Source organism: Streptomyces sp. NPDC028711 (genome assembly GCF_055565415.1).
The window spans coordinates 619836-676113 of the sequence record NZ_JBVHUJ010000001.1 but is presented as its reverse complement, the minus strand read 5'-3'; the positions used below and the strand labels follow the sequence as shown (position 1 = coordinate 676113).

Below are 56278 nucleotides of genomic sequence, written 5' to 3'. Positions count from 1 at the left end.
GGTGTTGACGGCGGCGACGCTCGGCTCGTCGACGACGAGTCCGGCGCCCTTGACGAAGACCCGGGTGCGGGCGGCGCCCAGGTCGACGGCGACATGGCAACGGCGCAGCTGCTCAAGGCTGACGGTCACGGCGGATCCTCCGGAGTGCGGTGCTGGCACGGGCGAGGTGGTTCGCGTTACGCGGTCCTGTTGGCATCGTCCGGCCGTCCGGGGCGCGGCGCGCGCTGGGCTGCGCCGCCCGGGGCCCGGCGCCGCGGGCCGGCCGGGACGTACCGAAGCGGGAGAATCACGACGCACCTCCGCCGACCTGCGGTTTCCACACAGGATCCTCACTTCCGCGCCTACCTGCGGCCGTACCGGGCCGCATAGCCTGCGGGGCCCATGGACTACTGCCACGCGTGCCGGCGGCATCTCAACGGGGCCCTCGCCTGTGCCGGGTGCGGGACTCCCGTCGAGGAACTGCGGTACGAGACCCCCCACATACCCGTCCAGCCGGTCCAGCCGACGTATCCGACGCAGCCGGTGCGGCCGGTCGAGCCGGCCGAGCCGGTCGAGCCCGCCGGGCCCGAGCATGTCTACGAACTCGACGTCGTCGCGCCGCCGAGCCGCCCCGCCGCCGGCGGCCGCCGTGCTGCCCGGGGCCGTACCGCCGAGCAGGGCCGCCGCGCCGCCCGGGGCCGCTCCGCCGTGCGCGGGAGCAGGCGGGCCCGGGGCCGCCGGGGCCGTACGGTCCTGGTCGGGACGCTCGGTCTGGTGCTCGCCGCCGGGTCGCTGACGCTGGCGCGGATGGCCCTGGAGGAGCCGGAGCCGCTGGGCGCGGCCTCGGTCGTCGAGGAGCAGGAGGTCCCCGAGGTCACGACGTCCCCCGAACCCGTCGAGAGCACCGCCCTCCCGGACGGCGCGGGCCCGTCCCCGGTCTCGGAGACGCCGACCCGTCCCCGCCAGGTGAGCGCGGACTCGGGCGAGGGCGAGGGCGAGGGCGAAGGCGAAGGCGAGGGTGGCGGCGAGGACACCGGCACGGACACCGGCGCGGGGCAGGGCACGGGATCCGGATCGGGATCCGGATCGGGATCGGGATCCGGATCGGGATCGGGATCGGGATCAGGATCCGGTACGGGTACGGGTACGGGCACGGGTCCCGGTACGGGCGGCGGCGACGTCCCCGAGGAGTCGCCGACTCCCGGTGATCCGGCGTCGACGTCCGCCCCGCCCAGCCTCCCGCCCACCGCCACGGCGTCCGCCACGCAGAGCGACGGGACCCCGTCCCCCACGGCGACGACCGGCGGACCGGCCCCTTCGACCACGGCCCCCAGGCCGACGCCCACCCCGAGCCCCGAACCGACCTGCACCCGCTTCCTCTGGTGGTGCGTGTAGAGCGGTGGGCGCCCCGCCGGTCAGGAGCCCCCGCTACGCGCCGACCGGCCCGCCCGTCACGTCCTCGCCCAGCATCCGCTTCAGGAGGTCCCGCAGCAGCGTGCGCTCGGTCTCGGTCAGCTCGCCCAGCGGTTCGCGGGCGAAGTCCAGGGACTCGCGCAGCCGGCGGGCCGTGGCGCGGCCCTCCTCGGTGGGCACGGCGAGTTTCACGCGGCGGTCGACCGGGTCCGGGCGCCGTTCCACCAGGCCCCGGGCTTCCAGGCGGTCCACGATGCCGGTGATGTTGGACGGCTCGCACTTCAGCCGCTGGGCGATGCGGCGCATCGGCAGCGGGTCGAGCGCGAGCAGGCCGAGGACCCGGGCCTGGGCGCCGGTCAGGGAGTGCTGCGCGGCCGCCTGCTCGTACTCCGCGTAGTAGCGGGCCACGACCGTGCCGATGAGTTCGACGACTTCGACGGTCAGGGGGTCCGTGCGTGAGGTGGCCATGCGACCCATCCTACCGAGATACTTGACAACATGAAATATCCAGGCGCATGGTTGTTTCAGGTAGTGAACCTTTTGTGATCTCAAGCTTTACTGGAGGCCGTGCTCATGTCCGTTCTTCCCGCGTCCAGCCGTGAGTGGCACCTCGTCGCCCGTCCGCACGGCTGGCCCGCCCCGGCCGACTTCGCCCTGCGCGAGACCCCGGTCGCCGAGCCCGCCGAGGGCCGCATCCTCGTGCGCAACCTGCACTTCTCGGTCGACCCGTACATGCGCGGCCGGATGAACGACGTGAAGTCGTACATTCCCCCGTTCAAGCTCGACCACCCCATGGACGGCGGCGCGGTCGGTGAGGTCGTCGCCTCCAACGCCGAGGGCTTCGCCGTCGGCGACCACGTCCTGCACGGGCTCGGCTGGCGCGAGTACGCCGACGTCCCCGCCCAGCACGCGACCAAGGTCGACCCGGCGCTCGCCCCCCTCTCCTCCTACCTCGGTGTGCTCGGCATGACGGGCCTCACGGCCTACGCCGGCCTCTTCGACGTCGCCTCCTTCAAGGAGGGCGACGCGGTCTTCGTCTCCGGCGCCGCCGGCGCCGTCGGCAGCCAGGTCGGCCAGATGGCGCGGCTCAAGGGCGCCTCCCGGGTCATCGGCTCCGCCGGCTCCGACGAGAAGGTCAAGTGGCTCGTCGAGGAGCTCGGCTTCGACGCCGCCTTCAACTACAAGAACGGCCCGGTCAAGGACCAGCTCCGCGAGGCCGCCCCGGACGGCATCGACGTCTACTTCGACAACGTCGGAGGGGACCACCTCGAAGCCGCGATCTCCTCGCTCAACGTGCACGGCCGCGCGACCATCTGCGGCATGATCGCCCAGTACAACGACACCGAGCCGGTCGCGGGACCGCGCAACATGGCGATGATCATCGGCAAGCGGCTGCGGCTCCAGGGCGTCCTCGTCGGCGACCACTACGGCCTTCAGGAGCAGTTCGTCCAGGAGGTCGGCGGCTGGCTCGCCGCCGGCGAGCTGAAGCACCGCGAGACCTTCGTCGAGGGCGTCGAGAACGGCGTGGAGGCCTTCCTCGGACTGCTCCGCGGCGACAACACCGGAAAGATGATCGTCTCGCTGACCCGCTAGTCTTCCCTCAGCCGTCGCGATCGTGGGCGCGAGTCGCGGCGAACCCATGAAGGAAGTACCACGCATGTCGATCCAGCACTCCGACGTCGTCTACACCGCTGTCGCCACCGCCGAGAACGGGCGTGACGGCCGGGTCGCCACCGACGACGGCCAGCTCGACCTCGTCGTCAACCCGCCCAAGGCCATGGGCGGCTCCGGTGCGGGCACCAACCCCGAGCAGCTCTTCGCGGCGGGCTACAGCGCCTGCTTCCAGGGCGCGCTCGGTGTCGTCGCCCGCAACGAGAAGGCCGACGTCTCCGGCTCGACGGTCACCGCCGAGGTGGGCATCGGCAAGAACGACGACGGCTTCGGCATCATCGTCAAGATCTCGGCGACCATCCCGAACGTGGACGTCGAGACCGCCAAGAGCCTGATCGAGAAGGCCCACCAGGTCTGCCCGTACTCCAAGGCGACCCGCGGCAACATCACGGTCGAGCTCACCGTCTGAGTCCGGACGCGCGGGACCGCACACAGGGCCGCACCCCCACCGGGGGTGCGGCCCTCGCCGTGCCCTCGCCGTGCCCTCGCCGTGCCCGGGCCCCGGGTCCGGCCGCCCGGCGGCTGACCTGCGCCCCACCGATAAAGTGACCCCCATGCGCGATTTCGGGGTGGGTTTCGGATTCCTGGTACAGGGCCAGAAGTGGGTGGCCCGGCACGGACGGTGGTTCGGATTCGGGCTGCTGCCCGGGCTCGTGACCCTCGTCCTCTACACGGGCGCGCTCGTCGGCCTCGGATACGGCGCCGACGACCTGGTCGCCTGGATGACCCCGTTCGCCGACGACTGGACCTCTCCCTGGCTCGACATCGTCCGCGGCACCCTGACGGCGCTGGTCTTCGCCTTCGGTCTCTTCCTCGCGGTCATCACCTTCACCGCCGTCACCCTGCTCGTCGGCCAGCCGTTCTACGAGTCGCTCTCCGAGGCGGTCGACCGCGGCGAGGGCGGTGAGGTGCCCGAGTCGGGGCTTCCGCTCTGGCGCGAGCTGTGGATCTCGGCCCGTGACAGCCTGAAGGTCCTGGTGCGGGTCGCGTTCTACGGCATCCTGCTCTTCGCCTGCGGTTTCATCCCGGTGATCGGCCAGACCGTCGTCCCCGTCATCGGCTTCTGCGTCTCCGGCTTCTTCCTCACCCAGGAGCTGACGTCCGTCGCGCTCCAGCGCCGGGGCGTCGAGTTCAAGGAGCACCTCGCGCTGCTGCGCGGGCGCCGGAGGGTCGCCCTCGGCTTCGGCGTACCGCTGACGCTCTCCTTCCTGGTGCCCTTCGTCGCCGTCTTCCTGATGCCGGGAGCCGTCGCGGGCGCCACCCTGATGGCCCGAGAACTGCGGGGGGAGACGTCCGGCGACGACCGTGACGACCCCTTCCGCAAGAACGATCAAGCAGGCGGCAACCTTCCTTCCTCCGGTGGCGACCAGGGGGTGCACCACCTCCCCCACTGAAGGAAGTAGCACCATGACGTCCCACAAGCGGAAGACGGGCCGCCGTCGCGCGCTCATCGGCGGCCTGAGCGCCCTCGGCATCACGGGCGCCGCCGTCGTCACCAGCACCCTGCTCGCCCCGGCGGGCGCCGCGCCCGCGGTGGCCGCCTGGCCCCAGGCGAAGGGCAGCAAGCCGGTCCCCGCGAGCATCGAGGTCTCCGGCACCTACGACGGCAGGCTCCAGCGCTTCTACGGCACCGGTGAGCTGGGCTCCGACGGCCAGGGCGAGAGCCAGAAGCCGGTCTTCGTCCTCAAGGACGGCGCCGTCCTCAAGAACGTGATCATCGGCGCCCCGGCCGCCGACGGCGTCCACTGCCTCGGCAGCTGCACCCTGCGGAACGTCTGGTGGGAGAACGTCGGCGAGGACGCCGCCACCTTCAAGGGCACCTCGGCGTCCTCGGTGTACGCGGTCCACGGCGGCGGCGCGAAGAGCGCGTCCGACAAGGTCTTCCAGTTCAACGGCGCGGGCAAGCTCGTCGTGACCAAGTTCCAGGTCGCCGACTTCGGCAAGCTGGTCCGCTCCTGCGGCAACTGCAAGAAGCAGTACAAGCGCACGATCCTGATCAACGACGTGGACATCACCACGCCCGGCAAGTCGATCGTCGGCGTCAACGCCAACTACGGCGACACCGCCAGCCTGCGGAACGTCCGGATCCACGGCGACACCCAGAAGAAGATCAAGCCGTGCACCCGCTTCACCGGCAACAACACCGGCAAGGAGCCCAAGGAGATCGGCACAGGACCCGACGGCACCACCTGCCGCTACTCGGCCGGCGACCTCTCGTACGACTGACGGTGAGGAGGCGCCCGGTCCTGCCCGGGCCGGGCGCCCGCGCTCAGCCGACCTCGGCGAGCACGAAGCCCGGCCCGTCGCTCCCCGCGTCCGCGATCTGCTCGCCGTCCGGGCCCCAGGCCCCGGCCCGGCCGACGCCGACCCCGTCCTCATTGGCGCCGAGGACATTGCCGAGGACCACGTACAGACCGAAGTCCCGGGCCCGTACCGGATACACCTTCTCGAACGAGTCGTTGTCGGCGGAGAGCACCGAACTCGCCAGATAGACCAGGCAACCGTCGGCGGCGGCCCGCTCGGCCAGCTCGGGGAAGCGGTTGTCGTAACAGGTGGCGGTCGCGAACCGGACCCCGTCGAGCGCGAACCGCCCGTCGGCGGTGCCCGCCGCGAAGACCTCCCGCTCGATCCCGTACAGGTGCCGCTTGTCGTAGCGGGCGAGGAGCGACCCGTCCGGGCCGATCACGAGCGTGGTGACGGCGGGCCGCCCGCCTGCCGTCCGCACCGGCCCGTTGACCACGGCCGCCGCCGAGACCGCGCGGCACGCCTCCCGTACGGGTTCGAGCCGGGGGTCGTCCTCGGCGAGGACGAGACCGGGGGTGTCCCGGACGAGGGACGGCTCGTACCCGGTGAGACAGAGCTCGGCGAAGACGACCACGCGGGCCCCCTCGGCCCCGGCGGCCCGGACAAGACCGGCGACGGTACGGACGTTGGCGTCGATGTCCCCGGCGACCGGGGCGAACTGGGTGGCTGCGACGATCATGACCTCCATCATCCCGCCCGCCCGCGGCGCGGGAACCCCCGGGACCCCCGCAGCGCCTCCGCCGTCTCCCGCAGCCCCTCCAGGAAGGCGGTCGCCGCCACGGTCGGGCCCGGCGGGGTCGCGGCACAGATCCTCCGGTACGGGACGTCTTCCGGATGGATCGTCACGAGCGTGACGTCCCGGCGCACGGCCTCCGCCGCGAGGGCCGGGACGAGGGTCACGCCGAGCCCGGCGGCCACCGCGCCCAGCTTGGCGATCCAGTCGTGGGCGACCAGCCCGGTGCGCGGCCGGAACCCGGCGGCGACGGCCGGCCGGAAGAGAGTGTCCTCCAGACGTTCGGCGCCGACGATCCACTCCTCCCCGGCGAGTTCGGCGAGCCGCACCGGCCGCCGCCCCGCGCGCGCGTGGCCGCGCGCCAGGGCCACCAGCATCGGCTCGTCCAGGAGGTGATGCAGCGTCACGCCCTCCGGCGGGGGACCGGCCGCAGCCGGGCTGACCACCGCGAGGTCCAGCTCCCCGGCGGCAAGGAGCCCCAGGTGCTTCACGGACGGTCCCTCGGTGCGGGTGACGGACACGCCCGGATGGCGCTCTCGGAACGAGGCCTGCGCGCGGGGGACGAGCGCCGCGTTGGCGCTGGAGAACGAGCCGAGCCTGAGCAGCCCGCCCTCCAGGGTGCGCAGCGCCGCCAGTTCGGCCCCGGCCGCGGCCAGCCGGTCCCGTACCGCCTCGGCGTGCGGCACCAGGACACGGCCCGCCTCCGTCAGGCGCACCCCGCGCGGAAGGCGCTCGAAGAGCGCCGCGCCCGTCCCGTCCTCCAGGGACCGGACCTGGCGGGAGACGGCGGACTGGGTGTAGCCGAGGGCGCGGGCGGCCCCGGTGAAGGACCCCTCGCGGGCGACGGCGAGGAAGACCTCGTACAGGACATGAACGTTCACCCGCCCCATTCTCCATGCGCTATCCGCATGGGAGGCATGCCAGACCTTCGCTTGTCGCATGCCACTGCCCCGCCTAGCGTCGCGGACATGGAGAACACACAGCAGAAGATCGCCTTCCTCGGCCTCGGCTCCATGGGCCTGCCCATGGCCCGCCGCCTGCTCGACGCCGGGTACCCGCTCACCGTCTGGAACCGTACGGCCGCCAAGGCCGACGCCCTCGTCGCCGACGGCGCCGCTCGCGCCGCCGGCCCCGCGGAGGCCGTCAGGGACGCCGACGTCGTCATCACCATGCTGGCGGACCCGGCCGCCGCCCTCGCCGTCGCGGACGAACTGCTGCCTGCCCTGCGCCCCGGCACCCACTGGGTCGACACCTCCACGGTCGGCCCGGACACCGTCCGCACCCTGGCCGCCCGGCTGCCGGCCGGTGTCACGCTGATCGACGCGCCCGTCATGGGCAGCGTGGACCGGGCCGCCGCCGGTGAGCTGCTGATCCTCGCGGGCGGTGACACGGCGCCCGTCGCCGGCGTCCTCGACACGATCGGGACGACCACCGCCTGCGGCGGCCCCGGGGCGGGTGCCGCCCTCAAGCTGGTCCTCATCAACGCCGTCATCGGCGGGGTCGCCGTGATCGCCGAGGCCCTGGCGCTCGCCGGCTCGCTCGGGATTCCCCGGGAGCTGGCGCTGCGCACTCTCGGGGCGGGGCCCCTCGCCGGCGCCGTCGACCGGGCCACCGCCGCCGGCTCCTACTTCCCGCTGGCCCTCGCGGCCAAGGACGTGGCCCTGGCCACCTCGGCGACGAAGCTCCCTGTCCTGGAGGCCGTGCACCGCCTCCTGACCGACGACCCGGCCCTCCTCGCCGAGGACCTCTCGGCGGTGGCCCGCCGAACGCACGGCGCCGGAACCGGCGTCTAGGGCTCGTCCCCCGGAACCGGCATGCGGGGCCTGTCCTCCGGAACCGGCGTCCAGGGCCCGTCTTCTGGATCAGGCCGAGGGCTGTCGTCCCCCTGCAGCAGTCGCAGGAAGTCGCGGAAGGCGGACGGCATGTCCACCGCCGCCGGGTCCAGGAGCCACTGGTACTGGAGCCCGTCCATCACCGCCGTGAGGAGGGGCGCCGCCCGCTCCGGGGTGAGTCCGCCCGGCAGCCGCTCGCCGAACTCCAGGCGCAGCACCCGCGCCATGTTCGCCCGCACCTGCGCGTACCGCTCGGTGAAGAAGACGCGCGCCGGGTGCTCGTCGGTGACGCTCTCGCCGAGCAGCGCGGAGAAGGTCTGGACGATCCCCGGCCGCATCGCGTTGTACTCGACGAGGGATTCGAGCAGGTCGAGCCGCCAGCCCTCGCGGTCCCCGCCGCCGCTGGTGTCCCAGCGGTCGCGCTCTTCCAGTACGGCGACGAGCAGTGCCTCCTTCGTCGGGAAGTAGTGCAGGAGCCCCTGCTGGGTCAGCCCGACGCGTTCGGCGACGGAGCCCAGGGTGGCACCCCGGTAGCCGCGCTCGGCGATCACTTCGAGGGCGGCGCGGAGGATGTCCGCCCGCCGCTCCTCGCTCCTGGCCCGCACCATCGCCGGTGTCCCCTTTCCGAGTTTCCGAGAGGACCGTACCCCCTCCGTAAAAATAACAAGACGATTACGTTACCTACCGCCCTACAGGTCGATGGGTGCACCATGGCCGCATCGGGGTCACCAGTACGTCAACGAGGAGGTACGGCCATGACGGAGACCGGCGTGGACACGGCGCGGGCAGAGGCGGACGCGGCACGCGAAGACGCCGTCGAGGCGGCGCTCGCCAAGCTCGGCCTGGACGCCAAGACCCGGCTGCTCGGCGGCCAGGACATGTGGTCCCTGCCCGCCCTGCCCGAGATCGGCCTGGCGTCCCTCGTCATGTCCGACGGCCCCATCGGCGTCCGCGGTGTCCGCTGGACCGCCGACGACCCGTCCGTCGCCCTGCCGTCCCCGACCGCGCTCGCCGCCTCCTGGGACCCCGCGCTCGCCCGCCGCGCCGGCCGCCTCCTCGCCCAGGAGGCCCGCCGCAAGGGCGTCCACGTCCTGCTCGCGCCCACCGTCAACCTGCACCGCACGCCGCTCGGCGGACGCCACTTCGAGGCCTACAGCGAGGATCCGTACCTCACCGGCGAGATCGGCACCGGCTACGTCCAGGGGGTCCAGGACGGCGGCGTCGGCACCACGGTCAAGCACTTCGTCGCCAACGACGCCGAGACCGACCGCTTCACCGTCGACAACCGCGTCGCCCCCCGCCCGCTCCGCGAGCTCTACCTCGCCCCCTTCGAGGCCATCGTCAGGAACGCCCACCCCTGGGGCATCATGACCGCCTACAACCAGGTCAACGGCGTGACCATGACCGAGCACCGGTACCTCGTGAACGAGGTCCTGCGCGGCGAGTGGGGCTTCGACGGCGTCAACGTCTCCGACTGGATGGCCGCCCGCTCCACCACCGGCGACATCGAGGGCGGCCTCGACGTCGCCATGCCAGGGCCCGTCACCGTCTACGGCGAGGCCCTCGCCGCCGCCGTCCGCGCTGGCGAGGTCGAGGAGTCCGCGGTCGACACGGCCGTACGCAACGTGCTGCGGCTCGCCGCCCGCGTCGGCGCCCTCGAAGGCGCTCCGCCGGTCGTCACCGAGCCTCCCGCCGCGATCGACGGCGACGCCCTGGCCCGCGAGATCGCGCGCCGTGGCTTCGTCCTCGTACGGAACGAGAACGAGGCCCTCCCGCTGAGGCCCGGCACCGTCGCCCTCTCCGGCGCCGCCGCCCGCGACGCCCGCGTCCTCGGCGGCGGCTCCGCCCAGGTCTTCCCCGACCATGTCGTCTCTCCGCTCGACGGCCTCACCGCCGCCCTGCCCGAAGGGACCGTGACGTTCACCATCGGCGCCGACCCCAGTGACGAACTCGCCCCCGCCGAACAGGGATTCACGCTCCGCGCGCGCTGCCGCGACGCCGGGGGCCGGCTCCTCGGCGAGGGCTCCCTGCCCAACGGGCAGGTCCAGTGGATCGGCGACGACCTGCCGGCCGGCGTCACCCACGAGGCCCTCGCCTCCGTCGAGGTCGTCGGCACCTTCACCCCGCGCGAGACGGGCGAGCACTCCTTCGGCACCCGCGGCCTCGGCGCCTACACCCTCACCGTCGGCGGCGAGACCCTCTTCGAGGGCGTCCAGACCATGGGCCCCGAGACCGACCCCTTCGAGGCCTTCTTCGGCTCCCCGGTCGAACGCGCCAGGGTCGCGCTCACCGCGGGCGAGACCGTCGAGGTGTCGCTGCTCCACACCCTCGACAAGGAGTTCGCGACCCCGCTGCCCGCCGTCATGTTCTCCTTCGTCCACCTCGGTCCCCGCCGTGACCCCGACGAACTGATCGCCGAAGCCGTCGAGGCCGCCCGCGACGCCGACACCGCCGTCGTGGTCGTCGCCACCACCGAGCGCGTCGAGTCCGAGGGCTTCGACCGCACCGACCTCGCCCTCCCCGGCCGCCAGGACGAGCTCGTACGGGCCGTCGCCGCCGTCAACCCGAACACCGTCGTCGTGGTCAACGCCGGCTCCCCGGTCGAACTGCCCTGGCGCGAGGACGTCGCCGCGATCCTGCTCGGCTGGTTCCCCGGCCAGGAGGGCGGCGCCGCCCTCGCCGACGTCCTCACCGGCGCCGAGGAGCCCGGCGGCCGCCTCCCCACCACCTGGCCCGCCGCCCTCGCCGACGCCCCCGTCACCGACGTCACCCCCGTCGACGGCGAACTCGCCTACAGCGAGGGCCTCTTCATCGGATACCGCGCCTGGGACCGGAGCCCGGGGGCCCCCGCGTACGCCTTCGGTCACGGCCTCGGCTACACCACCTGGTCGTACGACTCCCTCGTCGCGGGCCCGGACACGGCCACCGTCCGGATCACCAACACCGGCGACCGGCCCGGTGGCGAGGTCGTCCAGATCTATCTGGCCCCGCGCGACCACGGCCCCGACAGCCCCGGGCGCCGGCTGGCCGGCTTCGCACGCGTCGAGGCGGGACCGGGCGAGACGGTCGAGACCGAGATCGCGCTGCCCCGCCGCGCCTTCGAGATCTGGGACGAGGAGAAGAACGGCTGGACCCTCGTCCACGGCGCCTACGAGGTGCGGGCCGCCCACTCCCTCAGCGACACCCGCCTCACCGCGACCCTGGAGATCTGACCCCCCGGGGAACCCCGCGACCGGCCCCGGGACGGCACCTGACAACCGTCCCGGGGCCCCTCACCCCTTCGTGATCCGCCGGTACGCCAGCTCCGCGAGCCGCGCCTGCCCGTCCCTGCTCGGATGGAACCAGTCCCACGGGCTCAACTGCCCGCCGTCGAAGCGGAAACCGAAGACCGCCCCACCGTCGTACCGGCACCGCGCGTCCTTCGCGCACACATCCCTCAGGACCGCGTTGTACGCGACCACCCGCTCATGGACCGTCGCCCGCCGCCGCTCCGCCACCGGACCCAGGTCCTCCGCGTCCGCCAGCATCGAGCCGCAGATCCCCAGCTTCCACACCTCGAGCCCCATCGGGCTCAGCCGCCCCGTCGACCACAGGTGCTTGAGGTCGGGCACGCTCGCCACGTACACCTGCGCCTTGGGCGCGCCCGCCCGCAGCCGGGCGAGTGCCGCCTCGAAGGAGGCACGGAAATCCGCGACCGGCGTCATCAGCTCCGGGGTCGGCCGGCAGGCGTCGTTCGCGCCCATCATCACCGTCACGAGCTCGGGCTTCTCGGCGGCCGCCACCGCCATCTGCCCGGGAAGCTCCGCCATCCGCGCGCCCGACCGCGCCAGGTTCCAGCTGCGGGTGGCCACCTTGGCCGGGCCGAGGAGGCGGAGCGCCAGACTGTTCACCGTGGTGTCCGTGCCGGTCGCCCAGGACACCTCGGGACAGTCCGCGAGGACGTCGCAGGCGTCGAAGGCCCGGGTGATGGAGTCGCCGACGGCGGCGACGGAGCCGGGGGAGACGTCCCACAGCGGGGCCGGCCTCGGCGTCGGTCTCTGCGCCGGCTTGGCCGTGGCGGTCTTCGCCGCGGGCTCTCCCGCGGTGCAGCCGGACAGTGCCCCCGCGCACAGCAGCGCCGCCGTCGCGGTGGCGACAGCGGTACGGAATCGGCTTCGGCCGCGCATCCCCGGCCCCTCCTTCGGCGTCCTCGCGAGTGAAAGCTTCGTGTTCACCCCGCCCCGGACCGACCGTACGTCACACCGATGACGGTGCGGCACGGTAGCTTTTCCCCCGTCGAACCAGAGGCATCTTCGCCGACCGGCTCCGGTAAATTACATCACGTCACATGCTGTCCCCTTTTTGAGGGTTTGCGATGTTTTGCTCCTGATGCTGTTTACTGAGGCCGCTGGGGAAGGCGAACCTCGTCCCACACTGGAGGTCCCGGTGACGACACGTGGAGTCCTGTACGTACACTCCGCACCGCGCGCGCTGTGCCCGCACGTCGAATGGGCGGTCGCGGGCGTCCTCGGTGCGAGGGTCCAGCTCGACTGGATCCGCCAGCCGGCGTCCCCCGGCACCTGGAGAGCCGAGTTCTCCTGGCAGGGCCGCACCGGCACCGCCTCCGAACTCGCCTCCGCCCTGCGCGGCTGGCAGATGCTCCGCTTCGAGGTCACCGCGGAACCCTGCCCCACCGCCGAGGGCGAGCGCTACAGCGCCACCCCCGACCTGGGCATCTTCCACGCCGTCACCGGCATGCACGGCGACATCCTGATCCCCGAGGACCGGCTGCGGGCCGCCCTGGCGCGCTCCGCGCAGGGCGAGACCAAGCTGGAGGCCGAGATCGCCAAGCTCCTCGGAAAGCCCTGGGACGACGAACTGGAGCCCTTCCGGTACGCGGGCGAGGGCGCGCCCGTCCGCTGGCTCCACCAGGTCGTCTGACGCTCTTCACCGGCGCGCTGTAGATTCCGCCCGGGCGGGCAGGGGGCACGCCGGGCGGGAGAGACGCGATGCGTGACGGTGTGTCGGGGGCGTTGTTCGGCGCTGCGGTGGTCTTCCTGGGGGCGGGAGCGGCCGGCGGGGTCTGGCCGACGGGGTGGGCGGCGCTGGTGTGCGCCGTGGTCCTGACGGCCGTGGGTGTCACGGTCCGAGTGGTACGACGGGGCGGTACGGACGCGACGGCGGCACCGGCGACCGAGCGGCAGGACGCGGCGCCGGTCGGCCACGAGGGCCGCACGAAGACCGCCGACACCACCGGCCTCGCGAAGACCCACGGCACCACCGGCTCCGCCGCCCGGGGCCGGTCCTCGCTCGTGGCCGCCGCCGTCGTCTGGGTCCTCGCGCTCCTCGCCGCGGGCGTCTGGGCGCTCGCGGCGGGCGACACGGGGAGGCCCACGGCCTCAGGCTTCCCGTCCTCCCCATCCTCCCCGTCCACCGACCGGAAGCCGGCCGTCGCGTGGACGATCCCGGGCGCCGGCCAGAAACACGACCACGGCGTCGGCTCCTGGGGCCTCGGCCCCGCCGTCGCCCACGGGCGGATCGACGGACTCTTCGCGTACGACGCGGCCGACGGCACCGTCCGCTGGAGCGTCCCCGCACCCGCCCGCGAAGCCCTGTGCGCGATGACCCCGGGCGTCGGAGAGGGCGTCGGGCTCGTCGCCCACGGCCGCCACGACAAGCCCTGCGCGACCCTGCTCGCCGTCCGCGCCTCGGACGGCAAGGTCCTGTGGAAGAGGGACATCGGCGGCGGCGTCGCTCCCGGGGCACTCGCCGTCGGCGGCGCGACCGCCGTGACCGCGGAGGACGGGGCCGTACGGGCCCGCGCCACGGAGTCCGGCGAGCAGCGCTGGCAGCGGGCGCTGCCCGAGGGGTGCGGCGTCCTGGCGCTCGACGCCGACGCCACCCGCACCCTCGTCGTCGAACAGTGCGGCAAGGGGGCACGGCTCCTCGCTCTGGACACCCGTACCGGAGCCCGGCGGTGGGCCAGGGACCTGCCCGTCGAGTCGACGGCCTCGGCGTCGGTGATCTCCGTCTCGCCCGCCGTCGTCGCCGTCGACGAGGCGGACGCCCGGGGCACCCACGCCTTCCTCGGCTTCGACGACAAGGGGGCGCCGACCGTGAGCGTGCCGCTCACCGGCCCCGAGGGCGTCCTCTCCGCCCTCTGGAGCGTGCCCTACGGCCGTACCGTGAGGCCCCTCGTCCTCGACGGTCTGCTCGTCACCTTCGCCGCGAGCGACCCCGTCTCCCCGGGCACGGTCGTCGCGTACTCCCTGAAGGACGGCCGGAAGGTGTGGGCCCATGACAACGAGGCCCAGATGATGGCGCTCGCGGCGGAGCCCGACGGCCGCGTCGCCTACCTGGGGTACGACGCGACGGTCACCCTCCTCGACCGTGCCACCGGCACCGTCCACCAGGTCCTCGCCCCGGACACCGAGAAGCGGCCGCAGGTCTCCATCCACCCGGAACTGGTCCCCGTCCCCGGCGGCCACGTCGTCCTCAACCAGATCCTGATCCAGACCGAACCGGCCGCCTTCGCCCTGCGCTGACCCACACGAAAGGCCCGCCCCCGGAGAGGGGACGGGCCTTTCGGCGAGACGCGGATCAGACTCAGACCGTACGGAACGCCAGGACCACGTTGTGGCCACCGAAGCCGAACGAATTGTTGATCGCGGCGATCGTGCCCTGCGGGAGTTCGCGGGGCTCGTCGCGGACGATGTCCGCGTCGACGGCCGGGTCGAGCTCGTCGATGTTGATCGTCGGCGGGGCCAGGCGGTGGTGGAGCGCCAGGACCGTCGCGACGGTCTCGATGCCGCCCGCGCCGCCGAGGAGGTGACCGGTCATCGACTTCGTCGCGGAGATCGCGACGTGGTCGAGGTCGTCGCCCAGGATCTTCCGCAGCGCCTTGATCTCGGCGACGTCACCCTGCGGCGTCGACGTGGCGTGCGCGTTGAGGTGGACGACCTCGGACGGCTTGAGGTCCGTCGCGTCGAGCAGGTTCTGCATCGCGGCGGCGATGCCCCGGCCGGTCGGCTCGGGCTGCGCGATGTGGTGGCTGTCGGCCGACAGGCCCTGGCCGAGGACCTCGCAGTAGATGCGCGCGCCGCGCGCCTTCGCGTGCTCCTCGGACTCCAGGATCACGACGCCCGCGCCCTCGCCGAGCACGAAGCCGTCACGGCCGGTGTCGTAGGGACGCGAGGCCTTCGTCGGCTCGTCGTTGCTCTTGGACATCGCCATCATGTTGGCGAAGGCGGCGATCGGCAGCGGGTGGATCGCGGCCTCGGTACCGCCGGCGACGACCACGTCGGCACGGCCGGTACGGATCATCTCGACGGCGTAGCCGATCGCCTCGGCGCCCGACGCGCACGCGGAGACCGGGGTGTGGACGCCGGCGCGGGCGTTCACCTCCAGGCCCACGTTGGCGGAGGGGCTGTTCGGCATGAGCATGGGCACGGTGTGCGGGGACACGCGGCGGACGCCCTTGTCCTTCAGCACGTCGTACTGGTCGAGCAGCGTCGTGACACCGCCGATGCCGGAGGCGATGACGGAGCCGAGCCGCTCGGGAACGATCGTTTCGTCGTCGCCGGCCGGGGCGGTGTAGCCCGCGTCGGCCCACGCCTCGCGGGCCGCGATCACGGCGAACTGCGCCGAGCGGTCCAGCTTGCGGGCGAGCGGGCGGGGCAGGACGTCACCGGGGTCGACGGCTGCGGTCGCGGCGATCTGCACGGGCAGTTCGGCGAAGCGCTCGCCCTCCAGGGGCTTGACGCCGGAGCGTCCCGCGATCAGACCTTCCCAGGTCGATGCGGAGTCGCCACCCAGCGGTGTGGTTGCGCCGATACCGGTGACGACCACGGTGCGATTGGTCGAGCTCACAGGAATTCGTTCTCCATGTGTGTGATGGTCGGAATACGGCGCCACCGCCGGGTGGCGGACCGAGTCAGCGAGGGCCGAATCAGGCCTGGTGCTTCAGGATGTAGTCGGCAGCGTCGCCGACCGTCTTGAGGTTCTTGACGTCCTCGTCCGGGATCTTCACGTCGAAGCGCTCTTCGGCGGCGACGACGACCTCGACCATGGAGAGCGAGTCGACGTCCAGGTCGTCGGTGAACGACTTGCCCAGCTCGACGTCCTCGACCGGGATGCCGGCGATCTCGTTGACGATCTCGGCGAGGCCTTCGACGATCTGGTCCTGGGTGGCGGCCATGGTGGCGCTCCTTCTTGTGATTGCTTGGGTATGGGCTTCCGGAAGAACCGGAGTGCCTAGGGGAGGGTAACGACCGTCGCGGCGAAGACGAGACCCGCCCCGAAGCCGATGATGAGCGCCGTGTCGCCGCTCTTCGCCTGACCGGTCGCCAGGAGCCGCTCCATCGCGAGCGGAATCGAGGCGGCCGACGTGTTGCCGGTGGTCTCGACGTCGCGTGCGACCGTGACGTGCTCCGGCAGCTTCAGCGTCTTCACCATCGAGTCGATGATCCGCATGTTCGCCTGGTGCGGGATGAAGACGTCCAGGTCGTCCGCCGAGATGCCGGCGGCGTCCAGGGCCTGCTGGGCGACCTTCGCCATCTCGAAGACGGCCCAGCGGAAGACCGCCTGGCCCTCCTGCGTGATGGCGGGGAACTTGATCTCGCCCTGCTCGTTGAGCGGCAGCTTGGAGACGTCGCCCACGTAAAATTCGTTCCACGGGACGGTCTGCTTGATCGTCTCGGACTTGTCGCCCTCGGAACCCCAGACGGTGGGGCCGATGTGCGGCTCGTCGGAGGGGCCGACGACCACGGCGCCGGCGCCGTCGCCGAACAGGAAGGCTGTCGCGCGGTCCTCCAGGTCCGTCAGGTCGCTGAGCCGCTCGACACCGATGACGAGCACGTACTCCGCCGAACCCTCGACGACCATGCCCTTGGCGAGGGTCAGGCCGTAGCCGAAGCCCGCGCAGCCGGCGGAGATGTCGAACGCGGCCGGCTTCCCGGCGCCGATCTTGTCGGCGATCTCGGTGGCGACGGCAGGGGTCTGCTTGAAGTGCGAGACCGTGGAGACGATCACGGCGCCGATCTGGTCCGGGCTGATCCCGGCGTCGGCGATGGCCTTGCCGGAGGCCTCCACCGACATGGCGGCGACGGTCTCCTCGGGCGAGGCCCAGTGGCGGGTGGCGATACCGGAGCGCGAGCGGATCCACTCGTCGGACGAGTCGATCGTCTCGAGGATCACCTCGTTCGGCACGACCCGGGTGGGGCGGTATCCGCCGACACCGAGGATCCGTGCGTACGGGGCGCCCTTGCTGGGCTTGATCTTCGACATGCTTCTCGACACTCCTTGTCAGACGGCCGCGTGCTCAGCGATGAGCGTACGGGCCGCGTCGAGGTCGTCCGGAGTCTTGAGAGCGACCGTGGGCACACCCTTCAGGGCGCGCTTGGCGATGCCGGTGAGGGTGCCGCCGGGGCACACCTCGATCAGCGCGGTCGCGCCGAGCTCCTGGAAGGTCTCCATGCACAGGTCCCAGCGGACCGGGTTCGCGACCTGGCCGACCAGGCGGGCCACGATCTCGGCGCCGTCGGTGACGACCTGCCCGTCCTTGTTGGAGACGTAGCGCGTGGCCGGGGCGGCCGGGGACAGCTCCCTCGCCGCCTCCTCCAGCTTCGCCACGGCCGGGGCCATGTGGTGGGTGTGGAAGGCGCCGGCGACCTGCAGCGCGACGACCCGGCGGACACCCTCGGGCTTGTCGGCCTCCAGGGCGGCCAGCTGCTCCAGGGTGCCGGCGGCCACGATCTGGCCCGCGCCGTTCACGTTGGCCGGGGTCAGACCGAGCTTCTCCAGGTGCGGGACGGTCACCTCGGGGTCACCGCCGAGCAGCGCCGACATGCCGGTCGGGGTGATCGCGGCGGCCTCGGCCATCGCGAGCCCACGGGTGCGTACGAGACGCAGCGCGGCAGTGTCGTCGAGGACGCCGGCGAACGCGGCGGCTGTGAACTCGCCGACGCTGTGACCGGCGACGACGCCGGGGGACACGGCGCCGAGCGCGGCCGCGGACAGCAGGCCGGCGGCGACGAGGAGCGGCTGGGCCACGGCGGTGTCACGGATCTCGTCCGCGTCGGCCTTCGTGCCGTAGTGGGCGAGGTCGAGCCCGATGGCGTCGGACCAGGCCGCGACGCGGTCGGCGGCACCGGGGAGTTCGAGCCAGGGAGTCAGGAAGCCGGGCGTCTGGGCGCCTTGGCCGGGAGCGACGAGTACGAGCACCCTCACACTCTCTCTTGCGGACGGCTCCGAGCGCCCGTGGGGACAGGGACGAAGAACCGTCGGGGGAATTGTTGGTGTTCGACAAAAGTCTAGGACTGCGGATCTCCGTCGGCCAAGCGCCCCAGGATGAGCGCGATCCGCAGCGTGAACGCGGAGCGGACATCGGAGGGTGACCAGCCGGTGACGTCGGTCACACGTCGAAGCCGGTAGCGCACGGTGTTGGGGTGGACGAAGAGCATCCGGGCCGCGCCTTCCAGGCTGCTGGCCTGCTCCAGATAGACACTGAGAGTTTCCAGGAGGGCCGAGCCCGCTTCCTCCAGCGGTCTGTAGATCTCCTCCACCAGCTGCTCGCGCGCCGAAGGGTCGGAGGCAATCGCGCGCTCCGGGAGGAGATCGTCCGCGAGAACGGGCCGGGGGGCGTCCTGCCAGGCCGTGCACGCCTTGAGGCCGGCGGCCGCCGCCTGCGCGGAGCGGGTCGCGGCGAGGAGGTCGGGGACGACGGGTCCCGCGACGACCGGGCCGGCGGCGTACGGGCCGATGAGGGCCTTCGCCACGGCGAGCGGGTTGTCGTTGCCGCCCGCGATGACGACGAGACGGTCGCCGAGCACGCCGGTGAGGACCTGGAGCTTGGCGTGACGGGCCGCCCGGCGGATCGCCTCCACCGTCAGCTCGCTGTCGCCGTCGGGGGCCGTGCCGAGGATCACGCACACATGGTCGGGGGAGTTCCAGCCGAGGGCCGCCGCGCGGGAGACGGCACCCTCGTCGGCCTCGCCGGACAGGACGGCGTTCACCACGAGCGATTCGAGGCGCGCGTCCCAGGCGCCCCGGGCCTCGGCGGCCTGCGCGTACACCTGGGCCGTCGCGAAGGCGATCTCCCGGGCGTAGACGAGCAGCGCCTCACGGAGCACCGACTCGTCGCCGGGGGCGGCGACCTCCTCGATCGCCGACTCCATGACCTCGATCGTGGTGCGGACCATCTCCACGGTCTGGCGCAGCGTGATCGCCCGGGTCAGCTCGCGGGGCGCCGTGCCGAAGACGTCCGTCGAGATCGCCTGCGGGGTCTCGGGGTGCCGGAACCACTCGGTGAACGCGGCGATACCGGCCTGGGCGACCAGGCCGATCCACGACCGGTTCTCGGGCGGCATCGCCCGGTACCACGGCAGCGTCTCGTCCATGCGGGCAATGGCGTTGGCGGCGAGCCGCCCGGAGGACTGTTCGAGGCGTTTCAGAGTCGCGGTGTGCGGGTGAGGGAGGTTCGTGGGTTCTGGCACGGGGACAAGACTGCCTTATCGGGACGCCGGCGTGCGGGGTCGGGGCGGCTTCGCCTCCGGAGACGGCACTACCGTAGGGCCCGTGATACGCATCCAGCGCGCCGACGGGCGGTACCCCGGGGGCGACCCGGCGGCCGGCATCGAGACCCGGCACGCCCTGTCCTTCGGGCCGCACTACGACCCCGACAACCTCCGCTTCGGCGCCCTCCTCGCCTGCAACGAGGAACGGCTCGCGCCCGGCGCCGGTTTCGACGAGCACCCGCACCGTCACACGGAGATCGTGACCTGGGTCGTCGAGGGCGAGCTCACCCACCACGACACGGCCGGCCACACGACGGTCGTCCGCCCCGGCGACCTCCAGCGCCTCAGCTCCGCCGACGGCGTCCGCCACGTCGAACGCAACGACGCCGACGAGCCCCTGGTCTTCGTGCAGATGTGGCTGGCCCCGCTTTCGCCGGGAGGGGAGCCGTCGTACGAGGTGGTACGGGGGATCGGGGACGCGTACGACCTCCCGTCGGCGGGCGCGGTGCTGCACGTCCACCGCCTGACGGCCGGCACTCGCACCGCCGTACCGGCGGCCGACTTCGCGTACGTGCACGTGGTACGCGGCACGGTCCTCCTGGAGGGCGAGGACCTTGCCCCCGGCGACGCGGCCCGAATCACCGGCGGAGGGGGCGCGGAGCTGACCACCAAGGGCGACGCGGAGGTCCTGCTCTGGGAGATGCGGGCCCCATAGCCGCCCACCCCCGTTGCGGGCACCGGTTCCACCGGGGCGGCGCCCACCCTCACCGTGCCCCCGCCACCCGCTTGTGGGCACCGGTCCGCCGGGGCGGTGCCCACCCTCACCGTGCCGCCTCCGCCCCCGTTGTGGGCATCTGTTCCGCTGGGGCGGAACGGGTGGGCACAACGGACGGCGCCCCTTGCCGGGCCCAGGCTTCCGCGCCCGAACCCGCACCCCGGTGTGCGGCGCGCAGTCGGTGCGGGTCCAGGCACAAGGGGCGGAGGCGCCCGCCAAGGGGCGCCGTCCCGTGTGCCCACCCGTCCCGCCCTGCGGGACGATTGCCCACACGGGGGGTCGGCGGGGCGCCGCCCCGGGCGGTGGGCGCACACGGCGGCGGGCGAGGCGCCGCCCCCGGCGGGTGGGTACCGCCCCGGCACACGGCGTGGGCGAGGCGCCGCCCCGGTGGTGGCGGGCGCGTCAGCGCAGCGCGCTCTTCGCCTGCCAGGCGGCCCAGCTCAGGTTCCACGCCCCGTACCCGTTGCCCTCCGCCACGACCCCCTTCGTGTCGCGACCGCTGATCTCGAAGGGATCCCCCACGTTCACCGACGCGTAGAACGACGCCGCGTCCGCGTCGCTCATCCCGATGCACCCGGAGCTCTTGTTCGCCCTGCCGAAGTACGCCGCGTTCCACGGCGCCGCGTGCGCGTACATCCCCGACCACGTCAGCCGCATCGAGTAGTCGACGTCCTTGTCGTACGCGTCGCCGAGGCCCACCGTCTCCGAGTTCATGTTGATGGTGCCCTCCTTCGACATCAGGACGGCCGTGCCCCGCCACGACCGCTTGTCGCCGCCCGGGGTGCCGCCGGAGACCGGGATCGTGCGGACGGTGCGGCCGTCCCGCCGCACGGTCAGCCTGTGGGCGTCCAGGTCGACCTTGACGATCTGCGCGTCGCCGATCGTGAAGCCGGTGCGGTAGTCCCGTACGAACCAGCCGCCGCCCGAGTCCGTGCCGTTCAGGTCCGCTCGCAGGGTGACCTTCGTGCCCGGCTTCCAGTACTCACGGGGCCGCCAGTCGGCCCTGTCCCGGCCCGAGTGGTCCTTCACCCAGCCCCAGGACCCCTCGGTGGCGTTCGACGTGGTCACCTTCAACTGCCGTTCCACGTCCGCCTTCCGCGTCACCGGCAGGTCGAAGACGATCGACAGCGGATGCCCGATGCCCACCGTGGTGTTCTTGCCGGGAGCCAGGGTCAGCTTGTTGACCCGTTCCGCTTCGGGGGTGGTGAAGGAGGACCGGGTCGTCGACTCCTTGCCGTCGGCGGTACGGGAGGTCACCTCCACCGTGTACGAGCCGCCCGGCGCCGCCTTGCGGTCCGAGGTCCAGCGCGTGCCGCCCGCGCCCGTACGGCCGGTGAGGGTTCCGCCGTCCGCGTCGGCGACCTTCACCGTGGAGATCGTGCCGCCCGACGCGGTCACGGTCACGGGCCGGCCGGCCGCCGGGTCCACGACGGTCACCTTCGCCGGCGGGGCCGCCGACGCCGGGGCCCGGTCCTGCGAGGGGCCGTTCGCCGCCTGCGCCGTACAGGCCGTGAGGGAGACGCTCAGCGCCACGGCCGCGAGAACGGGACGGGGTGTGCGTATGCGCAGCACGGAAGACCTCCGCGATGTGGGGAAGTGGGTGGGATGTCTGGACTGTAGGTCGCCCCCGCGGCCCGGAGGCCGGGCGAGGCCCATGTGACGAGGGCTGCGACGCAACGGTCATGGTCCGGTCACATTGACCGCGCGCTTCCGTCGAAAACGGCTGTGAGCCTGCTGTGCGCCCCACCACCGAGGGGCGGAACAAGGAGGCACCCGTTGTGTCAGCGCTGCTCGTGACGGCCGCACCCACCGACCACCGTGCCCCCGCGGGACCGGTCAGGCTCGGTCCGGTGACCCCCGAGGCCTACCGCGCCTTCCTCGCCACCCGCACCGGTGCCGACGGGGCCAGCTTCCTCCAAGTGCCCTCATGGGCCCAGGTGAAGGACGGCTGGTGCCACCAACTCGTCGGCTGGGGACCCGAGTCGGGGCCGCTGACCGGCGTCGCCCTCGTGCTCCTGCGTCCCTTCCCCGGCACCCGCAAGTACTTCGCCTACCTTCCCGAAGGGCCCGTCGCCGACTGGTCCGACCCCGACGTCGACGGCTGGCTCGATCCGCTGCTCGGGCATCTCCGCGCCTCCGGTGCCTTCGCCGTACGCATCGGTCCCGGCCCCGCCCACCGGCGGTGGAGCGCCGCCACCGTCAAGGCCGGCACCGGGCCCCGCCGCCGTCTCGCCGACGTCCTCGCCGACGAGGTCGACCCGCTCGGCACCGTCGTCGCCGAACGCCTGCGGGCACGCGGCTGGCGGCGCTGCGGCGGCGAGTCCGAGGACGGCGCCGACGCCCAGCCCCGCCACGTCTTCCAGGTCCCGCTCACCGGGCGCACCACCGACGACCTGTGGAGCGGCCTCAACCAGGAATGGCGGCGCAACGTCCGCAAGGCCCGCAAGTCCGGCGTCGAGATCACCGTGGGCTCCGCCGCCGACCTGCCCGAGTTCTACCGGCTGCTCCGCGTCACCGAGGAGCGCGACGGCTTCCGGCTCGGCCGCTCCCTCGCGTACTACGAGCGCCAGTACGCCGTCCTCAACGCCGAACAGCCCGGCCGCATGAAGCTCTACCTCGCCCGCCACGAGGGCGAGATCCTCGCCGCCCACACCATGGTCACCGTCGGCGGACGCGTCTGGTACCAGACCGGCGCCTCCGCCGACCACCGCCGCGAGGTCCGCCCCTCCAACGCCCTCCAGTGGCGCATGCTGCTCGACGCCCACGCCCTCGGCGCCGCCGTCTACGACCTGCGCGGGGTACCCTCCACCCTCGATCCGGACGACCGCGCCCACGGCCTCCTCCGCTGGAAGCTCGGCACGGGCGGCCAGGTCGTCGAGACGCTGGGGGAATGGGAGACACCGATGCGAGGCACGACCAACCACGCGCTGTACCGCGCCTTCCAGGCGTACATGGCCCGTCGATGACGGCCACGCTCACCGCCGAACGCCCCCGGTCCAAGGGCAGACCGTCCGCGCTCCGCAGCGGCGCGCTCATGGCCGCCGGTTCGCTCGTCTCCCGCGCCACCGGCTTCGTCCGCGCCGCCGTCGTCGCCGCCGCGCTCGGCGCGGGCTACGTCGCCGACGGCTACGCGGTCGGCAACTCCGTCCCCACCATCGTCTACATGCTGCTCCTCGGCGGCGCACTCAACGCCGTCTTCGTCCCCGAACTGGTCAAGGCCGCCAAGGAGCACGAGGACGGCGGCGTCGCCTACACCGACCGGCTCCTCACCCTCTGCGCCCTCGCCCTGGCCCTGATCACGGCCTTCGCGGTCCTCGCCGCTCCCCTGATCGTCGACACGTACACCGACTACGCGGGCGAACGACGGGAGATGACCCTCGCCTTCGCGCGCGCGTGCCTCCCGCAGATCCTCTTCCTCGGGCTCTTCACCCTCCTCGGCCAGGTCCTCAACGCCCGGGGCCGCTTCGGCGCCATGATGTGGACGCCCGTCCTCAACAACGTGGTCGTCGTCTCCGTCTTCGGCCTCTTCCTCGTGGTGAGCGACGGCGGCACCCTCACCCCCGGCGAGACCGCGCTGCTCGGCTGGGGCACCACCGCCGGCATCGCCCTCCAGGCCCTCGCCCTCGTGCCCTCGCTGCGCGCCGCCGGCTTCCGCTGGCGGCCCCGCCTCGACTGGCGCGGCAGCGGCCTCGGCGCCCCGCTGCGCTCGGCCGGCTGGCTGGTGCTGCTCGTCCTCACCAACCAGGGCGCGTACTGGGTGACCACCCTGCTCGCCACGACGGCCGGTGCGTCGGTCAGCGGCGGAGGCCTCGCCGCGTACAACAACGCCTATCTGCTGTGGACCGTCCCGCACGGCATCGTCACCGTCTCCCTCGTCACCGCGCTGCTGCCCCGGATGAGCGGCGCCGCCGCCGACGGCGACCTCGCCGGGGTCCGGCGGGACGTCTCGTACGCGCTGCGCACCAGCTCGGCGGCGGTCGTCCCCGCGGCCTGCGCCCTCCTCGCGCTCGCCGTACCGCTGATGACGGTCGTCTTCCGGTACGGGGCGACCAGCGGCGACGACATCCGGGCGATGTCCTGGATCCTGATGGCCTTCGCGCCCGGCCTCGTCGCCCTGTCCGGGCAGTACGTGTGCACCCGCGCGTTCTACGCCCTCCGCGACACCCGCACCCCGTTCCTCCTGAACCTGGTCATCGCCGGCCTGAACGCGCTCCTGTCGTTCGCCGCCTTCCACTACCTGCCGACGCGCTGGGCCGTCGCGGGCATGGCCGCCGGGTACTCCCTGGCCCTGTGGGCGGGCTGGGGCCTCACGGCGTACGTGCTGCGGCGCCGGCTCGGCGGCACCCCGGCCGGCGGGTCCGCCCCCGCGCTCGTACGGCTGCTGCTCGCGGCCGTGCCCGCCGCCGGGTACGGGCTCCTCGTCACCGACCTGACCGGACCGGCCGGGGCGGTGCCCTCGGGCCTCGCGGGAGCCCTCACGGTCCTCGGCACCTTCGCCGTACTGGCCCGCCCGCTCCGCCTCACGGAGGTCCACACCCTCCTGGCCACCGCCTCCACCCGCCTCCGCCGCCGGTGACGCCCCTCGCCGGGCCCGGGCCGGTCCCGGTCCGCCTCAGCCCCCGCCCTCCCCGAGGGCCCGTCGACCTTGGGATACTCCACCCATGCCCCGCGTGCTCCTGATAGAAGACGACCCCTCCGTCCGCGAGGGCGTCGAGCTCGGACTCCGCCGCCGCGGGCACGAGGTGCGGACCGCGCCCACCGGGGAGGCCGGACTCGACGCGCTCGGCGAGTTCCGGCCGGACCTGCTGCTGCTCGACCTGATGCTGCCCGGCATGAACGGCGTCCAGGTCTGCCGCCGGGTCCGGGAGAACAGCCAGCTGCCCATCATCATGCTGACCGCCCGCGGCGACGACTTCGACGTCGTCATCGGCCTGGAGGCCGGCGCCGACGACTACATCGTCAAACCCGCCCGCACCGAGGTCATCGAGGCCAGGATCCGGGCCGTGCTCCGCCGCATCGAGGAGCCCGCGGGCGGCCGGTCCGCCGTCGAGTTCCACGGGGAGCTCGCCATCGACCGGGCCGGCCTCACCGTCGCCAAGGCGGGCGAGCGCGTCGCCCTCGCCCCCTCCGAGCTGAAGCTGCTTCTGCACCTCACGGCCGCGCCCGAGCAGGTCTTCAGCCGGCAGCAGCTCCTCGAACACGTCTGGGAGCACAGCTACCACGGGGACGCCCGGCTGGTCGACGCCTGTGTCCGCCGACTGCGGAACAAGATCGAGGACACCCCGGGCGAACCCCGCTACATCCAGACCCTGCGCGGCTTCGGCTACCGCTTCGGACCCCTGTGAAGGCCTGCGTGAGCCCGGAGCCCCAGGCCGAAGCGCCGGAGGACACCGGGCACCGCGCGGAGACCGGCCGCGCGGAGCGCCGCAGGGCCCGCGGCCCCCGCCTGCGCCTCCACCCCTTCGGCCTCCGCACCCGGCTCGTCCTCGCCTTCCTGCTGGTCGCCGCCGTCGGCTGCGGCACCACCGCCGCCCTCACCTACCGGGCCGCCCGCAACGCCATCCTGGAACAGACCCAGGACACCGCCGTCTCCGCCTTCCGCGAGCAGGTCGAGGCCCTCAACATCTCGCTGCCCGTCGACCCGGACCTGCTGCGGGACTCCCTCATGCGGATCGCCCGCCAGGGCAAGCCCCGCCCCTGGCGCGTCTACGCCGAGTACGGCGACGTCCGCGTCTCCTCCACCGACCGGCCCTCCTCCACCGTCATCACCCCCGAGCTGCGGGCCCGCGCCGCCGACCAGGCGATCCCGCACGGCAGCTTCCAGCGGGTGGTCAAGGGCGGCACCCCGTACCTCACGATCGCCGTCCCCGCCGTCTTCCTCGCCCACTCGGCCCAGGGGCCGCCCCAGCGCACCGGTCTCGTGCTCTACGCGGTGATGGACCTCGGCGCGGAGGAGGCCAACGTGGAGGCCATGGTCGCGGCCGCCCGCGACGGCGCGCTCCCCGCGCTCGCCGTCGCCCTCATCCCCGCCCTGATCGCCGCGCGGGGTGTGCTCCGGCCCGTGCGCGAGCTGCGCCGCGCGGCCCACAGCATGGGGCGCGGCCGCCTCGACACCCGTATCCACGCCAAGGGCAGCGACGAACTCGCCGACCTCGCCCGTACGTTCAACGAGTCCGCCGCCGAGCTGGAACGTTCCGTCGCGGAACTCCGCAACGCAGAGGCCCGCGCCCGCCGCTTCGCCTCCGACGTCTCGCACGAACTGCGTACCCCGCTCGCCGGCATGCTCGCGGTCACCGAGGTCCTCGACGAGGACGCCGGGTCCCTCGACAGCGACACCGCCCGCGCCGTCCGGCTCATCAGCGCCGAGACCGGCAAGCTCGCCGTGCTCGTCGAGGACCTGATGGAGATCTCCCGCTTCGACGCGCGCGCCGCCGAGCTCCACACCGACGAGGTCGACGCCGCCGACTGCGTCCGCAAGACCCTCCAGAACCGGCACTGGACCGATCCCGCGCAGGTCGTCCCGTATCTTTCCGAGGGGATCAGAGCCCGGCTCGACCCGCGCCGCTTCGACGTCGTCGTCGCCAACCTCGTCGGCAACGCCCTGCGGCACGGCGGAGCGCCGGTGACGGTACGGCTGTACGCGGAGGGGGACGAGCTGGTGACGGAGGTCGCCGACCGGGGGCCGGGCATCCACCCGGACGTCCTGCCGCACGTCTTCGACCGCTTCTACAAGGCGGACCAGGCCCGTACCCGCTCGACGGGCAGCGGTCTCGGCCTCGCGATCACCCTGGAGAACGTACGGCTGCACGGCGGCACCGTCACGGCCGCCAACGACTCCATGGGCGGGGCCGTCTTCACCGTACGGATGCCACGGTGAACCGCCGGACGGCCGCCGCGGCCCTCCTCGGCCCGCTCGCCCTGCTGGCGCTGTCCGGCTGCGGCATCCAGGAGACCGACGTCGTCGAGGCGGGCGGGGCCGCGACCGTCATCGTCGCGCCGATACCCGACGAGCGGGTCGTCCTCTACTTCCTCGGCCCCGACGGCCGGTCGATGCCGGTGGCCCGCGACCCCCGGCATCCCGACCCGGCGGGCACCTTCCCGACGGACGGCTCGACGGCCGACACGGCCCGCTACGAGGGATTCGGGCCGGGGTACGCGATATCCGCCGACGAGCTGAAACGTTCGGGGGCCGTCACCACCGACAAGATCCTCGCCATGCTCCTCGCGGGACCCCGGCGCCACGAGGCCTCCGCCGGCATCACCACCGCCCTGCCGACGATCCACGGCGAAGGACCGCACGTCGCGCCCGTCGACGCGACCACCTCGGCACGCCGGCTGCTCAGGCTCCGCGCCCCCTTCCCCGTCAGGGAGCTGTCGGAGGAGGCCGTCCGCCAGCTGGTGTGCACGACGGCCTACGCGGACCACCCGGCCGGCCTGGCCGACGTATCGGTCACCGGCCCCGACGGGACACTGCCCACAAGCCGCTGCGACGACTGAGCAGGCCCTAGGTACGCAGCTCCGCGAGCACCGCGTCCGTGAACGGCGGCCAGGCCTCGATCGCCCACGGTCCGAAGGGGCGGTCGGTGAGCGCCACGCACGCGGCCCGCGCGTCCGGGTCGATCCACAGGAACGTGCCGGCCTGCCCGAAGTGCCCGAAGGTGCGCGGCGAGGAGGTGGCGCCCGTCCAGTGCGGGGACTTGCCGTCGCGGATCTCGAAGCCGAGACCCCAGTCGTTCGGCCTCTGGTGCCCGTAACCGGGCAGGATGCCGGTGAGACCGGGGTGGGTGACGCTCATCGCGTCCAGGACCGTACGCGGGTCGAGCAGCCGCGGCGCCTGCACCTCGGCGGCGAACCGCACCAGATCGTCCACGGTCGACACGCCGTCCTTGGCGGGCGAGCCGTCGAGGGACGTGGCGGTCATGCCGAGCGGCTCGAGGACCGCCTGGCGCAGATACTCGGCGAAGGGGATGTCGGTCGCCTTGGCGACATGGTCGCCGAGCGCCTCGAAGCCGGCGTTGGAGTAGATGCGGCGGGTGCCGGGCGCGGCCATGACCCGGTTCTCCTCCATGGCGAGCCCCGAGGTGTGGGCGAGGAGATGACGGACCGTGGCGCCCTCGGGCCCGGCCGGCTCGTCGAGGTCGATCGCCCCCTCCTCGTACGCGACGAGGACGGCGTACGCCGCGAGCGGCTTGGTGACGGAGGCGAGCGGGAACCGTCGCCCGGTGGGGCCGTGGGACCCGGCCAGGGTGCCGTCCGCACGGACGACGGCGGCGGCCGCGGTGGGGACGGGCCAGTTCTCGATCGACGCCAGGCTCGGCACGCTGCTCTGCATGCGGCCGAGCCTACTTGCTTCGAGTGCACTCCAACGTTTTAGCGTGGGGGTCATGAGCGTGATGGCGAGCACGAGCACGACCACCGGCACGGCCCCGAGCCCGGGTACGACCCCGGGCACAGCTCTGGGCGGGGGCGGCACCCGGGCGCACTACACCATCAGCGAGGTCGCCGCCCTGACCGGCCTCTCGGCCCACACCCTGCGCTGGTACGAGCGCATCGGCCTGATGCCGCACGTCGACCGTTCGCACACGGGCCAGCGCCGCTTCAGCGAACGGGACCTGGGCTGGCTCGGCTTCGTCGGCAAACTGCGGCTGACCGGGATGCCGGTCGCCGACATGGTCAGGTACGCCGAGCTCGTCCGCGAGGGCGACCACACCCGCGACGCGCGACGGGAGCTCCTGGAGGCCACCAGGCGGGACGTGCTCTCCCGGATCACCGAGCTCCAGGACACGCTCGCCGTGCTCGACATCAAGATCGGCCATTACGGGACCGCATGCGGAGGCACACCTTCATGACCAGCGTGACCAGGATCGACACCGTACGACTCGGCGGCCAGGACGGACCCGAGATCGGCGTCCAGGGCTTCGGCGCCATGGGCATCAGCGAGTTCTACGGCGACACCGACGAGGCCGCCGCCCGCGACACCCTCGACGCCGCCCTGGAGGCCGGCGTCACCCTGATCGACACCGCCGACATCTACGGCAGCGGCGCCAACGAGGAGTTCCTCGCCCCCTTCCTCGCCGCCCACCGCGACGAGGTCACCCTGGCGACCAAGTTCGCCATCGAGCGGCGCGCCGACGACCCGGCCCACCGGGCCGTCCGCAACGACCCCGCCTACATCAGGAAGGCCGCGGAGGACAGCCTGCGCCGCCTCGGCGTCGAGACCATCGACCTCTACTACATGCACCGCCGCGACCCGGAGGTCCCCTTCGCCGAGTCCGTCGGCGCGATGGCCGAACTCGTCAAGGAGGGCAAGGTCCGCCACCTCGGCCTCAGCGAGGTCACAGGACCCGAACTGCGCGAGGCCCACGCCGTGCACCCGATCGCCGCCCTCCAGTCGGAGTGGTCGCTCTTCTCCCGGGACGTGGAGCGCAGCGCCGTCGGCGCCGCCGCCGAACTCGGCGTCACCTTCGTGCCGTACTCGCCGCTCGGCAGGGGCTTTCTGACCGGGGCGTTCGCGGACGCCGCCAAGGACCTGTCGGGCGGCGACTTCCGCCAGTACCAGCCCCGGTTCACCGGCGAGAACGCGGAACGGAACGCCGCCCTGCTCGACCCGGTCCGGAAGATCGCCGCCGCGCACGGGGCGACGCCCGCGCAGATCGCCCTCGCCTGGGTGCAGCAGCGGGCCTCCGTGCACGGACTGACGGTCGTCCCGATCCCCGGCACCCGCAAGCGGGCCCGCCTGGAGGAGAACGCCGCCGCCACCCGGATCACCCTCACCGCGGCCGAACTCGCCGAACTGGAGCCGATCGCCGGTCTGGTGGCGGGCGACCGCTACCCGGACATGCGCTTCACGTCGGCGTCGCGCGAGGTCTGAACCCCTCCACCCGGTCATGCCAGCCCCAGCGCGAAGACCGCGAACCCCGCCGCGAGCAGCCCCGCGAAGGTGCGGCGGGCCGGGCCCGTCCGCGTCCACGGCGACTCGAAGCCCCGGGCGAACCGGCCGATCAGGACGAGCAGTCCGGCGAAGACCGGCATCCACGCCAGCCGGGCGAGGATCCAGCCGACCGAGTCCGGCGCTCCGACCAGGCCCGGGACCTCCCCGAGGTACGAGGCGGGGATCGCGGCGGTGAGCATCGCCGTCTGGTGCCAGCACAGGACCGTCATCGCGGACAGGTTGACCACCACGACCGGGGCCCAGAGCGCGGGCCGCTTCAGGAGCCCGCCGAGCCGGTCCCTGAGCAGGATCGCCGCGCCGCTCTGCCCGGCGGCGAGGGCGAGGACGAGCAGCGACGGCGGGTGCGAGTTGGTGCGGGCCTCGCCGGGGACGCCGACCATCGAGGCCGGGTAGCCGAAGACGAGCAGGAGGGTGGCGAAGAGCGCGGCCCCGCCGATGAGCAGCCCCCAGGCGTGGCGCCGGGTGACCCGGCCCTCGCCCCAGGAGACGCCGAGCTGATAGGCGAACAGCCAGCCGGGCAGGATGTTCAGGAGGCTCAGCCAGGACGGCACGGCGTCGGCGTACGGCCCGTACCGCAGGAGGTCGACGACGGCGACCGAGCCGAGCAGCGGGGCCGCGGCCCACACCCCGAGGCGGCGGGCGGCCCGCACGCACAGCGGGGTCAGCGCGGTGACGACCGTGTACACGCCCACGAACCAGAGCGGCTGGATGACGAGCGTGGACGCCGTCCGCAGGGTGTCCACGGGCACGCCGACCCCGAGATGCAGCACGGGGAGGAGCGCCGCCCAGACGGCGGTGACCCCGAGGACGGGCCGGCCGAGCCGGGCGAGCCGGCCCTTGAGCCACTCGCCCGTGGACCCCTTCCTCCGCCGGTACGACAGCACCGAGGCGTAACCGCCGACCAGGAAGAAGATCCCCAGCATCTGGAGGACCCAGCTGACCGGGGCGAGACCGGCGAAGGTACCCAGCGGGCTCGCGTTGTGGAGGGCGCCGTCGGAGGAGAGCGTGAAGCCGCCGAGCAGCCAGTGACCGGTGGGCACGGCGAGCAGGGCCAGGGCGCGCAGCCCGTCGATCGCCCGGTCGCGGTGGGCGGGGGTGCCCGATTCGATCTTCTCGATGAGCCTGTTCATCGGACGTCCCCCTCGGCGATCGCGGCGAACGCACGGAGCGAGGCGGTGCCCGGCGCGAAGTAGCCGCCGTGGCCCGTGGCGTCGTCGGCCGGGACGCGGCGGGCCCCGAAGGACGGGTCGGTCGGGTCGGCGCCGTGCCCGAGGTCCGCGAACTCGACGTTCGGGACGCGGTCGATCCAGTCGGTGGGATCCTTCGCGGCCCAGACGCGGGCGGAGGTCCCGAGTTCGGTCACGTTCGCGGCGCGCATCCCGGGGGAGCCGAAGACCACCAGGTCCTTGGCCTTCAGTTCGTGGGCGGCGAGGCCGCACACGACGGAGCCGTAGCTGTGGCAGAACACGGAGGGCTCGGCCGCGCCGACGGCCGCGAGCCCGTCGGTGAACCGGCTGAGCCGGCCCGCCCCGGCCTCGGCGAGCCGGCCGGTGGCCGCGTCGAGACCGACGCCGACGGGGGTGGTGTACCCGGCCCAGGCGACGACCGCCGTACGGCCGCCGGTCGCCCTGCGCAGCGCGGTCGCCATGTCCGCGAGCGGCCGTACGTGGCCGGCGTCGGTGTCGGAGCCGGGCACGATCACCGCCACGTGCTCGGCCCGCGCCAGATCCCCGTACACCAGGGCGACCTGACCGCGGCCGCGCGGATCGTGCGCCAGGACCCGCGCCCCGCCGAACCTCCCCCGCGTGGAAAGGGCGTTGGCCTCGTACCGCAGGGCCAGGGGCGCGCCGTCGAGGTTCCCGACGACCGTGGGGTGGGTGCGGGCCAGCTCCCGCTGTCGTACGGGGTCGAGTCCCGCGAAGAAGCGCGCGACCTCGGCAGGGCTCGTCCGCTCGGGGTCCGGCAGCCCCGCGGCCCGCCACTCCGCGGTCCCGGCCGGGGCGCCGGTCACGGCCTCCTGGGCGTTCCCGGACGCCCAGCCGGCCGTCCCGGCGATCACGGTGGCCACCAGGGCCACGGTGGTCAGGGTCCTCGCAAAGCGGCGCATGGGCTCGCCCTCCCTCTCCGGTTCTCGCTCGTTCGTCAGCGAGAGGAAGGTAGGAAGACGACGGGTGACGGCACGTCACACCGGGGAGCCAACCGTGGGCTGATACCCGGGTAGGGGGTGGAGGAGCGGTCAACACCAGGGAAAGGGTGGGGTTTTCCCCCGGGGGGTGGCGGGTGTGTGCGGCGGCTCGGGGGCAGGGAGCGTCCCGGCACGACGGCCACGACGGCCCCGGGCGTCGGGCTCAGGGCGCGCGACGCGGCGGCTCGGGGCCTCGCGTCGGGCTCAGGGCGTGCCCGGGGTCACCAGGCCCGACTCGTACGCGAAGACCACGGCCTGCGCCCGGTCGCGCAGGTCCAGTTTGGCGAGGACGCGGCCGATGTGGGTCTTCACCGTCTGCTCGGCGAGGACCAGACGGTCCGCGATCTCCTGGTTCGAAAGACCGCGGGCGATCAGTTCGAGGACCTCGGTCTCGCGCGGGGTGAGACCGTTCAGACGCAGCGCCGTGGTGTCCTTGCGCGGTGCGGGCCGGGAGGCCGCGAAGTCGGCGATGAGCCGTCGTGTCACCGACGGGGCGAGCAGTGCCTCGCCCGCCGCCACCACCCGTACCGCCGCGATGAGATCGGCCGGCGGCGCGTCCTTCAGGAGGAAGCCGGAGGCACCCGCGCGCAGCGCCTCGTACACGTAGTCGTCCACGTCGAAGGTGGTCAGCATCAGCACCTTCGGCCGGTGCGTGACCCCCGTGGGCGGATGCAGGATCTCCCGGGCGGCGGCGAGCCCGTCCAGCTCCGGCATCCGTACGTCCATCAGCACGACGTCCGGGTGCGTCGACCGTGCCACGTCCACGCCCTGCCGTCCGTCCGGCGCCTCGCCCACCACGTCGATGTCGGGCTGGGCGGCGAGCAGCGCGGCGAATCCGGCCCGCACCATGGCCTGGTCGTCGACGATGATCACGCGGATGGTCACTGGGGTTCCTTGCCGGTCGGGGCGGTGGGGGAGGTCGGGGCAGGCGAGGCGGTCGTGGGGTGCCCGGCGGGCGTCGTGGCCGGGTCCGGGGTCAGCGGCATCCGTGCGGCGACCCGGAAGCCGCCGTCCGGCAGCGGACCGGTGTCGAGCGAGCCGCCCGTCAACCGTACGCGCTCCCGCATGCCGACGAGCCCGTGCCCGGTGCCGGACGCGCCCCGCTCGACCGACGAACCCGGTTCGACCGAGGGCCCGTTGACCACGAGGACCGTCAGCCATCCCTCGTCCGCCCTGACCGACACCCGGGTCGGCGCCCCCGGCGCGTGCCGGACGACATTGGCCAGGGCCTCCTGCACGATCCGGTACGCGGAGAGGTCCACCGTCTGCGGTACGTCCCCGAGGTCGGCGGCGAGCCGCAGCTCGGCCGGCACCCCGGCCCGTACCGTCGCCTCGACCAGCTGCTGGACCCGGTCGAGGCCGGGCTGCGGGGCCCGCTCGCCCTCGCTGCCGTCGCTGCGCAGCACCGACAGGAGCCGGCGCATCTCGGCCAGCGACTCGCGCGCGCTCGCCGCGATCGAGGTGAACTCCTCGCGGGCCGCTTCCGGGAGTTCGGGGATGCGGTACGGGGCGGAGTCGGCCTGCACGGTGATCACGGACATGTGGTGGGCCACCACGTCGTGGAGCTCGCGCGCGATCCTGGCCCGCTCCTCCAGGAGGGTGCGGCGGGCCCGTTCGGCCTCGCTGATGGTCTCCTGCTCCGCGAGCCGCCGCTGGGCGTCGCTCCGCGCGCGTATCGCCGAGGTGAGGAGGAGCAGCACTCCGGTGAGGACGAGCAGCAGCGTGTGGATGCTGGTGTACCCGTCGGGCCGGAAGGCCTCCATGACGTACCCGGCGGCGCCCGTCGCCAGCCAGACGCCGAACAGCGCCCGGCGGGACTCGCGGAGGCCGAGCGCGATCATCAGGGCGCAGTAGCCGATGACCGTCGGCGGGGGCCAGGGCCAGAGGTGGGCGCGCGGTCCGTCGGAGGCGAGCAGGACGATCGCGCCGAGCACGCCGGCGGGGAACATGATCCACCAGGCCTGGAGGGGACGGGCGACGGCGAGCAGCAGTGGTGCGGTCTGCGCGGTGGCGATGGCTCCGGCGAGGGCGCCGTTGACGCCGTAGTCCCCGGTGAGGAGGTGGACCGTGACGGGGAGGAGCGAGGCGACGAAGGCGAGGGCGAGGACGTACGGCAGCAGGCGCACCCAGCGCCAGGAGGCGTCGGAGAGGAGGGGCGCCCCGGGCGTGGCCGGGGTGGTGAGCGCGGATCCGAGCCCCTGGACCATCTCGCGTGTCCGGGCGCTGAGCCGTCGGAGGGTGGGCGGCTCGTGCCGCGGTTCGGTAGCCATGACCCGCCCAGGGTAGGCAGCGGTCCGGGCCCCCGACGTCATACCGGGGACCGGGCTCGGGCCTGCTACCGGGGTATGACTGTATGACTCCGTGCTCTGTGGTTCCTTACAGCTCGGCGAGCAGTTCCGCCTTCTTCGCCGAGAACTCCTCGTCCGTCACCAGTCCCGCCCGGTGCAGTTCACCCAGGTGCCGAATCCTTTCAGCGACCGCTCCGGGAGCGGCGACACGGGCGGGGACGCGGTCCGAGGTGCGGATCGCCGCGAGGACCGCCGCAGCGAACGGCAGCGACAGGTGCACCGGCCCGTAGCCGAGGCCGAAGACGACGGAGGCCGGGTCCCGGTCCGGCTGCGACGCCCGGGGTTCGCCGCCCCGGGGCAGCAGCCGCAGGTGCCCGTCGAGGATGTCCGGCGAGCGCCACTCGACCCCGCAGAGGTCCCGTACCTGGAACACCTGGTCGCCGGCCTTCCACTTCTCGGAGGACGCCCCCGTCCAGGACCAGCGGAACGCGACCTCCGCGTGCCCGTCGAAGCTCGCCTTCCCGTCGTACGCCTTGAAGGACCGCGGACCCGACGGCGGCGCCACCAGGAAGCGGTCGGCGGGCGTGACGTCCACGGCCTCCGAGGCGTCGGGAACGTCACCGGGGGAGTGTGGGAGGTCGTCCGGGGCGCCCGGGACGTCGAGGGGATCCCAGGCGCTCGTCCGGCGCCGCGCCGCGAGCACCGCCCGCAGCTCGTCCCGGTAGTACTCCGCGAGCGTCTCCCGGTCCGCGGGGAGCACCAGGCGGTACGGATCGCAGTGTTCCGGGAGCTGCCCGGCGGCCGCCTCCATCAGGGGATCGGCACCCGGCCTCGGCACGGCGTGCAGCACGACCGTGCCCCGCTTCCCGGGCGTGAGCGTCACGGACGCCAGCGCCTCGTGCGGTACGCGTCGTTCGCGCAGCACGCTGAAGAGCTTCGGCGTGCGGTTCCCCCGTTCGAAGCGGATGACGAGCGCGTCGCTCTCGAACTCCCAGGTGGCATGAATTCCGGCCAGCACATCACCCATACGCCTCATCGTAAGCGGCGTGTGCCCGTGCGTCGCCCCCGTGACAGGTCCCGACATCACGTGATCTACGCGCGTCAGGACCCTTCCGCGCCGGATATTCCGTTGTGGCAAGCGCTGTCGGCACGTGCGCACACCACACGGTCGTAGGCGCCGACCCCCAGGGCGGCGAAGTTGCCGAGGCTCTCCGTGCCCGGCTCGAAATAGCCGCTGTGGCCGGCCGCGCCCCGCGCCGAGAGCAGCCGGGCACCGAACTCGGGGGCCACCGGGTCGGCTCCGTGCCCGATGCCTCCGACCTCCACGTGGGGCACGTCGGCGATCCAGTCGTCGGCGTCCCGCATCGCCCACACGCGCGCGCGGGTGGTGAGCTCGGCCGCGCGCTCCGCCCGCATCCCGGGACTTCCGGCCACGGCCAGGTCGGTCACCCGGGCGGGCAGCCGGGGCGCGGCGAGCCCGCAGAGCACGGAGCCGTAGCTGTGGCAGAACAGCGCCACGCGCGCCTCGCCGGGCAGCGCGTCGGTCAGCCGCACGAGCCGGTCGGCGCCCGCCTCCGCGAGCCGGCCGGTCATCGCGTCGACGCCGACGCCGGCGGGCGCCGTGTAGTCGGCCCAGGCGATCACGGCGGTCCGGGTGCCGGGCGCCGAGTGCCGCTCGGCGGTGTAGAGGGCCTCGGCCATGCCGGCGGGAGCCCCGTACCGGCCGTGGGTCTTCTGGAAGGTGAGGAGGTTGGTGTCGACGCCGGGCACGATCACGGAGACGCGCCGGGCGTGCTCCAGGTCCCCGAGGACCTCGGCCGTCCGCCCCGTACCGGTCGGGTCGAAGGCGAGGATCTGCCGGCCGGGCCGCGAGAGCGAGGTGAAGCGGTCGAACCGGCGCCGCGCCTCGTGCCGTCCCTCGGCGGAGAGCCGGGTGTCGTCGACCCTGTCCCGTTCGGCGGCGAGCGCCTGCCCGAGGGTGAGGCGGTTGGCCCGGTAGCGCAGGGCGACCGGGGCGCCGTCGAGGTTGCCGACGACGAGCGGGTGGCGTTCGGCGAGCCGGGACGCGCGCGCGTGGCCGAGTCCGGCGAAGAACGCGGCGACGGTACGGGAGGGGGTGGCCGGCCCCGGCAGCGGGCGGTGGTCGATCCGGTCGCGGGCCCAGGCGGCGAGCGCGGCCTCGCGCGACGGTCCGGGCACGGGGCTGTGCCGGATCGTGGTCCACCCGGTGGTCGCGAGGAGCACCAGGACGACGGCGAGCGCGAGGAGGACGCGCACGACCGTCAGGCTGGGAGAGGCGGCTTCGGCGGAGGTCACGGGCCGCCACCCTACGGGAGCGGTGGCCGCCAGCTCTGGGCGAGGGCCGGGCCGAGGTGGTCGAGGTACTCCTCGGTGAGCGCGCGGATGGCCTCCAGGCTCTGGTCCGTACCCCGGCCCCAGAGCTGTGCGGTCACCCGCATCACACCGCTGAACGCCGCCACCGCGATCCGGGGGCGCGGATCCGCGTCCACGTCGAGGCCCTCACGCGCGGCGATGATCCGGGCGATCGTCTCCTCCATCTCGGTGGAGCGGCGCAGATGGACGGCGAGCAGCGCGGGTGTCGACTCGATCATCTGGAAGGTGCGCAGGTACAGCTCGACCGGTACGACCTCGGTGATGGCGTCGCCGATGGTGTCCCAGGCGCAGAGCACCGCGTTCCGCATCGCGTCGAAGGGGCCCTCGGCGGGCGGGCGCTCTCCGAGGACCTGGACGAAACGCTCCTCCACCATGTGCTGGACGGCGAAGGCGACCTCCTCCTTGGAGGAGAAGTACCGGAAGAAGGTGCGCTGGGAGACCTCGACGGCGTCGACGATCTCGTCGACGGTGGTCCGCTCGTACCCCTGGGCGGTGAAGAGCTCCAGGGCCACCCGGGTCAGCGCGTCGCGCGTGCGTTGCTTCTTCCGCTCGCGCAGGCCGGGCAGGGTCACGTCGGGGGTCCTCTTTTCGGGCATTTGCTCTGCTCAGCGTACCTGTGAGCTACGTGACAGTTACCGGCGTGTGAATCGCTTTGTCAATTGTCAGTGACTGTCACTAGCCTCGTTCGTATGAATAGTCAGACCACCGTGGAAAAGGCCCCGCAGGGTCAGGGGGGCGCCCGGGAACCCGTATCGGGCCCGGCGAAGGGACTGCGCGGTCACCCGTGGTTGACCCTCTTCGGCGTGGCCGTGGGCGTGATGATGGTCGCGCTCGACGGAACGATCGTCGCCATCGCCAATCCCGCCATCAAGAGCGACCTCGGCGCCACCCTCGCCCAGGTCCAGTGGATCACCAACGGCTACCTGCTCGCGCTGGCCGTCGCCCTGATCACCGCCGGCAAGCTCGGTGACCGCTTCGGTCACCGGCAGACCTTCCTCATCGGCATCGCCGGCTTCGCCGCCGCCTCCGCCGCGATCGGCCTCTCCCACAGCATCGGGGCCGTGATCGCCTTCCGCGTCCTGCAGGGCCTCTTCGGCGCCCTGCTGATGCCGGCCGCGCTCGGCCTGCTGCGCGCCACCTTCCCCGCCGAGAAGCTGAACATGGCCATCGGCATCTGGGGCATGGTCATCGGCGCCTCCACGGCGGGCGGCCCGATCGTCGGCGGCCTGCTCGTCGAGCACGTCAGCTGGCAGTCCGTCTTCTTCGTCAACGTGCCGGTCGGCGTCGTCGCGCTCGTCCTCGGCCTGGTCATCCTCAAGGACCACCGCGCCGAGAACGCGCCGCGCTCCTTCGACATCCTCGGCATCCTGCTGCTCTCCGGCGCGATGGCCTCCCTCGTCTGGGGCCTCATCAAGGCCGGGGAGTCCTGGGGCTGGACCGGCGGCAAGACCTGGGGCTGCCTGCTCGGCGCGGTGCTCCTCTTCGCGGTCTTCGCCTTCTGGGAGACCAAGGTCAAGGAACCGCTGATCCCGCTGGCCATGTTCCGCTCCGTGCCGCTCTCCGCCGGCGTGGTGCTCATGGTCCTGATGGCCTTCGCCTTCATGGGCGGCCTGTTCTTCGTGACCTTCTACCTCCAGGGCGTGAAGGGGCTCAGCCCGGTCGACAGCGGTCTGCACCTGCTGCCGCTGACCGCGATGATGATCGTCTCCTCGCCGCTGGCGGGGGCGCTGATCACCAAGTTCGGCCCGCGCGTGCCGCTGGTCGGCGGCATGGTCTGCACGGCCGTCGCGATGTTCGGCATGATCACGCTCTCCGCCGGTACCGGCACCTTCGCCATGTCCCTCTGGTTCGCCCTGCTCGGCCTCGGGCTCGCCCCGGTCATGGTCGGCGCCACCGAGGTCATCGTCGGCAACGCTCCCCTCGAGCTCTCCGGCGTGGCCGGCGGTCTGCAGCAGGCCGCGATGCAGGTCGGCGGCGCGCTGGGCACGGCGGTGCTCGGTGCCGTCATGTCCTCCAAGGTCTCCAGCGCCTTCGAGGAGAACTGGAAGGACGCCGGAATCCAGGCGCCGGTGAACCCGCAGCTGGAGCAGGCCGCCGAGTTCGGCATGGCCCCGCCGGAGCTGGCGCAGGCACCGGGGATGACCCCCGACGCCCTCCAGCAGATCACCGGAGTCATCCACGACACCTTCCTGGACGGCATGGGCCTGGCCTTCACCGTCGCGGGCGCCGTCGCTGTCGTCGCGGCCCTCGTCGCCACGCTGACCAAGCGCGGCGAGAACGCGGAGGCGGGCGGCATGGGCGGTCACATCTGACGCCTCTCGGACCTGGGGGCTCCTGTGGGCCCTCTGGGTCCTCAGGGTTCCCGTAGGGGGCCGTCACCCGTTCGCGTGAACGGGGGCGGCCCCTCTTCCGTCGGGCGACGACCTCCGCCATTCTCCTGATTACGGAGAGTGACAAAACGGGGGTTCATCAGCATGTATACGAAGACCGTGCTCGTCATCGCGGCCGTCCTGACCGCCCTTCTGGCGGCCCCGGCGGCGGCTCCGGCCGTGGCTGCGGCGGCGGCCGCGCCGTCCGGGACCGTCCTCGGGCCCTGCGGACCCGGCCGGCTCTGCCTCTGGGCCAGGCCCGACTTCAAGGGCCGGGCGGCGACCCACGAGCTGGCGACGACCGACATCGAGAGCTGCGTCGCCCTGCCACCGGGCACCTCGGCGCAGTCCCTCGCCAACCGCACGGGCCGGCCGGTCACCACCTACCAGTCGGCGGAGTGCGCGGAGACCGGTGAGTTCGAGACCTACCCGGGGCGCGGGACATGGGTGCCGCAGACGCCCTACGAGGTCAGAGCGTTCAAGCTGTGGGAGCGGTAGGCACGGGGACGTCCGGGGGCCCGTCCGGGGTGGACACCCTCACCGGGTCGGAGAGCCGGGACACCTCGGCGCGCAGCTCCCGGACCTCCCGGGTCAGCGCCTCCAGGAGCTCGGTCTGCCGCCGCTCCACCGCGTCGTCCCGCTCGAAGCGGGAGATGAACCAGGCCGCGATGTTGGCGGTGACGACACCGAGCAGGGCGATGCCCGACAGCATCAGACCCACCGCGAGGACCCGGCCGAGACCCGTGGTCGGGGCGTGGTCGCCGTAGCCGACCGTGGTCATCGTGGTGAACGACCACCAGACCGCGTCCCCGAGCGTCTTGATGTTCCCCTCGGGGGCGTCCCGCTCGACGTGCAGCACGGCCAGCGAGCCGAACATCATCAGGCCGACGACGGCGCCCGCCACATAGGTGGTGAGCGTGATCTGCGGGGCCATCCGGGCCCGCCGGCCCATGAGGAGGAGCGTGGACACGACCCGCAGCAGCCGCAGCGGCTGCACCATCGGCAGCAGGACCGCCAGCAGATCCAGGGGGTGGGAGCGGACGAAGGCCCAGCGGGCCGGGGCGATCGCCAACCGGACCAGATAGTCGAAGGCGAAAGCGGCCCAGACCGCCCACTCGACATGGGTGCACAGCCGGTGCACCCAGGGTGCGGCGCCGGGAGCCACGATCGGCACGGCGTAGGCGACGCCGAACGCCACGGCGAGCACGAGCAGCGGAGCCCGCGTGCGTTCTTCCCAGCGATCCTTCATGCAAGGAATCGTAGAGAACGCCGAAGGGCGGCAGGACCAGGGTCCTACCGCCCTCACCAGGAGTTCCGAGGTGTCCTGCCGGTCGGGCCGGACCGACCGGCAGGACACCGCCTGGGGCTACGGGCTCAGGCGTCGCCGCCCGCGGCGCCCGGCTCGGCGGCCGCCACGTCGAGCAGCTGGTAGCGGTCCACGGCCTGCTTGAGGACCGACCGCTCGACCTTGCCGTCCCGGGCCAGCTCGGTCAGCACCGCCAGCACGATCGACGGGGCGTCGATGTGGAAGTAGCGCCGGGCCGCGCCGCGCGTGTCCGCGAAGCCGAAGCCGTCCGCGCCCAGCGAGGTGTACTGCCCGGGCACCCAGCGGGAGATCTGGTCCGGCACCGCCCGCATCCAGTCCGAGACCGCCACGAAGGGGCCCTCGGAGCCCTGGAGCTTGCGCGTCACGTACGGGACGCGCTGCTCCTCGTCCGGGTGGAGCAGGTTGTGCTCCTCGACGGCCACGGCCTCGCGGCGCAGCTCCGTCCAGGAGGTCGCGGACCAGACGTCGGCCCGGACGTTCCACTCCTCGGCGAGGATCCGCTGCGCCTCGATCGCCCACGGCACGGCGACGCCGGAGGCCATGATCTGCGCCGGGATGCTGCCCGCCTCGGCCGGCCTGAGCCGGTGGATGCCCTGGAGGATGCCCTCCACGTCCACGTCCGCGGGCTCGGCCGGGTGCTGGATCGGCTCGTTGTAGACGGTCAGGTAGTAGAAGACGTCCTCGGCCTCGGGGCCGTACATGCGGCGCAGACCGTCCCTTACGATGTGCGCGATCTCGAAGCCGAACGCCGGGTCGTAGGCGATGCAGGCCGGGTTGGTCGAGGCGAGGAGGTGCGAATGACCGTCCGCGTGCTGGAGGCCCTCGCCCGTCAGCGTCGTCCGGCCGGCGGTGGCGCCGAGCACGAAACCGCGGGCCAGCTGGTCGGCCATCTGCCAGAACTGGTCGCCGGTCCGCTGGAAACCGAACATCGAGTAGAAGACGTACACCGGGATCAGCGGCTCGCCGTGCGTGGCGTACGCCGAACCGGCGGCGATCAGCGAGGCCGTGCAGCCGGCCTCGGAGATGCCGTCGTGCAGCATCTGGCCGGTCGGCGACTCCTTGTAGGCGAGGAGGAGTTCACGGTCCACCGCCTCGTACTGCTGGCCGAGCGGGTTGTAGATCTTGGCGCTCGGGAAGAACGCGTCCATGCCGAAGGTGCGGTACTCGTCGGGGGCGATCAGCACGAAGCGCTTGCCGATCTCCTTGTCCCGCATGAGGTCCTTCAGGATGCGGACGAAGGCCATCGTGGTGGCGATCGACTGCTGCCCTGAGCCCTTCTTGGCCGCCGCGTAGGCCTTGTCGTCGGGGAGGGGCAGCGGCTTCGCCCGCACGACCCGGGTCGGGACGTACCCGCCGAGCGCGTTGCGGCGGTCGTGCATGTACTGGATCTCCTCGGAGTCCCGGCCGGGGTGGTAGTACGGCGGCAGGCCGTCCTCCAACTGCCGGTCGGTCACCGGGATGTGCAGCCGGTCGCGGAAGCGCTTGAGGTCGTCGACCGTCAGCTTCTTCATCTGGTGGGTCGCGTTGCGGCCCTCGAAGTTCGGGCCGAGCGTCCAGCCCTTGACGGTCTGCGCGAGGATCACCGTCGGCTGGCCCGTGTGGGCCTTCGCCGCCGCGTAGGCCGCGTAGATCTTCTTGTGGTCGTGACCGCCGCGCCCGAGGTGCAGGATCTGCTGGTCCGACATGCCCTCGACCATCGCACGCAGCCGGTGGTCGTCGCCGAAGAAGTGGTCCCGGATGTAGCCGCCGGTCTCCGTGGCGTACGTCTGGAACTGGCCGTCCGGGGTGGTGTTGAACTTGTTGACCAGGATGCCGTCGCGGTCCTGCGCGAGCAGCGGGTCCCAGGATCGGTCCCAGATCAGCTTGATGACGTTCCAGCCGTTGCCCCGGAAGATCGACTCCAGCTCCTGGATGATCTTGCCGTTGCCGCGCACGGGGCCGTCGAGCCGCTGCAGGTTGCAGTTGACCACGAAGGTCAGGTTGTCCAGGCCCTCACGGGCGGCGATGGAGAGCTGGCCGACCGACTCGACCTCGTCCATCTCGCCGTCGCCGAGGAACGCCCAGACGTGCGACCTGGAGGTGTCGGCGATCCCGCGCGCCTCCATGTAGCGGTTCATCCGGGCCTGGTAGATCGCGCCGAGCGGGCCGAGGCCCATCGACACGGTCGGGAATTCCCAGAAGTCCGGCATCAGCCGCGGATGCGGGTACGACGAGAGCCCGTTCGGGAACTTCGACCTCTCCTGGCGGAAGCCGTCGAGCTGCGTGTCGTTCAGCCGGTCCAGGAGGTACGCACGGGCGTAGATGCCGGGGGAGGCGTGCCCCTGGAAGAAGATCTGGTCGCCGCCGTCGCCCTCGTCCTTGCCGCGGAAGAAGTGGTTGAAGCCGACGTCGTACAGCGAGGCGGAGGAGGCGAAGGTCGCGATGTGACCGCCGACGCCGATGCCCGGACGCTGGGCGCGCGACACCATCACGGCCGCGTTCCACCGGGTGGCGTTGAGGACCTTGCGCTCGATCTCCTCGTTGCCCGGGAAGAAGGGCTCGTCCTTGGTGGCGATCGTGTTGACGTAGTCCGTGCTGCGCATCTCGGGCACGGCCACGCGCTTCTCGCGGGCCCGCTCGATCAGCCGGAGCATGAGGTAGCGGGCTCGCTCACGGCCCCGCTCGTCCACGGCCGCGTCGAGGGAGTCGAGCCATTCCTGGGTCTCTTCCGGGTCGAAATCCGGGACCTGGCTGGGAAGGCCGCCAATGATGATCGGGTTGCGATCGGATCCGGGAGCCACGCTCTTCCTTCGCTGTCGGTGGTGCCCACGGGGCCACGGAGTGGTCGGGATGTCCATCGTGTACCCCGCCGACGCCAGACGTCACATTTACCGAGGGGTAACCCCCAGGGGGTGTCTCGGGGGCGTCCTTCAGGTGTCCGGGTGCGCTCAAGACGTGTCGTGCTGTGCTCAAATCGCAACCTTACGCCCAACCCGCGCATGCGTTTCGTCCGGGCGTTCGGCAGACTGAAACCGCAGAAGCAATAAAACCGGGATGAATCATGTGTGCCTGATCACGGAGCGGGTTCCCGCGGCGCCGGAAGTTGCGGCGAGACGGCCCCAAACGTCACCGTTTCGGCGGTCTCCGTGGCCGGGTACTTGCGCGATCCACCCCGGCACGTGTGGACTACGGCCAGCGCCGCGCGCATACGCGCGGCCCAAGCATTTACCGAATGAGCAGGAGGCAAGCCGTGAGCGCGACCGCGGACCACGCGGAGGAGCGGACCAACCCGGCCGGAAGGCTGGGGTTCGAGCCCGGACAGGTGGTCCAGGAGATCGGCTACGACGACGACGTCGACCAGGATCTCCGTGAAGGCATCGAGTCCATCATCGGAACCGACCTCGTGGACGAGGAATACGACGATGTCGCCGACGTCGTCGTGCTGTGGTTCCGGGACGAGGACGGCGATCTCACCGACGCACTGGTGGACGCCATCGGTCTTCTGGAGGACGGCGGCAACATCTGGCTGCTGACCCCGAAGACCGGCCGCGACGGCTACATCGAGCCGTCCGACATCCAGGATGCCGCGCAGACAGCGGGTCTCTCCCAGACCAAGAGCATCAGCGTCGCGAAGGATTGGACGGGCACCCGCCTGGGCGCCCCCAAGCGCTGATCACCACGCTGCGAGAAGCCCCCGCCGGTCCACCGGCGGGGGCTTTCGTGCGCAGGCCGTAGGGTGGGCCTCACCGATTCGGCCCAAGGGCAGGGCTCCGTCGAAGGGATGCGTACGCGATGGCGATCGAGGCCGGCACCGAGGCCCCGGATTTCGAGCTCAAGGACAACCACGGGCGCACCGTGAGGCTGTCCGACTTCCGCGGCGCGAAGAACGTGGTGCTGCTCTTCTACCCCTTCGCCTTCACCGGCGTCTGCACCGGTGAACTCGGCGAGCTCCGCGACAACCTCCCGGCGTTCGTCAACGACGACACGCAGCTCCTGGCCGTGTCCAACGACTCGATCCACACCCTGCGCGTCTTCGCCGAGCAGGAGTCCCTGGAGTTCCCGCTGCTCTCCGACTTCTGGAAGCACGGTGAGGCCTCCCGGGCGTACGGCGTCTTCGACGAGGAGAAGGGCTGCGCGGTGCGCGGCACCTTCGTCATCGACAAGGAGGGCGTCGTCCGCTGGACCGTCGTGAACGCCCTGCCGGACGCCCGCGACATCGGCGAGTACGTCAAGGCGCTCGACGCCATCTGAGCCCTCGTCGGCCGACATCTCCGATTCGTGGGGCGAATCGACTGTTTCGACCGGGAACCCGTCACTAGGATCCAGTCGTTGATCCGAATGCCAACGCACGACCTGGGGGCGCTGCCCCTGGAAACCTATGGAGGGACTCGTGGGAGTCAGCCTCAGCAAGGGCGGCAACGTCTCGCTGACCAAGGAGGCCCCTGGCCTCACCGCCGTGACCGTCGGTCTGGGCTGGGACGTCCGGACCACCACCGGCACGGACTTCGACCTCGACGCCAGCGCCATCCTGGTGACGGACGAGGGCAAGGTCCGCAACGAAGGGGACTTCGTCTTCTTCAACAACCTGAAGAGTGGCGACGGCTCCGTCGAGCACACCGGTGACAACCTCACCGGCGAGGGCGAGGGCGACGACGAGCAGGTCAAGGTCAGCCTGGCCACCGTGCCGCCGGAAGTCACCAAGATCGTCTTCCCGGTCTCGATCTACGACGCCGAGAACCGCCAGCAGTCCTTCGGTCAGGTGCGCAACGCGTTCATCCGCGTCGTGAACCAGACCGGCGGCACCGAGATCGCCCGCTACGACCTCTCCGAGGACGCCTCGACCGAGACCGCCATGGTCTTCGGCGAGCTGTACCGCCACGGGGCCGAGTGGAAGTTCCGCGCCGTCGGCCAGGGCTACGCCTCGGGCCTGCGCGGCATCGCGCAGGACTTCGGCGTCAACGTCTGAGCCGAACCGTTCGAACCGTCCGGCGCCGCACATCCCGTGCGGCGCCGGACGTGCCTCATCACCACCGGGGAGGAACCGAATCATGGGCGTCACGCTCGCCAAGGGAGGCAATGTCTCCCTCTCCAAGGCCGCACCCAACCTGACCAAGGTCCTCGTGGGGCTCGGCTGGGACGCGCGCTCCACCACCGGAGCCCCCTTCGACCTCGACGCCAGCGCCCTGCTGTGCCAGGCCGGGCGGGTTCTGGGGGACGAGTACTTCGTCTTCTACAACCAGCTCCGCAGCCCCGAGGGCTCCGTCGAGCACACCGGTGACAACCTCACCGGCGAGGGGGACGGGGACGACGAGTCCCTCATCGTGGACCTCTCCAAGGTGCCGGCCCACTGCGACAAGATCGTCTTCCCGGTGTCGATCCACGACGCCGACAACCGCAGCCAGAGCTTCGGCCAGGTCAGCAACGCGTTCATCCGGGTGGTGAACCAGATGGACGGGCAGGAACTCGCCCGGTACGACCTCTCCGAGGACGCCTCCACGGAGACCGCGATGATCTTCGGCGAGCTCTACCGGTACAACGGCGAATGGAAGTTCCGCGCGGTCGGTCAGGGGTACGCGTCGGGGCTCCGGGGCATCGCTCTAGACTTCGGGGTCAACGTTTCGTAAAGCCAAGTAGTTTCACGATGGGGTAGACAGTGGTTCTGAAAACCTTCGGCTGGTCGTTCGCCATCACGGCGCTCGGCCTGGCCTTCGCCGCTTGGCAGTGGGGGTGGGAGGCGTTCGGGGTCGTTCTGATCCTGTCGATCCTCGAGATCTCGCTGTCCTTCGACAACGCGGTGGTCAACGCGGGAATCCTGAAGAAGATGAATGCCTTCTGGCAGAAGATCTTCCTCACGATCGGCATCCTGATCGCCGTATTCGGCATGCGACTGGTCTTCCCCGTCGCGATCGTCGCCATCAGCGCCAAGGTCGGCCCGATCGAGGCCATCGAGCTGGCCCTGGACAACCCCGAGCGGTACGAGGCCCTGGTCACGGACGCCCACCCGGCGATCGCCGCGTTCGGTGGCATGTTCCTGCTGATGATCTTCCTCGACTTCATCTTCGAGGAGCGGGACATCAAGTGGCTCGGCTGGCTCGAGCGCCCGCTGGCCAAGCTCGGCAAGGTCGACATGCTGTCGGTCTGTGTCGCGCTCGTCGCCCTGCTCGTCGCGGCGATGACCTTCGCGACGCACGCGCACACCAGCATCGGCCACGCGGACAAGTCCGCGACCGTCCTGCTCTCCGGCGTCGCCGGCCTGATCACGTACCTCATCGTCGGCGGTCTCTCCGGCTTCTTCGAGAACAAGCTGGAGGAAGAGGAGGAGCGCGAGCACGAGGAGGAGGAGAAGGCCAAGGCCCAGGGCAAGCCGGTCTCCGCGGTCGGCCTCGCCGGCAAGGCCGCGTTCTTCCTGTTCCTGTACCTGGAAGTGCTCGACGCCTCGTTCTCCTTCGACGGTGTCATCGGCGCCTTCGCCATCACCAACCACATCTTCTGGATGGCGCTCGGCCTCGGCATCGGCGCCATGTACGTCCGTTCGCTCACGGTCTACCTGGTCCGTGAGGGCACCCTGGACGACTACGTCTACCTGGAGCACGGCGCGCACTACGCGATCGGCGCGCTCGCGGTCATCCTGCTCATCACCATCCAGCACGAGATCAGCGAGCTCATCACCGGCTCCATCGGTGTCGTCCTGATCGCGCTCTCCTTCTGGTCCTCCGTACGGCGCAACAAGAAACTCGAGGCGGCCGAGGGCGGGTCCGGTCCCTCGGGCGACAAGACCGAGGTGCCGTCCGGGGTGTGACACCCCCGGCGATGAGGAACGCTTCACTGCGGGGCGGCCGGTGCACCCGGCCGCCCCGCAGGCATGTGCGGTGGTGGTGACGACCAGTGGGGGGTGAAGGCGCCATGGCCTTCTGGGACAACCTGTTTCCGGCGAGGACGGGGCATTTCGACTCGGGCTCCGCCGCGTCGAACTCGATCGACCTGACGAGGCGGCGCCCGTCCGTCTCGCTCACCAAACAGGGCGCCGGCACCGGAAACCTCCGGGTGAACCTCTCCTGGCGGATGCGGACCTCCGACATCGAGGGCCGCTCCCGGCAGAGCGGACGGCTCCTGCGCAACCCGTCCAAGCTCTTCAAGCCCGAGGTCGTCCAGGCCCACACCCAGGGCATGGTCAACGTGGACCTGGACCTCGGCTGCCTCTACGAGCTCAAGGACGGCAGCAAGGGCGTGGTGCAGCCGCTCGGCGGCTTCTTCGGCGACCTGAACACCGCCCCGTACGTGAAGCTCAGCGGGGACGACCGCTTCGGCGGGTCCTCCGGCGAGACGATCTTCGTCAACCTGGACCAGAAGGACGAGATCAAACGCCTGCTGTTCTTCGTGTACATCTACGACCAGACCCCGGCCTTCGACCGTACGCACGCCAAGATCACGCTCTATCCGAGCAACGGCCCGCGGATCGAGATCGAGCTCGACGAGCGCGCCCCGCAGGCCCGCTCCTGCGCCGTCTTCACCGTGGACAACAGCAAGGGCGAGCTCACGGTTCGCCGGGAGGTGCGCTTCGTCTACGGCTTCCAGGCCGAACTGGACCGGCTGTACGGCTGGGGCCTCCAGTGGGGACGCGGCTACAAGACCAAGGCGTAGCCGTTGCCGACGGCCTCAGGAGCGGACGAGTCCAGGCCCTCGGTCTCAGGAGCGGACGAACTGGGGGCCCATGGGCGGCATCCGGAACTCCGGCGACGGGTGCTGCTCCGGGGCGGTCACCGGCTGCGGATAGCCGTAGGCGGGCACGGGATCGTTCACCGGCGGCTGCGGATAGCCGTAGGCGGGCGCCCGGTCGGGCACCGGAGGCGGCGCGACCGGCTGCGGGGGTACGGGGGCGTGGACCAGGGTCAGATCGAGGTCGGGGGAGCCGGGGGCGGCCGTCGCGCCCTCCTGGGCCGCCTGAGGCCCTTCCTGGCCGTCCTGCTGTCCCTCGTGGCCGTCCTGTCGTCCCTCGTGACCGGCCGGGCCGTCGTGACCGTCCTGACCGTCCGAGCCGTCGGGCCCCTCAGGGCCTTCCTGCGCGTCCTCGTCGACCGAGATGCCGAAGTCGGTCGCGAGGCCGACGAGGCCGGTCGGATAGCCCTGGCCCACCGCGCGGAACTTCCAGCCGTCCCCGCGCCGGTACAGCTCGCCGCAGATGACCGCCGTCTCCTCGCCCGTCTCCGCCGTCACGGCGAACAGGGCCAGCGGCTCGCGCTCCGGCCCCGGGGCCGCGTCGTAGATCAGGATCCGCAGGTCGGAGACGGACCGGAAGGTGCCGCCGTCGGAGGAGGCCGCGATCACCACCCGGTCGACCGAGGCGTCCAGAGAGCCCAGATCGGCCTCCACGGTGTCCGTCAGGCCCTCGGGCACCCGCTTCTTCGGCAGCCGCCGCACCAGACCCGAGGGGTGGCGCGGCTGGTTGTAGAAGACGAAGTCCTCGTCGGACCGCACGCGACCGGAGGGCCCGAGCAGCAGAGCCGAGGCATCCACGTCGGGGACCCCGGGGCCCGGGGTCCAGCGGAGCACGGCCCGTACGGCCGCGGTGTCGAGAGGGACGTTGGAGCCCTTCAGCATCGCGTGCGTCATGACCGTAATCCTGCCCTCCCGGCCGACCCGCGGACAACGCGGGGGCACCACCGATACCCGGGCGGGGGGACGGATGCCGACGAGTTACCTGGATTTCATGCGTGAATGGAACTGCGGACACCCGCACCTACGTACTATTACCGGCCACATGTCGTCAGGACGAGAAGGGCAGACGGGGGACTTATATGCGTCATTTCGGGCACATCCCGTCCACCACGCGGGCGGGGCTGTTCCACCGGGAGCCGGCCTCGTTCACGGCGGACTCGCCCGCGGGCATCCTCGCCGTGGCCCTGGGCGCCACGCTCTACAGCCCGGCCACCCGGCCGCGGCTCGCCGACGACGTGCGCAAGCAGGCGGCCCGCGGAGTGGTCTCCATGGTGCTCTGCCTGGAGGACTCCATCAGTGACGCCGACGTCGAGGACGGCGAGGCCAACCTCGTCCGCCAGTTCGCCGACCTCGCCACCACGACCGTGACGGACGCCGACACCGCCACGGACGTGCCCCTGCTCTTCATCCGGGTCCGCGAACCGCGCCAGATCACCGACCTCGTCGACCGCCTCGGCGAAACGGTCCGCCTCCTGTCCGGATTCGTGCTGCCCAAGTTCACCGAGAGCCGCGGCCAGGCCTTCCTCGAAGCACTCACCCAGGCAGAGCGGACGAGCGGCCGACGCCTCTTCGCCATGCCCGTCCTCGAGTCCCCCGAACTCCTCCACCTGGAGACCCGGGCCGAGACCCTGGCCGGCATCGCCGCGATCACCGAGAAGTACCGCGACCGCGTCCTCGCCCTGCGCCTCGGCGTCACCGACTTCTGCTCCGCGTACGGCCTGCGCCGCTCGCCCGACATGACCGCGTACGACATCAAGATCGTCGCCCATGTCATCGCCGACGTCGTCAACCTCCTCGGCCGCTCCGACGGCACCGGCTTCACCGTCACCGGCCCCGTCTGGGAGTACTTCCGGCCCGGCGAGCGCATGTTCAAGCCCCAGCTGCGCCGCAGCCCCTTCCTCGAAGGCAGCGCCGAGGACCTGCGCACCGCCCTCATCGAGCACGACCTCGACGGCCTGCTGCGCGAGATCGAACTCGACCGCGCCAACGGACTCCTCGGCAAGACCTGCATCCACCCCACCCACGTGGTGCCGGTGCACGCGCTCTCCGTCGTCAGCCACGAGGAGTGGAGCGACGCCCAGGACATCCTGCGGCCCGACCAGGGCGGCGGCGGAGTGCTGCGCTCCGCCTATACGAACAAGATGAACGAAGTGAAGCCGCATCGCGCGTGGGCCGAGCGCACCCTCCTGCGCGCCGAGGTGTTCGGCGTCGCCAAGGAGGACGTCGGCTTCGTGGATCTGCTCACCGCCGGACTTGCCGGCTGACGAAGGGACGTCGACGACGTGGTGTGGACCGGAACGTGGGTCGCGGAGCGACTGGGCGTCGAACTGATCGGCGGCGAGGAGCTACCGGCCCTGTTGGGCCTCGCACTGCGTCGCAACCCCAAACGGGCGCACCTGCTGGTCTCCAGCGTCCTCGGCAAACACGTGCCGCAGCGGCCGTCCGTGGTGTACGGCTCCGGCCTCGACCTCGGCCGGCGCGTCCGGGCGCTGCTCGGCGACGAGGAGGCCGCGCGGTCCGTCGTGCTCGGTTACGCGGAGACCGCCACGGCCCTCGGCCACGCCGTCGCGGACGGCCTCGGGCTCGCCCCGTACCTCCACTCCACCCGGCGGCCGGTGCCCGGCGTCGCCCGCGCGGGCGGCTTCGAGGAGTCCCACTCCCACGCCACCTCGCACCTGCTGCTCCCGGAGGACCCGAAGCTGCTCGCGGGCGACGGGCCGCTGGTCCTCGTCGACGACGAGTTCTCCACGGGCAACACCGTCCTCAACACCATCCGAGCCCTGCACGAGCGCTACCCCCGCGACCGGTACGTCGTCGTCGCCCTCGTCGACATGCGCTCGCCCGCCGACCTGGGCCGCCTGGACACCTTCGCGGCGGAGATCGGCGCCCGCGTCGACCTGATCTCGGGCGCGAGGGGAACGGTGCGCCTCCCGGAGGGGGTCCTGGAGAAGGGCCAGGCGTTGGTGGCGGAGTACGAACGGCGGGAGGGGGCCGCGCGGGGGAGTGCTGCGGGTGCGGCGTCCGGCAGCGGTGCCGTGGGTGAGGCGGGTGATGCGGAGTCCCGCGTCGCTCCGGTGGCGGCTCCGGTGGGCGTAGCCGGCTCGGCAGGCGCTGCCGGCGCCCCCCGCCCCGCCCCGGTCCGGATAGAGCTCGGCTGGCCCGACGGCATACCCGACGGCGGACGGCACGGCTTCACGCCGGAGCACCGCGAGGCCCTGGAAGCGGCGCTGCCGGCCATGGCCGAGAGAATCGCCGAGGCACTGCGCACGCCGGCCGCGCCGGAGGAATCCGGCGCGCAGGCGGCGGCCGCCGGTACGGAGACGCGCGCCGAGGCAGTGGGCGGCCCCTCCGCGACGGAAGCGTCCGGCGAGGCACTGGGCGGCCCTGCGGCACTGGGCAGCTCCTCCGCCACGGAAGTGTCCGCCGAGGCACTGGGCAGCCCCTCCACCACGGAAGCGCCCGCCGAGGCACCGGGCGCCCCCGAGGCGCCGGGCGCCCCCGAGGCACCGGGAGGCACTCAAACGCCCCCCGCCATCCCCACCTCCACCCCCGCCCGGCCGCCCGCAGGGCCCCGCGTGCTCGTGCTCGGTTTCGAGGAGCTGATGTACGCCCCGCTCCGCCTCGGCACCGCCCTGGAGGACGCCGGGCTCGACGTCCGGTACTCCACCACCACCCGCTCGCCCGTCCTCGCCGTCGACGACCCCGGCTACGCGATACGGACCCGGCTCGTCTTCCCCGCCCACGACGACCCCGCCGACGGACCCGGCGAGCGCTACGCCTACAACGTGGCAGGCGCGGGCTTCGACGCCGTCGCCGTCGTCGTCGACTCCACGGCCGACACCCCGGCCCTGCACGCCCCCGACGGCCTCCTCGCCCAGCTGACCGCGCACATCCCGCGCGTCGTGCTCGCCGTCGTCCCCTCGTACGAGCCGTACGCGCAGAGCACGGCGACCACGACGAGCACGCCGTACACCCCCCAGGTCTCCGACTCCGACTCCGAAGCTCCCGAAAGGAGCTCCATGCTGCCCGAGCCCCTCCGCGGCCCCGCCTTCTCCTCGTACGCTCCCGAGGAGGTCGGCTGGCTGCTCCAGGACCTCTCGGACGTCGAGCTCGAGGCGCCCACCGAGGAACGCGAGGAAGCCATCCAGAGCGGCGGCGCGCACTACGCCGAGTCGCTCCCCGTCGAGTACCAGCCCAGCGCGCGCTACCAGGAGCTGTTCCACACCGCCCTGGAGAGCTCGGCCGCCCGGATCGCCCGCGCCGTGGGCACCGTCACCGAGACCGTCCTCGCCGAGCGGCCGGGCCGCCGCCCCGTGCTCGTCTCGCTCGCGCGCGCCGGCACGCCCGTCGGCGTCCTCATGCGCCGCTGGGCGGGGGCCCGCCACGGCCTCGACCTGCCCCACTACGCCGTCTCCATCGTGCGGGGCCGCGGCATCGACACCAACGCGCTGCGCTGGCTCGCCGCCCACCACGACCCGGCCGACGTCGTGTTCGTCGACGGCTGGACCGGCAAGGGCGCCATCACCCGCGAACTCGCCGAAGCGATCCGTGCGTTCGAGGCGACCGAGGGCATCAAGGGCTTCGACCCGGAGATCGCGGTCCTCGCCGACCCCGGCTCCTGCGTCCGTACCTACGGCACCCGCGAGGACTTCCTCATCCCCTCCGCCTGCCTCAACTCCACGGTCTCCGGCCTGATATCGCGCACGGTCCTCCGTGCGGACCTCGTCGGGCCCGACGACTTCCACGGCGGAAAGTTCTACCGCGAGCTGGCCGGCGCCGACGTCTCGAACGACTTCCTCGACGCCGTCACCGCCCGCTTCGACGAGGTGGCCGCGACCGTCGACACGGACGTCAAGGAACTCCTGGCCGCCGACCGCACACCCACCTGGGAGGGCTGGGCGGCCGTGGAGCGGATCAGCGAGGAGTACGGCATCCACGACGTCAACCTGGTCAAGCCCGGCGTCGGCGAGACCACCCGCGTCCTGCTCCGCCGCGTCCCCTGGAAGATCCTCGCCAAGCGCGGCGCCGACGCCGACCTCGCACACGTCCGTCTGCTCGCGGAGCAGCGCGGAGTACCGGTCGAGGAGGTCGACGAACTGCCGTACAGCTGCGTGGGCCTGATCCACCCTCAGTACACCAGAGGGGCGACAGGGGCCGACGGCAAGGCGGTGGTGTCCCAGTGAGTACGAGCCAGGGACCGACGCCGGCCGGCGGCGACATGACCGCGAACGCCCAGCCGACCACGACACCGACCACGACACCGATCGCGACGCAGACCACGGCGCTGATCGCGGCACCGGGCGGGACGCAGGTCACGACCCCGACCCCGGCGCAGAACACGCCCCCGATCGCGACACCTACCGCGTCACCGACCGCGCCCCCGATCACGGCGCAGAGCACGATCCTGGTCGCGAGCGACCTCGACCGCACCCTCATCTACTCGTCGGCCGCCCTCGCCCTCGGCATGCCCGACGCCCAGGCACCCAGGCTGCTCTGCGTCGAGGTCCACGAGGCCAAGCCGCTCTCCTACATGACCGAGGACGCGGCCGGGCTCCTCGCCCAGCTGTCCGACGAGGCCGTCTTCGTCCCCACCACGACGCGGACGCGCAAGCAGTACCAGCGCATCCAACTCCCCGGCGCGGCACCGAAGTACGCGATCTGCGCCAACGGCGGTCACATCCTCGTCGACGGCGTCACGGACGAGGACTGGCACGCCTCCGTGCTGCGCCGGCTCGCCGAGGAGTGCGCGCCGCTCTCCGAGATCCGGGCGTACCTCACGGCGACCACGGACCTGTCCTGGGTGCGCAAGCACCGCGTCGCCGAGGACCTGTTCGCCTACCTCGTCGTCGAGCGGGAACGGCTGCCCGAGGAGTGGCTGGGGCGCTTCGGCGCCTGGGCGGGGGAGCGGGGCTGGACGGTCTCGCTCCAGGGCCGCAAGGTGTACGCCGTACCGAAGCCGCTCACCAAGAGCGCGGCCGTCCGCGAGGTCGCCCGCCGCACCGGCGCCACGCTCACGCTCGCGGCCGGCGACTCGCTCCTCGACGCCGACCTGCTGCTCGCCGCGGACCGGGCGTGGCGCCCGGGCCACGGTGAACTGGCCGACAGCGAGTGGACGGCCCCCCACCTCGACGTCCTCGTGGAACGCGGGGTCGCGGCGGGGGAGGAGATCCTGCGCCGCTTCAGGGCGGCGGCCGCCGTGTAACGGCTATCAGCCGCAGCAGCCCCCACCGCAGCAACCGCCCCCGCCCCCGCCGCCGCTCGGCGCGGGGGCGGCGGACGAGCCGCCGACGGCCACGGCCGAGAGCAGCTTCACGGTGTCGTCGTGCCCGGCGGGGCAGGAGGCCGGATCGGAGGACTCGGCCATGGGACGGCTGAGCTCGAAGGTGTCGCCGCAGGTACGGCAGCGGAATTCGTAACGAGGCATGGGGCAAGGCTAAAGCCTGCGCACGCCCACGGGCATGGGCGCCGCTGCCTCCGCACGCCCACGGGCGACGCCCGCCGCCTGCGCACGACCACGGGCAGAGGCGCCCGCCGCGTGCACGGCTACGAGCAGGGGGGCGACGCCCGCCGCCTCCCCGGCTCAGTGACCGGCGCCCCGCTCGTCCCGGATCTGCCCGACGACGTGCGCGGCCGTGGCCCGTACGCCCTCCAGTTCGGTCAGGAAGTGCCAGTAGTCGGGGTGCCGGCCCTCCAGGGTGTCGACGGCACGGTCGATCCGGGCGACGGCTTCGTCGAGGGGCCGGGCGTGCCGCGGGTCGGGAGTGCTCCTGCCGTCCATCGCGAGCCGCTGGGCGTCCCGTACGGCGAACCGGGCCCGGTCGATCTCCGCCTTCGGGTCCTTCGCGACGGCGTCCAGGCGGCGCAGCCGGTCCCTGGCGGCGGAGACGGCCTCGTCGGTGGAGTCGAGCAGCGCGCGGACGGTGGAGAGCAGCGAGGTCGCGTCGGGCCACCGCTGCTCGGCCCGGGCCTTCGCCGCCTCGGCGAGCCGGTCCTCGGCCTGCCGGAGCGTCGTGGCGGCCTGCTCCGGCACGTGCTGGAGGTCCTGCCAGCAGGGCGCGGTGAAGCGCCGCCGCAGCTCCGAGAGGACGGGCTCGACGGCGCCGGTGCGGGTGGTGAGCGCCTCGGTGCGGGTACGGAGGGAGACGAGCCGCCGGTCGATCTCGGCGGCCCGCTCGGGCAGGCGCTCCGCCTCGGCCCGTACGGCTTCGGCGTCGCGGAGGACCCGGTCGGCTCGCTGGAGGGTCTCGGGGACGCCGTGGCGGCCGGCGCCCTCGTTGAGCTTGGTGAGCTCGGGCCCGAGGGCGGCGAGCCGGGCGGCGAGGTCGTCGGCGCGCAGCCCGCTCTCCCGTACGCCGTCGAGGGCGCCGCTCGCGGCGCGCAGGGCCTGCCGGGCACGCTCGACGGCGGGGGCGAGGCGGGCGAGCTGGGTCTCGGCGCGATCGAGCAGCGGCCCGAGACCCTGCTCGAACCGGTCGAGCTCGTCCTTCGCCCGGTCCAGCTCCTCCTTGGCACGGGTCAGTTCCGCACGGGCCCGGCCGGCGGTCGCGGCGTCGAGCTCGTCGCGGTCGAGGTCGTGGGCGTCGACGGCGCTGATATAGGTGTGGCTGACCTCGTCGATGCGGCGCCCGAGGGCCGCGAACCCCTCGACGGCGCGACTCGCCTCGGGGGAGCTGTCGACGGCGATGATGGTCTCGATGGAGATGCGCAGCCCGCGCTGGGCGGTGTCGAGCTCGTAGAAGGCGGAGGCGGCGGCATCCTTGGCGGCCTGCGCCTCGGCCCGCTGACCCTCGCCGCGCCCCCCGAACCAGCGACGGGTACCACCACCGGCGAAGGCGTGCGGCAGCAGAGCACCCATGAGCAGAGGCAACG

53 protein-coding genes (2 of these 53 only partly in view) are annotated in these 56278 nt (G+C 72.5%); 28 read left to right on the top strand and 25 right to left on the bottom strand.

The genetic code is table 11. The features are described from left to right. A protein-coding gene (gene mreB / locus ACZ4VK_RS03085) for a rod shape-determining protein MreB (RefSeq protein WP_468347838.1) crosses the window boundary here: on the bottom strand, positions 1–129 show its start. 933 nt of this gene lie to the left of the window's left edge; 129 of the gene's 1062 nt are visible here — the first part of the coding sequence; its start codon is at positions 127–129; its stop codon lies beyond the left edge, outside the window. Between the two features lie 252 nt (positions 130–381). Between mreB and ACZ4VK_RS03080 the strand changes: the two genes are divergently transcribed. Then, complete coding sequence (locus ACZ4VK_RS03080; protein WP_468347836.1) at positions 382–1374, top strand: SCO2400 family protein; 993 nt, start codon at positions 382–384, stop codon at positions 1372–1374. 33 nt (positions 1375–1407) lie between these two features. Here the strand turns inward: ACZ4VK_RS03080 and ACZ4VK_RS03075 are convergent, their stop codons facing one another. After that, positions 1408–1860, bottom strand: a complete 453-nt coding sequence (locus ACZ4VK_RS03075) for a MarR family winged helix-turn-helix transcriptional regulator (RefSeq protein ID WP_468347835.1) — start codon at positions 1858–1860, stop codon at positions 1408–1410. A gap of 105 nt (positions 1861–1965) precedes the next feature. Between ACZ4VK_RS03075 and ACZ4VK_RS03070 the strand changes: the two genes are divergently transcribed. The 4 genes from ACZ4VK_RS03070 to ACZ4VK_RS03055 all read left to right on the top strand — a co-directional run bounded on the left by ACZ4VK_RS03070 (position 1966) and on the right by ACZ4VK_RS03055 (position 5289). Continuing rightward, complete coding sequence (locus ACZ4VK_RS03070; RefSeq protein ID WP_468347833.1) at positions 1966–2985, top strand: NADP-dependent oxidoreductase; 1020 nt, start codon at positions 1966–1968, stop codon at positions 2983–2985. Positions 2986–3049: 64 nt separating this feature from the next. Then, entirely contained in the window at positions 3050–3472 is a 423-nt protein-coding gene (locus ACZ4VK_RS03065) for an organic hydroperoxide resistance protein (RefSeq protein ID WP_468347831.1), read from the top strand. 145 nt (positions 3473–3617) lie between these two features. Beyond that, positions 3618–4457, top strand: coding sequence for an EI24 domain-containing protein (locus tag ACZ4VK_RS03060; RefSeq protein ID WP_468347829.1), 840 nt, complete (start codon positions 3618–3620; stop codon positions 4455–4457). Between the two features lie 13 nt (positions 4458–4470). Beyond that, positions 4471–5289, top strand: a complete 819-nt coding sequence (locus tag ACZ4VK_RS03055; protein WP_468347827.1) for a pectate lyase — start codon at positions 4471–4473, stop codon at positions 5287–5289. Positions 5290–5332: 43 nt separating this feature from the next. Here ACZ4VK_RS03055 and ACZ4VK_RS03050 read toward each other — a convergent pair whose 3' ends face one another. Beyond that, a complete protein-coding gene (locus ACZ4VK_RS03050; RefSeq protein WP_468347826.1) occupies positions 5333–6046 on the bottom strand; it encodes a carbon-nitrogen hydrolase family protein in 714 nt (237 codons plus the stop codon). Between the two features lie 8 nt (positions 6047–6054). Next, positions 6055–6981 carry a LysR family transcriptional regulator gene (locus ACZ4VK_RS03045; RefSeq protein ID WP_468347824.1) on the bottom strand — a complete coding sequence of 309 codons (927 nt, stop codon included), beginning with the start codon at positions 6979–6981 and terminating at the stop codon, positions 6055–6057. Positions 6982–7068: 87 nt separating this feature from the next. On the opposite strand from ACZ4VK_RS03045, the gene ACZ4VK_RS03040 reads away from it, so the two are divergent. Beyond that, positions 7069–7893 carry an NAD(P)-dependent oxidoreductase gene (locus ACZ4VK_RS03040; protein WP_468347822.1) on the top strand — a complete coding sequence of 275 codons (825 nt, stop codon included), beginning with the start codon at positions 7069–7071 and terminating at the stop codon, positions 7891–7893. Here ACZ4VK_RS03040 and ACZ4VK_RS03035 read toward each other — a convergent pair. Continuing rightward, on the bottom strand, positions 7890–8540 hold the full coding sequence (locus ACZ4VK_RS03035) for a TetR/AcrR family transcriptional regulator (protein WP_468347820.1): 651 nt from the start codon (positions 8538–8540) through the stop codon (positions 7890–7892). The genes ACZ4VK_RS03040 and ACZ4VK_RS03035 overlap by 4 nt on opposite strands. Positions 8541–8687: 147 nt before the next feature. Here ACZ4VK_RS03035 and ACZ4VK_RS03030 point away from each other — a divergent pair, with 147 nt between their 5' ends. Beyond that, on the top strand, positions 8688–11144 hold the full coding sequence (locus ACZ4VK_RS03030) for a glycoside hydrolase family 3 protein (RefSeq protein WP_468347818.1): 2457 nt from the start codon (positions 8688–8690) through the stop codon (positions 11142–11144). A 60-nt stretch (positions 11145–11204) separates the two neighbouring features. Here the strand turns inward: ACZ4VK_RS03030 and ACZ4VK_RS03025 are convergent, their stop codons facing one another. Next, complete coding sequence (locus ACZ4VK_RS03025; RefSeq protein WP_468347816.1) at positions 11205–12098, bottom strand: SGNH/GDSL hydrolase family protein; 894 nt, start codon at positions 12096–12098, stop codon at positions 11205–11207. 259 nt (positions 12099–12357) lie between these two features. On the opposite strand from ACZ4VK_RS03025, the gene ACZ4VK_RS03020 reads away from it, so the two are divergent. Together ACZ4VK_RS03020 and ACZ4VK_RS03015 are read left to right on the top strand one after the other, a co-directional pair. After that, positions 12358–12852 carry a DUF3145 domain-containing protein gene (locus ACZ4VK_RS03020; RefSeq protein WP_389679005.1) on the top strand — a complete coding sequence of 165 codons (495 nt, stop codon included), beginning with the start codon at positions 12358–12360 and terminating at the stop codon, positions 12850–12852. Positions 12853–12920: 68 nt separating this feature from the next. Beyond that, a complete protein-coding gene (locus ACZ4VK_RS03015) occupies positions 12921–14456 on the top strand; it encodes an outer membrane protein assembly factor BamB family protein (protein ID WP_468347814.1) in 1536 nt (511 codons plus the stop codon). Between the two features lie 61 nt (positions 14457–14517). Here the strand turns inward: ACZ4VK_RS03015 and fabF are convergent, their stop codons facing one another. From fabF to ACZ4VK_RS02990, 5 genes are all read right to left on the bottom strand, one after another. Beyond that, positions 14518–15780 (bottom strand): beta-ketoacyl-ACP synthase II, encoded by a 1263-nt coding sequence (gene fabF / locus ACZ4VK_RS03010; protein WP_468347812.1) that lies wholly within the window; start codon positions 15778–15780, stop codon positions 14518–14520. A 79-nt stretch (positions 15781–15859) separates the two neighbouring features. Continuing rightward, positions 15860–16108: an acyl carrier protein gene (locus ACZ4VK_RS03005; RefSeq protein WP_030220891.1), complete on the bottom strand. Its 249-nt coding sequence runs from the start codon at positions 16106–16108 to the stop codon at positions 15860–15862. Between the two features lie 56 nt (positions 16109–16164). Continuing rightward, positions 16165–17196, bottom strand: a complete 1032-nt coding sequence (locus tag ACZ4VK_RS03000; RefSeq protein ID WP_468347810.1) for a beta-ketoacyl-ACP synthase 3 — start codon at positions 17194–17196, stop codon at positions 16165–16167. A gap of 18 nt (positions 17197–17214) precedes the next feature. Continuing rightward, on the bottom strand, positions 17215–18132 hold the full coding sequence (locus tag ACZ4VK_RS02995; protein ID WP_468347808.1) for an ACP S-malonyltransferase: 918 nt from the start codon (positions 18130–18132) through the stop codon (positions 17215–17217). An 89-nt stretch (positions 18133–18221) separates the two neighbouring features. Then, positions 18222–19403, bottom strand: a complete 1182-nt coding sequence (locus ACZ4VK_RS02990) for a PucR family transcriptional regulator (protein ID WP_468347806.1) — start codon at positions 19401–19403, stop codon at positions 18222–18224. Between the two features lie 82 nt (positions 19404–19485). Here ACZ4VK_RS02990 and ACZ4VK_RS02985 point away from each other — a divergent pair, with 82 nt between their 5' ends. Further along, entirely contained in the window at positions 19486–20139 is a 654-nt protein-coding gene (locus ACZ4VK_RS02985) for a pirin family protein (protein WP_468347804.1), read from the top strand. 462 nt (positions 20140–20601) lie between these two features. On the opposite strand, the gene ACZ4VK_RS02980 is transcribed toward ACZ4VK_RS02985, so the two are convergent. Further along, complete coding sequence (locus ACZ4VK_RS02980; protein ID WP_468347802.1) at positions 20602–21771, bottom strand: L,D-transpeptidase; 1170 nt, start codon at positions 21769–21771, stop codon at positions 20602–20604. Between the two features lie 206 nt (positions 21772–21977). Between ACZ4VK_RS02980 and ACZ4VK_RS02975 the strand changes: the two genes are divergently transcribed. The 5 genes from ACZ4VK_RS02975 (at position 21978) to ACZ4VK_RS02955 (ending at position 27696) form a co-directional block, all read left to right on the top strand. Then, the gene (locus ACZ4VK_RS02975; RefSeq protein WP_468347800.1) at positions 21978–23165 is read left to right on the top strand and encodes a lipid II:glycine glycyltransferase FemX; all 1188 of its coding nucleotides are present in this window, start codon (positions 21978–21980) and stop codon (positions 23163–23165) included. Continuing rightward, positions 23162–24775, top strand: coding sequence for a murein biosynthesis integral membrane protein MurJ (gene murJ / locus ACZ4VK_RS02970; RefSeq protein ID WP_468347798.1), 1614 nt, complete (start codon positions 23162–23164; stop codon positions 24773–24775). Before ACZ4VK_RS02975 ends, murJ begins: the two co-directional genes overlap by 4 nt. Positions 24776–24860: 85 nt before the next feature. Beyond that, positions 24861–25544, top strand: coding sequence for a response regulator (locus tag ACZ4VK_RS02965; protein ID WP_468347797.1), 684 nt, complete (start codon positions 24861–24863; stop codon positions 25542–25544). Positions 25545–25552: 8 nt separating this feature from the next. Beyond that, on the top strand, positions 25553–27076 hold the full coding sequence (locus ACZ4VK_RS02960; RefSeq protein WP_468347795.1) for an ATP-binding protein: 1524 nt from the start codon (positions 25553–25555) through the stop codon (positions 27074–27076). Then, positions 27073–27696, top strand: a complete 624-nt coding sequence (locus ACZ4VK_RS02955; protein WP_468347793.1) for a hypothetical protein — start codon at positions 27073–27075, stop codon at positions 27694–27696. The genes ACZ4VK_RS02960 and ACZ4VK_RS02955 overlap by 4 nt, the downstream gene beginning before the upstream one ends. A gap of 7 nt (positions 27697–27703) precedes the next feature. Here ACZ4VK_RS02955 and ACZ4VK_RS02950 read toward each other — a convergent pair whose 3' ends face one another. Beyond that, positions 27704–28531 carry a serine hydrolase domain-containing protein gene (locus tag ACZ4VK_RS02950; RefSeq protein ID WP_468347791.1) on the bottom strand — a complete coding sequence of 276 codons (828 nt, stop codon included), beginning with the start codon at positions 28529–28531 and terminating at the stop codon, positions 27704–27706. Between the two features lie 61 nt (positions 28532–28592). Between ACZ4VK_RS02950 and ACZ4VK_RS02945 the strand changes: the two genes are divergently transcribed. Together ACZ4VK_RS02945 and ACZ4VK_RS02940 are read left to right on the top strand one after the other, a co-directional pair. Next, on the top strand, positions 28593–29048 hold the full coding sequence (locus tag ACZ4VK_RS02945; RefSeq protein ID WP_468348827.1) for a MerR family transcriptional regulator: 456 nt from the start codon (positions 28593–28595) through the stop codon (positions 29046–29048). Continuing rightward, positions 29045–30070, top strand: a complete 1026-nt coding sequence (locus ACZ4VK_RS02940) for an aldo/keto reductase (protein ID WP_468347789.1) — start codon at positions 29045–29047, stop codon at positions 30068–30070. The genes ACZ4VK_RS02945 and ACZ4VK_RS02940 overlap by 4 nt, the downstream gene beginning before the upstream one ends. 14 nt (positions 30071–30084) lie before the next feature. Here the strand turns inward: ACZ4VK_RS02940 and ACZ4VK_RS02935 are convergent, their stop codons facing one another. From ACZ4VK_RS02935 to ACZ4VK_RS02905, 7 genes are all read right to left on the bottom strand, one after another. Beyond that, positions 30085–31281 (bottom strand): acyltransferase family protein, encoded by a 1197-nt coding sequence (locus tag ACZ4VK_RS02935; RefSeq protein WP_468347787.1) that lies wholly within the window; start codon positions 31279–31281, stop codon positions 30085–30087. Further along, the gene (locus ACZ4VK_RS02930; RefSeq protein WP_468347785.1) at positions 31278–32258 is read right to left on the bottom strand and encodes an alpha/beta hydrolase; all 981 of its coding nucleotides are present in this window, start codon (positions 32256–32258) and stop codon (positions 31278–31280) included. Before ACZ4VK_RS02930 ends, ACZ4VK_RS02935 begins: the two co-directional genes overlap by 4 nt. A gap of 282 nt (positions 32259–32540) precedes the next feature. Continuing rightward, complete coding sequence (locus ACZ4VK_RS02925) at positions 32541–33221, bottom strand: response regulator (RefSeq protein WP_468347783.1); 681 nt, start codon at positions 33219–33221, stop codon at positions 32541–32543. Next, positions 33218–34606, bottom strand: coding sequence for a sensor histidine kinase (locus ACZ4VK_RS02920; RefSeq protein WP_468347782.1), 1389 nt, complete (start codon positions 34604–34606; stop codon positions 33218–33220). Before ACZ4VK_RS02920 ends, ACZ4VK_RS02925 begins: the two co-directional genes overlap by 4 nt. 106 nt (positions 34607–34712) lie before the next feature. Further along, positions 34713–35651, bottom strand: a complete 939-nt coding sequence (locus ACZ4VK_RS02915) for a DUF4429 domain-containing protein (protein ID WP_468347780.1) — start codon at positions 35649–35651, stop codon at positions 34713–34715. A 74-nt stretch (positions 35652–35725) separates the two neighbouring features. Then, positions 35726–36940 carry an alpha/beta hydrolase gene (locus tag ACZ4VK_RS02910; RefSeq protein ID WP_468347778.1) on the bottom strand — a complete coding sequence of 405 codons (1215 nt, stop codon included), beginning with the start codon at positions 36938–36940 and terminating at the stop codon, positions 35726–35728. Between the two features lie 11 nt (positions 36941–36951). Then, positions 36952–37614, bottom strand: a complete 663-nt coding sequence (locus tag ACZ4VK_RS02905) for a TetR/AcrR family transcriptional regulator (RefSeq protein ID WP_468347776.1) — start codon at positions 37612–37614, stop codon at positions 36952–36954. Between the two features lie 222 nt (positions 37615–37836). On the opposite strand from ACZ4VK_RS02905, the gene ACZ4VK_RS02900 reads away from it, so the two are divergent. Together ACZ4VK_RS02900 and ACZ4VK_RS02895 are read left to right on the top strand one after the other, a co-directional pair. After that, positions 37837–39330, top strand: coding sequence for an MFS transporter (locus ACZ4VK_RS02900; RefSeq protein WP_468348825.1), 1494 nt, complete (start codon positions 37837–37839; stop codon positions 39328–39330). Positions 39331–39492: 162 nt separating this feature from the next. After that, positions 39493–39885, top strand: a complete 393-nt coding sequence (locus ACZ4VK_RS02895; protein WP_468347774.1) for a peptidase inhibitor family I36 protein — start codon at positions 39493–39495, stop codon at positions 39883–39885. Here the strand turns inward: ACZ4VK_RS02895 and ACZ4VK_RS02890 are convergent. Together ACZ4VK_RS02890 and aceE are read right to left on the bottom strand one after the other, a co-directional pair. Continuing rightward, positions 39866–40636 carry a potassium channel family protein gene (locus tag ACZ4VK_RS02890; RefSeq protein ID WP_468347772.1) on the bottom strand — a complete coding sequence of 257 codons (771 nt, stop codon included), beginning with the start codon at positions 40634–40636 and terminating at the stop codon, positions 39866–39868. The two genes, ACZ4VK_RS02895 and ACZ4VK_RS02890, sit on opposite strands and share 20 nt — an antisense overlap. A gap of 125 nt (positions 40637–40761) precedes the next feature. Next, complete coding sequence (aceE, locus tag ACZ4VK_RS02885; RefSeq protein ID WP_468347770.1) at positions 40762–43494, bottom strand: pyruvate dehydrogenase (acetyl-transferring), homodimeric type; 2733 nt, start codon at positions 43492–43494, stop codon at positions 40762–40764. 449 nt (positions 43495–43943) lie between these two features. Between aceE and ACZ4VK_RS02880 the strand changes: the two genes are divergently transcribed. The 6 genes from ACZ4VK_RS02880 to ACZ4VK_RS02855 all read left to right on the top strand — a co-directional run bounded on the left by ACZ4VK_RS02880 (position 43944) and on the right by ACZ4VK_RS02855 (position 48334). Then, entirely contained in the window at positions 43944–44366 is a 423-nt protein-coding gene (locus ACZ4VK_RS02880; RefSeq protein ID WP_468347768.1) for a DUF3052 domain-containing protein, read from the top strand. 119 nt (positions 44367–44485) lie between these two features. Continuing rightward, entirely contained in the window at positions 44486–44944 is a 459-nt protein-coding gene (locus ACZ4VK_RS02875) for a peroxiredoxin (RefSeq protein ID WP_468347766.1), read from the top strand. Positions 44945–45083: 139 nt separating this feature from the next. Continuing rightward, complete coding sequence (locus ACZ4VK_RS02870; protein ID WP_389678975.1) at positions 45084–45659, top strand: TerD family protein; 576 nt, start codon at positions 45084–45086, stop codon at positions 45657–45659. 82 nt (positions 45660–45741) lie between these two features. Then, on the top strand, positions 45742–46317 hold the full coding sequence (locus ACZ4VK_RS02865; protein WP_468347765.1) for a TerD family protein: 576 nt from the start codon (positions 45742–45744) through the stop codon (positions 46315–46317). 29 nt (positions 46318–46346) lie between these two features. Further along, positions 46347–47492, top strand: coding sequence for a DUF475 domain-containing protein (locus ACZ4VK_RS02860; protein WP_468347763.1), 1146 nt, complete (start codon positions 46347–46349; stop codon positions 47490–47492). 104 nt (positions 47493–47596) lie between these two features. Continuing rightward, the gene (locus ACZ4VK_RS02855) at positions 47597–48334 is read left to right on the top strand and encodes a TerD family protein (protein WP_468347761.1); all 738 of its coding nucleotides are present in this window, start codon (positions 47597–47599) and stop codon (positions 48332–48334) included. A gap of 45 nt (positions 48335–48379) precedes the next feature. On the opposite strand, the gene ACZ4VK_RS02850 is transcribed toward ACZ4VK_RS02855, so the two are convergent. Beyond that, positions 48380–49303, bottom strand: a complete 924-nt coding sequence (locus ACZ4VK_RS02850) for a TerD family protein (RefSeq protein WP_468347759.1) — start codon at positions 49301–49303, stop codon at positions 48380–48382. A gap of 185 nt (positions 49304–49488) precedes the next feature. Here ACZ4VK_RS02850 and ACZ4VK_RS02845 point away from each other — a divergent pair, with 185 nt between their 5' ends. From ACZ4VK_RS02845 to ACZ4VK_RS02835, 3 genes are read left to right on the top strand one after another with little or no spacing between them, the layout of a single operon-like run. Then, positions 49489–50673 carry an HpcH/HpaI aldolase/citrate lyase family protein gene (locus ACZ4VK_RS02845; RefSeq protein ID WP_468347757.1) on the top strand — a complete coding sequence of 395 codons (1185 nt, stop codon included), beginning with the start codon at positions 49489–49491 and terminating at the stop codon, positions 50671–50673. 18 nt (positions 50674–50691) lie between these two features. Then, positions 50692–53592: a phosphoribosyltransferase gene (locus ACZ4VK_RS02840; protein ID WP_468347755.1), complete on the top strand. Its 2901-nt coding sequence runs from the start codon at positions 50692–50694 to the stop codon at positions 53590–53592. Between the two features lie 35 nt (positions 53593–53627). Continuing rightward, a complete protein-coding gene (locus ACZ4VK_RS02835) occupies positions 53628–54611 on the top strand; it encodes an HAD family hydrolase (RefSeq protein ID WP_468348823.1) in 984 nt (327 codons plus the stop codon). Between the two features lie 6 nt (positions 54612–54617). Here the strand turns inward: ACZ4VK_RS02835 and ACZ4VK_RS02830 are convergent, their stop codons facing one another. After that, positions 54618–54833: an FmdB family zinc ribbon protein gene (locus ACZ4VK_RS02830; protein WP_389678967.1), complete on the bottom strand. Its 216-nt coding sequence runs from the start codon at positions 54831–54833 to the stop codon at positions 54618–54620. A gap of 156 nt (positions 54834–54989) precedes the next feature. Further along, positions 54990–56278: the 3' portion of a coiled-coil domain-containing protein gene (locus ACZ4VK_RS02825; RefSeq protein ID WP_468347753.1), read on the bottom strand. It continues 166 nt past the right edge of the window; the window shows 1289 of its 1455 coding nt (coding positions 167–1455); its start codon lies beyond the right edge, outside the window; it ends in the stop codon at positions 54990–54992.

Excerpts from the sequence above, each read along its gene's own strand:
- ACZ4VK_RS02900 (WP_468348825.1), top strand. The coding sequence starts at position 37,837 with ATGATGGTCGCGCTCGACGGAACGATCGTCGCCATCGCCAATCCCGCC.
- ACZ4VK_RS02895 (WP_468347774.1), top strand. The coding sequence starts at position 39,493 with ATGTATACGAAGACCGTGCTCGTCATCGCGGCCGTCCTGACCGCCCTT.
- ACZ4VK_RS02875 (WP_468347766.1), top strand. The coding sequence starts at position 44,486 with ATGGCGATCGAGGCCGGCACCGAGGCCCCGGATTTCGAGCTCAAGGAC.
- ACZ4VK_RS02920 (WP_468347782.1), bottom strand. The coding sequence starts at position 34,606 with ATGGCTACCGAACCGCGGCACGAGCCGCCCACCCTCCGACGGCTCAGC.
- ACZ4VK_RS02915 (WP_468347780.1), bottom strand. The coding sequence starts at position 35,651 with ATGGGTGATGTGCTGGCCGGAATTCATGCCACCTGGGAGTTCGAGAGC.
- ACZ4VK_RS03035 (WP_468347820.1), bottom strand. The coding sequence starts at position 8,540 with ATGGTGCGGGCCAGGAGCGAGGAGCGGCGGGCGGACATCCTCCGCGCC.
- ACZ4VK_RS02950 (WP_468347791.1), bottom strand. The coding sequence starts at position 28,531 with ATGCAGAGCAGCGTGCCGAGCCTGGCGTCGATCGAGAACTGGCCCGTC.
- ACZ4VK_RS03000 (WP_468347810.1), bottom strand. The coding sequence starts at position 17,196 with ATGTCGAAGATCAAGCCCAGCAAGGGCGCCCCGTACGCACGGATCCTC.
- ACZ4VK_RS02835 (WP_468348823.1), top strand. The coding sequence starts at position 53,628 with ATGACCGCGAACGCCCAGCCGACCACGACACCGACCACGACACCGATC.
- murJ (WP_468347798.1), top strand. The coding sequence starts at position 23,162 with ATGACGGCCACGCTCACCGCCGAACGCCCCCGGTCCAAGGGCAGACCG.
- ACZ4VK_RS03015 (WP_468347814.1), top strand. The coding sequence starts at position 12,921 with ATGCGTGACGGTGTGTCGGGGGCGTTGTTCGGCGCTGCGGTGGTCTTC.
- ACZ4VK_RS02965 (WP_468347797.1), top strand. The coding sequence starts at position 24,861 with ATGCCCCGCGTGCTCCTGATAGAAGACGACCCCTCCGTCCGCGAGGGC.
- ACZ4VK_RS02945 (WP_468348827.1), top strand. The coding sequence starts at position 28,593 with ATGGCGAGCACGAGCACGACCACCGGCACGGCCCCGAGCCCGGGTACG.
- ACZ4VK_RS03080 (WP_468347836.1), top strand. The coding sequence starts at position 382 with ATGGACTACTGCCACGCGTGCCGGCGGCATCTCAACGGGGCCCTCGCC.
- ACZ4VK_RS02855 (WP_468347761.1), top strand. The coding sequence starts at position 47,597 with ATGGCCTTCTGGGACAACCTGTTTCCGGCGAGGACGGGGCATTTCGAC.
- ACZ4VK_RS03005 (WP_030220891.1), bottom strand. The coding sequence starts at position 16,108 with ATGGCCGCCACCCAGGACCAGATCGTCGAAGGCCTCGCCGAGATCGTC.
- ACZ4VK_RS03055 (WP_468347827.1), top strand. The coding sequence starts at position 4,471 with ATGACGTCCCACAAGCGGAAGACGGGCCGCCGTCGCGCGCTCATCGGC.
- ACZ4VK_RS03030 (WP_468347818.1), top strand. The coding sequence starts at position 8,688 with ATGACGGAGACCGGCGTGGACACGGCGCGGGCAGAGGCGGACGCGGCA.
- ACZ4VK_RS02940 (WP_468347789.1), top strand. The coding sequence starts at position 29,045 with ATGACCAGCGTGACCAGGATCGACACCGTACGACTCGGCGGCCAGGAC.
- ACZ4VK_RS02830 (WP_389678967.1), bottom strand. The coding sequence starts at position 54,833 with ATGCCTCGTTACGAATTCCGCTGCCGTACCTGCGGCGACACCTTCGAG.
- ACZ4VK_RS02865 (WP_468347765.1), top strand. The coding sequence starts at position 45,742 with ATGGGCGTCACGCTCGCCAAGGGAGGCAATGTCTCCCTCTCCAAGGCC.
- ACZ4VK_RS02930 (WP_468347785.1), bottom strand. The coding sequence starts at position 32,258 with ATGCGCCGCTTTGCGAGGACCCTGACCACCGTGGCCCTGGTGGCCACC.
- ACZ4VK_RS03050 (WP_468347826.1), bottom strand. The coding sequence starts at position 6,046 with ATGATCGTCGCAGCCACCCAGTTCGCCCCGGTCGCCGGGGACATCGAC.
- ACZ4VK_RS03040 (WP_468347822.1), top strand. The coding sequence starts at position 7,069 with ATGGAGAACACACAGCAGAAGATCGCCTTCCTCGGCCTCGGCTCCATG.
- ACZ4VK_RS03025 (WP_468347816.1), bottom strand. The coding sequence starts at position 12,098 with ATGCGCGGCCGAAGCCGATTCCGTACCGCTGTCGCCACCGCGACGGCG.
- ACZ4VK_RS02850 (WP_468347759.1), bottom strand. The coding sequence starts at position 49,303 with ATGACGCACGCGATGCTGAAGGGCTCCAACGTCCCTCTCGACACCGCG.
- ACZ4VK_RS02890 (WP_468347772.1), bottom strand. The coding sequence starts at position 40,636 with ATGAAGGATCGCTGGGAAGAACGCACGCGGGCTCCGCTGCTCGTGCTC.
- ACZ4VK_RS03070 (WP_468347833.1), top strand. The coding sequence starts at position 1,966 with ATGTCCGTTCTTCCCGCGTCCAGCCGTGAGTGGCACCTCGTCGCCCGT.
- ACZ4VK_RS02905 (WP_468347776.1), bottom strand. The coding sequence starts at position 37,614 with ATGCCCGAAAAGAGGACCCCCGACGTGACCCTGCCCGGCCTGCGCGAG.
- ACZ4VK_RS03060 (WP_468347829.1), top strand. The coding sequence starts at position 3,618 with ATGCGCGATTTCGGGGTGGGTTTCGGATTCCTGGTACAGGGCCAGAAG.
- ACZ4VK_RS03065 (WP_468347831.1), top strand. The coding sequence starts at position 3,050 with ATGTCGATCCAGCACTCCGACGTCGTCTACACCGCTGTCGCCACCGCC.
- ACZ4VK_RS02935 (WP_468347787.1), bottom strand. The coding sequence starts at position 31,281 with ATGAACAGGCTCATCGAGAAGATCGAATCGGGCACCCCCGCCCACCGC.
- ACZ4VK_RS02845 (WP_468347757.1), top strand. The coding sequence starts at position 49,489 with ATGCGTCATTTCGGGCACATCCCGTCCACCACGCGGGCGGGGCTGTTC.
- ACZ4VK_RS03075 (WP_468347835.1), bottom strand. The coding sequence starts at position 1,860 with ATGGCCACCTCACGCACGGACCCCCTGACCGTCGAAGTCGTCGAACTC.